55 protein-coding genes, 3 tRNA genes, 7 pseudogenes and 1 riboswitch (2 of these 66 only partly in view) are annotated in these 55,235 nt (G+C 58.1%); of the genes and pseudogenes, 41 read left to right on the top strand and 24 right to left on the bottom strand.

Translation table 11 applies throughout. From position 1 onward, the window contains the following. From DY250_RS11855 to DY250_RS11830, 6 genes are all read left to right on the top strand, one after another. Positions 1–44, top strand: partial view of an adenylate kinase gene (locus DY250_RS11855; protein ID WP_115612461.1) — the final stretch only. 493 nt of this gene lie to the left of the window's left edge; only the last 44 of its 537 coding nucleotides appear in the window; the start codon falls outside the window, past its left edge; it ends in the stop codon at positions 42–44. A 218-nt stretch (positions 45–262) separates the two neighbouring features. Then, on the top strand, positions 263–1,330 hold the full coding sequence (gene aroC, locus DY250_RS11850) for a chorismate synthase (protein WP_115612460.1): 1,068 nt from the start codon (positions 263–265) through the stop codon (positions 1,328–1,330). Between the two features lie 16 nt (positions 1,331–1,346). Continuing rightward, the gene (locus tag DY250_RS11845; RefSeq protein WP_115612459.1) at positions 1,347–1,949 is read left to right on the top strand and encodes an NMCC_0638 family (lipo)protein; all 603 of its coding nucleotides are present in this window, start codon (positions 1,347–1,349) and stop codon (positions 1,947–1,949) included. Positions 1,950–2,092: 143 nt separating this feature from the next. Next, positions 2,093–2,989, top strand: a complete 897-nt coding sequence (locus DY250_RS11840) for a hypothetical protein (RefSeq protein ID WP_115612458.1) — start codon at positions 2,093–2,095, stop codon at positions 2,987–2,989. A 51-nt stretch (positions 2,990–3,040) separates the two neighbouring features. Next, on the top strand, positions 3,041–3,892 hold the full coding sequence (locus tag DY250_RS11835) for a hypothetical protein (RefSeq protein ID WP_006986387.1): 852 nt from the start codon (positions 3,041–3,043) through the stop codon (positions 3,890–3,892). A gap of 47 nt (positions 3,893–3,939) precedes the next feature. Next, on the top strand, positions 3,940–4,251 hold the full coding sequence (locus DY250_RS11830) for a hypothetical protein (RefSeq protein ID WP_174904607.1): 312 nt from the start codon (positions 3,940–3,942) through the stop codon (positions 4,249–4,251). 769 nt (positions 4,252–5,020) lie between these two features. On the opposite strand, the gene DY250_RS11825 is transcribed toward DY250_RS11830, so the two are convergent. Together DY250_RS11825 and DY250_RS11820 are read right to left on the bottom strand one after the other, a co-directional pair. Further along, positions 5,021–5,503, bottom strand: coding sequence for a paraquat-inducible protein A (locus DY250_RS11825; protein ID WP_115612457.1), 483 nt, complete (start codon positions 5,501–5,503; stop codon positions 5,021–5,023). 137 nt (positions 5,504–5,640) lie between these two features. After that, on the bottom strand, positions 5,641–6,069 hold the full coding sequence (locus DY250_RS11820; protein ID WP_115612456.1) for a DUF1249 domain-containing protein: 429 nt from the start codon (positions 6,067–6,069) through the stop codon (positions 5,641–5,643). A gap of 108 nt (positions 6,070–6,177) precedes the next feature. Here DY250_RS11820 and DY250_RS11815 point away from each other — a divergent pair, with 108 nt between their 5' ends. The 6 genes from DY250_RS11815 to DY250_RS11790 all read left to right on the top strand — a co-directional run bounded on the left by DY250_RS11815 (position 6,178) and on the right by DY250_RS11790 (position 10,929). Then, the gene (locus DY250_RS11815; RefSeq protein WP_006986383.1) at positions 6,178–6,696 is read left to right on the top strand and encodes an adenine phosphoribosyltransferase; all 519 of its coding nucleotides are present in this window, start codon (positions 6,178–6,180) and stop codon (positions 6,694–6,696) included. Between the two features lie 87 nt (positions 6,697–6,783). Further along, a complete protein-coding gene (locus tag DY250_RS11810) occupies positions 6,784–7,440 on the top strand; it encodes a Bax inhibitor-1 family protein (RefSeq protein WP_245951123.1) in 657 nt (218 codons plus the stop codon). A gap of 58 nt (positions 7,441–7,498) precedes the next feature. Continuing rightward, on the top strand, positions 7,499–8,122 hold the full coding sequence (locus DY250_RS11805; RefSeq protein WP_006986381.1) for a paraquat-inducible protein A: 624 nt from the start codon (positions 7,499–7,501) through the stop codon (positions 8,120–8,122). Further along, positions 8,112–8,768 (top strand): paraquat-inducible protein A, encoded by a 657-nt coding sequence (locus tag DY250_RS11800; RefSeq protein WP_115612454.1) that lies wholly within the window; start codon positions 8,112–8,114, stop codon positions 8,766–8,768. The genes DY250_RS11805 and DY250_RS11800 overlap by 11 nt, the downstream gene beginning before the upstream one ends. Continuing rightward, the gene (locus DY250_RS11795; protein ID WP_115612453.1) at positions 8,735–10,366 is read left to right on the top strand and encodes a PqiB family protein; all 1,632 of its coding nucleotides are present in this window, start codon (positions 8,735–8,737) and stop codon (positions 10,364–10,366) included. The genes DY250_RS11800 and DY250_RS11795 overlap by 34 nt, the downstream gene beginning before the upstream one ends. A gap of 2 nt (positions 10,367–10,368) precedes the next feature. Further along, positions 10,369–10,929 (top strand): PqiC family protein, encoded by a 561-nt coding sequence (locus DY250_RS11790; protein WP_115612452.1) that lies wholly within the window; start codon positions 10,369–10,371, stop codon positions 10,927–10,929. 113 nt (positions 10,930–11,042) lie between these two features. Here the strand turns inward: DY250_RS11790 and DY250_RS14795 are convergent, their stop codons facing one another. From DY250_RS14795 to dapD, 6 genes are all read right to left on the bottom strand, one after another. Next, on the bottom strand, positions 11,043–11,177 hold the full coding sequence (locus DY250_RS14795) for a hypothetical protein (RefSeq protein WP_281270388.1): 135 nt from the start codon (positions 11,175–11,177) through the stop codon (positions 11,043–11,045). Between the two features lie 3 nt (positions 11,178–11,180). After that, complete coding sequence (locus DY250_RS11785) at positions 11,181–11,510, bottom strand: DMT family transporter (RefSeq protein WP_115612451.1); 330 nt, start codon at positions 11,508–11,510, stop codon at positions 11,181–11,183. Between the two features lie 4 nt (positions 11,511–11,514). Continuing rightward, positions 11,515–11,973: a hypothetical protein gene (locus DY250_RS11780; protein ID WP_115612450.1), complete on the bottom strand. Its 459-nt coding sequence runs from the start codon at positions 11,971–11,973 to the stop codon at positions 11,515–11,517. A gap of 12 nt (positions 11,974–11,985) precedes the next feature. After that, positions 11,986–12,672 carry a 7-cyano-7-deazaguanine/7-aminomethyl-7-deazaguanine transporter gene (locus DY250_RS11775; RefSeq protein WP_115612449.1) on the bottom strand — a complete coding sequence of 229 codons (687 nt, stop codon included), beginning with the start codon at positions 12,670–12,672 and terminating at the stop codon, positions 11,986–11,988. Between the two features lie 114 nt (positions 12,673–12,786). Continuing rightward, positions 12,787–13,242 (bottom strand): preQ(1) synthase, encoded by a 456-nt coding sequence (gene queF, locus DY250_RS11770; RefSeq protein WP_115612448.1) that lies wholly within the window; start codon positions 13,240–13,242, stop codon positions 12,787–12,789. A gap of 1 nt (position 13,243) precedes the next feature. Next, positions 13,244–13,289, bottom strand: a riboswitch (PreQ1 riboswitch). Between the two features lie 22 nt (positions 13,290–13,311). Beyond that, on the bottom strand, positions 13,312–14,130 hold the full coding sequence (dapD, locus tag DY250_RS11765) for a 2,3,4,5-tetrahydropyridine-2,6-dicarboxylate N-succinyltransferase (RefSeq protein WP_172542361.1): 819 nt from the start codon (positions 14,128–14,130) through the stop codon (positions 13,312–13,314). Between the two features lie 110 nt (positions 14,131–14,240). Here dapD and nhaA point away from each other — a divergent pair, with 110 nt between their 5' ends. From nhaA to nqrM, 13 genes are all read left to right on the top strand, one after another. Then, the gene (nhaA, locus tag DY250_RS11760) at positions 14,241–15,647 is read left to right on the top strand and encodes a Na+/H+ antiporter NhaA (RefSeq protein ID WP_218565589.1); all 1,407 of its coding nucleotides are present in this window, start codon (positions 14,241–14,243) and stop codon (positions 15,645–15,647) included. After that, positions 15,644–16,990: a phosphoglucosamine mutase gene (glmM, locus tag DY250_RS11755; protein WP_115612447.1), complete on the top strand. Its 1,347-nt coding sequence runs from the start codon at positions 15,644–15,646 to the stop codon at positions 16,988–16,990. The genes nhaA and glmM overlap by 4 nt, the downstream gene beginning before the upstream one ends. Positions 16,991–16,992: 2 nt before the next feature. Next, the gene (gene tpiA / locus DY250_RS11750) at positions 16,993–17,718 is read left to right on the top strand and encodes a triose-phosphate isomerase (RefSeq protein WP_115612446.1); all 726 of its coding nucleotides are present in this window, start codon (positions 16,993–16,995) and stop codon (positions 17,716–17,718) included. After that, on the top strand, positions 17,715–18,095 hold the full coding sequence (gene secG / locus DY250_RS11745) for a preprotein translocase subunit SecG (protein WP_115612445.1): 381 nt from the start codon (positions 17,715–17,717) through the stop codon (positions 18,093–18,095). Before tpiA ends, secG begins: the two co-directional genes overlap by 4 nt. Before the next feature lie 30 nt (positions 18,096–18,125). Next, positions 18,126–18,210 (top strand) — tRNA-Leu (locus DY250_RS11740). 40 nt (positions 18,211–18,250) lie between these two features. After that, a complete protein-coding gene (locus DY250_RS11735; protein WP_115612444.1) occupies positions 18,251–19,594 on the top strand; it encodes a Na(+)-translocating NADH-quinone reductase subunit A in 1,344 nt (447 codons plus the stop codon). A gap of 2 nt (positions 19,595–19,596) precedes the next feature. Then, complete coding sequence (locus tag DY250_RS11730) at positions 19,597–20,742, top strand: NADH:ubiquinone reductase (Na(+)-transporting) subunit B (RefSeq protein ID WP_115612443.1); 1,146 nt, start codon at positions 19,597–19,599, stop codon at positions 20,740–20,742. Further along, positions 20,735–21,571, top strand: a complete 837-nt coding sequence (locus tag DY250_RS11725) for a Na(+)-translocating NADH-quinone reductase subunit C (RefSeq protein ID WP_115612442.1) — start codon at positions 20,735–20,737, stop codon at positions 21,569–21,571. Before DY250_RS11730 ends, DY250_RS11725 begins: the two co-directional genes overlap by 8 nt. Before the next feature lie 3 nt (positions 21,572–21,574). After that, positions 21,575–22,258: an NADH:ubiquinone reductase (Na(+)-transporting) subunit D gene (locus tag DY250_RS11720; protein WP_115612441.1), complete on the top strand. Its 684-nt coding sequence runs from the start codon at positions 21,575–21,577 to the stop codon at positions 22,256–22,258. A gap of 11 nt (positions 22,259–22,269) precedes the next feature. Continuing rightward, positions 22,270–22,881: an NADH:ubiquinone reductase (Na(+)-transporting) subunit E gene (gene nqrE, locus DY250_RS11715; RefSeq protein ID WP_115612440.1), complete on the top strand. Its 612-nt coding sequence runs from the start codon at positions 22,270–22,272 to the stop codon at positions 22,879–22,881. Between the two features lie 11 nt (positions 22,882–22,892). After that, complete coding sequence (nqrF, locus tag DY250_RS11710) at positions 22,893–24,110, top strand: NADH:ubiquinone reductase (Na(+)-transporting) subunit F (RefSeq protein ID WP_115612439.1); 1,218 nt, start codon at positions 22,893–22,895, stop codon at positions 24,108–24,110. A gap of 10 nt (positions 24,111–24,120) precedes the next feature. Continuing rightward, a complete protein-coding gene (locus tag DY250_RS11705; RefSeq protein WP_115612438.1) occupies positions 24,121–25,161 on the top strand; it encodes an FAD:protein FMN transferase in 1,041 nt (346 codons plus the stop codon). Beyond that, positions 25,158–25,367 carry a (Na+)-NQR maturation NqrM gene (gene nqrM, locus DY250_RS11700; protein WP_115612437.1) on the top strand — a complete coding sequence of 70 codons (210 nt, stop codon included), beginning with the start codon at positions 25,158–25,160 and terminating at the stop codon, positions 25,365–25,367. The genes DY250_RS11705 and nqrM overlap by 4 nt, the downstream gene beginning before the upstream one ends. Positions 25,368–25,442: 75 nt before the next feature. Here the strand turns inward: nqrM and DY250_RS11695 are convergent. Then, positions 25,443–25,754: pseudogene (locus tag DY250_RS11695) on the bottom strand (transposase); the annotation flags it as partial. Between the two features lie 315 nt (positions 25,755–26,069). Here DY250_RS11695 and DY250_RS11690 point away from each other — a divergent pair. After that, positions 26,070–26,348: pseudogene (locus DY250_RS11690) on the top strand (transposase); the annotation flags it as partial. A 1-nt stretch (position 26,349) separates the two neighbouring features. On the opposite strand, the pseudogene DY250_RS11685 reads toward DY250_RS11690, so the two are convergent. After that, a pseudogene (locus tag DY250_RS11685) lies at positions 26,350–26,826 on the bottom strand (IS630 family transposase); the annotation flags it as partial. 8 nt (positions 26,827–26,834) lie between these two features. Continuing rightward, a complete protein-coding gene (locus DY250_RS11680) occupies positions 26,835–27,185 on the bottom strand; it encodes an IS630 transposase-related protein (protein ID WP_172542185.1) in 351 nt (116 codons plus the stop codon). A 36-nt stretch (positions 27,186–27,221) separates the two neighbouring features. Between DY250_RS11680 and DY250_RS11675 the strand changes: the two are divergent. The 3 genes and pseudogenes from DY250_RS11675 to DY250_RS11665 form a co-directional block, all read left to right on the top strand. Then, positions 27,222–27,706: pseudogene (locus DY250_RS11675) on the top strand (IS5 family transposase); the annotation flags it as partial. Positions 27,707–27,825: 119 nt separating this feature from the next. Continuing rightward, a tRNA-Thr gene (locus DY250_RS11670) sits at positions 27,826–27,901 on the top strand. A 19-nt stretch (positions 27,902–27,920) separates the two neighbouring features. Continuing rightward, positions 27,921–28,007 (top strand) — tRNA-Leu (locus DY250_RS11665). Between the two features lie 17 nt (positions 28,008–28,024). Here DY250_RS11665 and DY250_RS14650 read toward each other — a convergent pair. The 3 genes and pseudogenes from DY250_RS14650 to DY250_RS11650 all read right to left on the bottom strand — a co-directional run. Beyond that, positions 28,025–28,505, bottom strand: a pseudogene (locus DY250_RS14650) (IS5 family transposase); the annotation flags it as partial. A 28-nt stretch (positions 28,506–28,533) separates the two neighbouring features. Beyond that, positions 28,534–29,329, bottom strand: a protein-coding gene (locus DY250_RS11655; RefSeq protein WP_115611511.1) for an IS5 family transposase whose coding sequence is annotated in 2 segments (ribosomal slippage) — positions 28,534–28,962 and positions 28,964–29,329 — 795 coding nt in all. Because the reading frame shifts where the segments join, the coding sequence is not laid out codon by codon here. 41 nt (positions 29,330–29,370) lie between these two features. After that, positions 29,371–29,484 (bottom strand): annotated as a pseudogene (locus tag DY250_RS11650) (IS5/IS1182 family transposase); the annotation flags it as partial. Positions 29,485–29,590: 106 nt separating this feature from the next. Here DY250_RS11650 and DY250_RS14090 point away from each other — a divergent pair. Together DY250_RS14090 and DY250_RS11645 are read left to right on the top strand one after the other, a co-directional pair. Then, positions 29,591–29,764: a hypothetical protein gene (locus DY250_RS14090; RefSeq protein ID WP_172542357.1), complete on the top strand. Its 174-nt coding sequence runs from the start codon at positions 29,591–29,593 to the stop codon at positions 29,762–29,764. 68 nt (positions 29,765–29,832) lie between these two features. Beyond that, a complete protein-coding gene (locus tag DY250_RS11645) occupies positions 29,833–30,330 on the top strand; it encodes a glycine zipper 2TM domain-containing protein (protein ID WP_115612434.1) in 498 nt (165 codons plus the stop codon). Positions 30,331–30,657: 327 nt separating this feature from the next. Here DY250_RS11645 and DY250_RS11640 read toward each other — a convergent pair whose 3' ends face one another. From DY250_RS11640 to DY250_RS11590, 10 genes and pseudogenes are all read right to left on the bottom strand, one after another. Further along, on the bottom strand, positions 30,658–31,929 hold the full coding sequence (locus tag DY250_RS11640; RefSeq protein ID WP_245951122.1) for an ATP-binding protein: 1,272 nt from the start codon (positions 31,927–31,929) through the stop codon (positions 30,658–30,660). Between the two features lie 1,185 nt (positions 31,930–33,114). After that, a complete protein-coding gene (gene csx2, locus DY250_RS11630) occupies positions 33,115–34,332 on the bottom strand; it encodes a TIGR02221 family CRISPR-associated protein (protein WP_115612432.1) in 1,218 nt (405 codons plus the stop codon). A 125-nt stretch (positions 34,333–34,457) separates the two neighbouring features. Further along, positions 34,458–35,246: a CRISPR-associated protein Csx16 gene (csx16, locus tag DY250_RS14645; protein WP_245951121.1), complete on the bottom strand. Its 789-nt coding sequence runs from the start codon at positions 35,244–35,246 to the stop codon at positions 34,458–34,460. Continuing rightward, entirely contained in the window at positions 35,243–36,181 is a 939-nt protein-coding gene (gene cas6, locus DY250_RS11620; RefSeq protein WP_115612431.1) for a CRISPR system precrRNA processing endoribonuclease RAMP protein Cas6, read from the bottom strand. The genes csx16 and cas6 overlap by 4 nt, the downstream gene beginning before the upstream one ends. A 314-nt stretch (positions 36,182–36,495) precedes the next feature. Further along, the gene (locus tag DY250_RS11615) at positions 36,496–38,127 is read right to left on the bottom strand and encodes an RAMP superfamily CRISPR-associated protein (protein WP_115612430.1); all 1,632 of its coding nucleotides are present in this window, start codon (positions 38,125–38,127) and stop codon (positions 36,496–36,498) included. Further along, positions 38,124–39,077 carry a type III-A CRISPR-associated RAMP protein Csm4 gene (gene csm4 / locus DY250_RS11610; RefSeq protein WP_115612429.1) on the bottom strand — a complete coding sequence of 318 codons (954 nt, stop codon included), beginning with the start codon at positions 39,075–39,077 and terminating at the stop codon, positions 38,124–38,126. Before csm4 ends, DY250_RS11615 begins: the two co-directional genes overlap by 4 nt. A 1-nt stretch (position 39,078) precedes the next feature. Continuing rightward, entirely contained in the window at positions 39,079–39,786 is a 708-nt protein-coding gene (csm3, locus tag DY250_RS11605) for a type III-A CRISPR-associated RAMP protein Csm3 (protein ID WP_115612428.1), read from the bottom strand. Between the two features lie 11 nt (positions 39,787–39,797). After that, positions 39,798–40,226, bottom strand: a complete 429-nt coding sequence (gene csm2, locus DY250_RS11600; protein ID WP_115612427.1) for a type III-A CRISPR-associated protein Csm2 — start codon at positions 40,224–40,226, stop codon at positions 39,798–39,800. A gap of 3 nt (positions 40,227–40,229) precedes the next feature. Beyond that, the gene (cas10, locus tag DY250_RS11595) at positions 40,230–42,773 is read right to left on the bottom strand and encodes a type III-A CRISPR-associated protein Cas10/Csm1 (RefSeq protein WP_115612426.1); all 2,544 of its coding nucleotides are present in this window, start codon (positions 42,771–42,773) and stop codon (positions 40,230–40,232) included. A gap of 358 nt (positions 42,774–43,131) precedes the next feature. Further along, positions 43,132–44,259, bottom strand: a pseudogene (locus tag DY250_RS11590) (DEAD/DEAH box helicase); the annotation flags it as partial. Between the two features lie 400 nt (positions 44,260–44,659). Here DY250_RS11590 and DY250_RS11585 point away from each other — a divergent pair. From DY250_RS11585 to DY250_RS11540, 10 genes are all read left to right on the top strand, one after another. Next, entirely contained in the window at positions 44,660–45,643 is a 984-nt protein-coding gene (locus DY250_RS11585) for an ABC transporter substrate-binding protein (protein ID WP_115612424.1), read from the top strand. After that, positions 45,643–46,407: an ABC transporter ATP-binding protein gene (locus DY250_RS11580; protein WP_115612423.1), complete on the top strand. Its 765-nt coding sequence runs from the start codon at positions 45,643–45,645 to the stop codon at positions 46,405–46,407. Before DY250_RS11585 ends, DY250_RS11580 begins: the two co-directional genes overlap by 1 nt. Further along, a complete protein-coding gene (locus tag DY250_RS11575; RefSeq protein ID WP_115612422.1) occupies positions 46,404–47,201 on the top strand; it encodes an ABC transporter permease in 798 nt (265 codons plus the stop codon). The genes DY250_RS11580 and DY250_RS11575 overlap by 4 nt, the downstream gene beginning before the upstream one ends. A gap of 85 nt (positions 47,202–47,286) precedes the next feature. Then, positions 47,287–48,366 (top strand): tetratricopeptide repeat protein, encoded by a 1,080-nt coding sequence (locus DY250_RS11570; RefSeq protein ID WP_115612421.1) that lies wholly within the window; start codon positions 47,287–47,289, stop codon positions 48,364–48,366. 21 nt (positions 48,367–48,387) lie between these two features. After that, entirely contained in the window at positions 48,388–49,479 is a 1,092-nt protein-coding gene (gene recA / locus DY250_RS11565; protein ID WP_115612420.1) for a recombinase RecA, read from the top strand. Next, positions 49,466–49,936 (top strand): regulatory protein RecX, encoded by a 471-nt coding sequence (locus DY250_RS11560; protein ID WP_245951120.1) that lies wholly within the window; start codon positions 49,466–49,468, stop codon positions 49,934–49,936. The genes recA and DY250_RS11560 overlap by 14 nt, the downstream gene beginning before the upstream one ends. Next, positions 49,923–52,817 (top strand): alanine--tRNA ligase, encoded by a 2,895-nt coding sequence (alaS, locus tag DY250_RS11555; protein WP_115612418.1) that lies wholly within the window; start codon positions 49,923–49,925, stop codon positions 52,815–52,817. The genes DY250_RS11560 and alaS overlap by 14 nt, the downstream gene beginning before the upstream one ends. Positions 52,818–52,827: 10 nt before the next feature. Beyond that, on the top strand, positions 52,828–54,045 hold the full coding sequence (locus DY250_RS11550) for an aspartate kinase (RefSeq protein ID WP_115612417.1): 1,218 nt from the start codon (positions 52,828–52,830) through the stop codon (positions 54,043–54,045). A gap of 113 nt (positions 54,046–54,158) precedes the next feature. Beyond that, positions 54,159–54,527, top strand: coding sequence for a holo-ACP synthase (gene acpS, locus DY250_RS11545; RefSeq protein ID WP_115612416.1), 369 nt, complete (start codon positions 54,159–54,161; stop codon positions 54,525–54,527). Positions 54,528–54,748: 221 nt separating this feature from the next. Continuing rightward, positions 54,749–55,235 carry the 5' portion of a porin gene (locus DY250_RS11540; RefSeq protein ID WP_115612415.1) on the top strand. The gene runs 440 nt beyond the window's last position, so only the first 487 of its 927 coding nucleotides appear in the window; it begins with the start codon at positions 54,749–54,751; the stop codon falls past the right edge of the window.

The following is a 55,235-nucleotide window of genomic DNA, read 5'->3' as shown; positions in this document are numbered from 1 at the left end:
AACTGGCCGCCATCAGCGCCCGCATTGAAGCCGCTTTGCACTGAGCGCCATCTGCGTAAAGCCGCATGACCGGTATAGCAGGGCGCGTTGCATAAAACATCCTCTTCGACCCCGAAGGCAGTCCCTTCGCCGCTTGCAGCGACGACGAAACCGTTATACACGAGGCCGAACCAGACTGATAAATTCCCCGCTACGCGCGGGGAGATTACTCACCAAGCGGGACTATCGCACGGGTTCCCTTTAACCACCCACTACCACACCCATGAGCGGCAACAGCATCGGACAACACCTCACCCTCACCACCTACGGCGAAAGCCACGGCCCGGCCATCGGCGGCATTCTCGATGGCGCCCCGGCAGGCATCCCGCTTGACCTTGATGCCATCCAGCGCGAACTTGACCGGCGCAAACCCGGCACCTCGCGCCACGTCACCCCGCGTCAGGAAGACGACCGCGTCCAACTTCTCTCCGGCCTCTTTGAAGGCATAACCACCGGCACCCCCATCGGCATCCACATCGCCAATACCAACCAGCGCAGTCAGGACTACGGCGCCATCAAAAACCAATACCGCCCCGGCCACGCCGACTACACCTACCAGGCCAAATACGGCATCCGCGACTATCGTGGCGGCGGGCGGGCTTCGGCGCGGGAAACCGCTGTACGCGTCGCCGGCGGCGCCATCGCCAAACAAATCCTCGCCCACTTTGCTGGCACCACCATCCGCAGCTACCTCTCGCAAATCGGCGAACACCGCCTTGAATTCCGCGACTGGCACCACGTCCAGGACAACCCCTTTAATTGCCCGAACGACCACCAGACCGCGCAGCTTGACCGTTACCTCGCTGACATCCGCCGCGCGGGCGACAGCATCGGTGCGGAAATCACCGTCGTCGCCGAAGGCGTCCCCACCGGCCTCGGTGAACCCGTCTTCGACCGCCTGGACGCCGACATCGCCAAAGCGCTGATGAGCATCAATGCCGTCAAGGCCGTATCCATCGGCGACGGCTTCGACGTCATCACCCGCAAAGGCAGCGAAAACCGCGACGAACGCACCGCTGCGGCCGGGTTCCTGACCAACCACGCGGGCGGCATCCTGGGCGGCATATCCAGCGGCCAGCCGATCATCGCCCGCGCCGCTTTCAAAGCAACCAGCAGCATCCTCGTCCCCGGCCGCAGCACCGACCAAAACGGACAGGACGTGGAAATCATCACCAAAGGCCGGCATGATCCCTGCGTCGCCCTGCGCGCCTGCCCCATCGTCGAAGCGATGCTGGCACTCGTCCTCGCCGATCACTACCTGCGCCAGCGCGGCCAAAACAACCGTTTCTAACTCATCAAGGACGCCCATGAAAAAAATCCCCCTCCTCCTCCTCGCCGCCGCCCTCCTCATGCAAGCGACCACGGCGCAAGTCCTCAAGCCAGAAGCCAAAGCGGCAGCCCAGGCGGATGACTTTAATACCGCCTACCTCAACTTCTGCATCAAACACTTGCCGAACCTCAACGACCTGCGCAAAAAACTCGAAGACGCGCCGCAGCTGCCGGTGCAGCGGGCGGAATACTTCCTGCGCGGCCAGGATGGTAGCGTCTGGGCGGTGCCAACCCCGCACAACGACACCCTCATTCTTGCCATCCCGGCTGAGAAAAACATCTGCACCCTCTACGCCCGCCATGCGGACATCGCCCGTGTCGAAGAAGCCTTTGCCACCATTGGTAATACCACCCCGGACGGCGCGACCGGCGAAAAAATCAGGGACGAGCACACGACCGGTAAGGCCGGACACAGCAGCCACACCATCGCCTACCAATGGCAGCTGCCCGATACCGGACGCAAAATGCTGATCAGCCTGACCACTGCCCCGGACAGCGACATGCAAATCACGGCCAGCGCCGCTATCCTCAGAGACGAGAGCAAGCCGCAAAGCAGCCCGGCAGCGCCATATACGCCATAACGCATGATCACAGGCGGGCACATCCCGCCTTTTTCATGCACCGCCCAAGCGGCGTCATTACCGGCCCCGCCAAGCAGGATAAACACGTTCCCCGCCGCAGCACGATATGATGCGCGTATTGTTCATTCGCAAAGGGAGCCTTCATGTCCTACCGCCCGCCTTACCCTTACGCCCGCATTCTTGGTGGCTTCATCCTCGGTAATATCATCCTCACCGCACTGCTTTATCTCCTTCTCCGTCCCGGCTTCCTCGCCGGCAGCATGATGCCGTTTGACCCACATACTCTCGCCGCGCTCTGCGGCGCTGCCGTTATTGCCGCTGTCCTCACCGTCCTGCCACTGTTTCTTGGCCGCGCCGAGCGCGAACAGCAGGGTGTTGGCCGTACCATGATGCTAATCGGACTTTTCAGCCTGCCGCAGACGTTTTTCCCCTACCAACAGGCGCTATACGCCCATTTTGCCCCGCCCTTTCTGGGGGAAATTCTCATCGTACTCGCGATCAAGATGATGGCCTTCGCACAGCTCGCGTATTCGCTTCTGCCACGCCCGGAGCCGACCTTTGAAGACCGCCGTGACTGGCGCGCACATCGCTATCCCTACTGGCGCATCGTCTTTCTCTATCCCGCTATCGGAGCTGTCCTCTGCCACCTGCTGCTGCTGGTCGCGGGCGACGCCAGCCGTTTCAGCGAATACCTTTTCCTTGACCGCTGCGCGCAACTGGCCGTACCGTATCTCGCCAGTGCGCTGTGGTTCGCCGCCTGGCGGTTGCGACGCACCATGTACGGCATTTCCCAGGCGACTGCCGTCGCCACCCTCGTCGCCTATAGCCATTTCATGCTGTACCGCCGCTACGAAGAGACCGCCGCGCCGCTGCCGCTTACCCTGCGCTTTGCCGCTATTGCCCTCGTGCTCGCCTTCCTGCTGCTGCCGCAAGACCCGGAAGACCAGCCCGGTCCCGCCGACTACGGCAAAATGCTGATCGCGGGCATCCTTGCTATTGCCCTCTGCGCCCTCGCTTGCGCCAACCTCTTCCCGAAATAACCACAAAAAACCCCATATAATGCGCACCTTTCCCAACCGGAGCCCATAACCATGATCCAACTCCCCGTCATTCTCGGCCTTGCCCTTGCCGTCACCCTCGCCTCTGCACCGGAAAAAACCGCCCCCGCAGACGACACTCCAACCATCAGCACCAACACCTACACTCTGCCGCCGCGCCTCACTGCCACCCTGCCGGACGGCATCCTGCGCGCCGAACAGGCGGGCATCATCAACCTCGACTACACCCCGGGCGACGAAAAAACCTACTACTTCGATGCGGACGGCACCCCGGTGAACAAAGCAACCGCCGGCGGCTACTACCGCGTCGTCCTCGGCAAAACCGCTGATGGCCGCGACGTCATCCAGGACTACTATCAGGACAGCGGCAAACCGCAAACCGCCCCCATCATCCTGAAAAAAGACGCCGAACTGCACGACTTCGACAGCGACACCAGCGACAGCCGCATTGTCTGGTACCGCGAAGACGGCAGCGTCCTCGCCACTCAGGACTACAAAGGCGGCGCCGACCTTGGCCGCCATAACTACTACCAGAACGGCATCCTCGCCGTGCAGAGCGCCTTGCCGTTTGACATCGCCAAAGAAGAGGGCGACCCCTATGCCGCCGTCGGCGACATCAGCCGCGCCAACCGCTACTACTACCCGGACGGCCACATCATGGCCTTTGAAGACATCGAAGACGCCGACAACTTCGAACTCCTCTACTATCGGCAAGACGGCAGCCCGCTCATGCACTACCGCACCAGCGACGAAGACGATGGCGACAGCAGCACCTGGAACGCAAACGGCGACTACGTCGCAGAAAAAGACGTGCAGGCAGAAATCGACGCTATCACCGCGCGCAGAGAAGAATTGCAAAGCGCGGTGCATCGCGAAATGCCCTGAGGAGAACACCATGCCCTTCCACCAAGCCACCCTCAGCGATGGCGACCGTGCTGCCCTTTCCCCCGCCTGCCATCCCCGAAACTGGTGGCTGGACGCCAACCGCGTGGGCGACACCTGCCGCCGATACTGCCCCGCTGGACTTCCTTTGGCACTACTACCTGCGCGTGCACGGCGAGTATTACCGTTTCCTGCCCGAAGCCGAACCGCTGACCCCGGCACGCATCACCCTCTACAAACTCAAAGAAACCCTTCCCGCCAGCGGCCACGGCGAGACGCGTGAAAACATCATCGCCACCCTGAAACAGGCCCTCGTTGCCAAAACCGCCAGCGGCGAACACGAAGTGTTTTTTAACTTCTGACCGGCTTTGGCGTGCGGGAAAAAGCCTCTTCCTGACCGGAAGGGGCTTTTTTACGCCAGTGCACCAATCCCGGAAATATCTGAGAGTGTTGACGCGTCTCGCCGTACCAGTTGTACAGCCTTCGTCGCGCTGCCTTTTCAGCTTAATTTCTGGGATTGATATTACGCCGCCTGGCGTCCCCCGCACCGTAGGGCGGGCTTTAGCCCGCCGAACCCGGCCATCACGCCGCTTGATGGGACCAGCGTTTACGCCGCCTGGCGTCCCCCGCACCGTAGGGCGGGCTTTAGCCCGCCGAACCCGGCCATCACGCCGCTTGATGGGACCAGCGTTTACGCCGCCTGGCGTCCCCCGCAGCGTAGGGCGGGCTTTAGCCCGCCGAACCCGGCCATCATGCCGCTTGATGGGACCAGCATTTACGCCGCCTGGCGTCCCCCGCACCGTAGGGCGGGCTTTAGCCCGCCGAACCCGGTCATCACGCCGCTTGACGGGACCAGCGTTTACGCCGCCTGACTGTCCCCTGCCGTAGATGCTATCCGGGATAAGTAATGGGTGTCGGAACAGGCTACTATCTACTTCACTGAGTTGATCTCTGAAGGGTGGGCACAACTCTGTTCCGACTCGCCCCCGTTGAGGCTATCACCCTGCGGGGGCATTTCTCTGATACAAGGGTGGGCTTCAGCCCACCGGGCAGGCACAGCCTGCTTTTGCATTCTTGGCAAGGCGCGGAAGGAATGCCGCCAAGCGGCGTCAATACGGGTTTGAGGAACGGTCAGTCGGCGTGCATCCGCTGTTTGATGTCGTGCTCAATCCAGATGCCGGCGATGAGTGAGAGCAGGGTGGTCGCGCTGTACCAGTAGATGCCGCTGTGGATTTGTACTTCAACGACCCAGCCGAGTTTCAGGATCATCAGCATCTGCGCAACGACGAAGACATCCAGCATGGAGAATTTGCCGATTTTGCCCAGCCAGTGCTGCCAGTGGGCGAGCGCTGCCGGAATGGGCGGGTAGTAGTAGAGATACGCTGCCATCACTGCGTATTTGCCGAGCGGGAAGATGACGCTGAAGCCGAGCAGCAGCAAGCCGAGGCCGAAGGTCTTGTCGGCCAGCAGCGCGCCGATACCAGAGAGAACGGTAAAGGTGTTTTTGACGAGGACGAGTTTTTTCACGGTCATCATCGGCAGGGTGATGCCGGGAATGAGGGTGAGGAGGCCGAGGGCAACAAGGACGGCAAGGATGAGGCGGCGGGTGTTCATGGGATGTTGTGTGGGTGGTAGTGTCAGGCGGCGTTGTTACTGGGCTTTGTCGCTGCGCGGATTTATCCAATCCTCTCCCCAGCCCTTCCCCCAATGAGGGAGGGGCTTTTTTTGCGGGTGAGAGGCTTTTCGATCAGTCATGCGATGTTGAGCGGAGCGGTGAGGGCGGTGTCGTGCAGGCGGTATTGGTGGCGGCGGCAGTAGTCCAGCCATTCGGCCAGGGCGCGGTTGTGCACAAATTTGGCGGCGCGCAGTTCACGTAGCGGCAGGTTAGGTTCAAGCCGCGCTTCGGCGAGACGGGCGTCGTGATAGACGCGGATGCAGTAGTCGGGGGCAAAGCGGCGCCGTATTTTATGCGGGTAGTAGTGGCCGAGCTGCCAGTCGCTGGTGTAGGGGCTGTGGCTGAGGCAGCGCAGGTAGGCGGCGGGGCGGCCGGAGGCGTGCAGGGCGTACCAGTCGTTATCCGGTGGCGGTTCGGGCAGGATGAGGCGGAAAAGGCAGTAGTTGTGTTCGTAGAGGGTTTGCAGGGTGAGGTCGTCCCGGCGCAGGAGGCGTGAGGTGGGCATGGTAGTGTGTTGTGTAAAAAGCGCGGCATTGTCAGGATTATCGTGACTGCACGCAAGCCCGCAGGCTTTGCTAGAATGCGGCTTCCACTTTCTTCTGTAAGGATTTTTATGTCTTGGCACACGTTGATTAAGGATATCCCCGATTATCCGAAAGCCGGCATTATTTTTAAGGACATCACCCCGCTGCTTGCCGACGGTCCCGGTTTTTCGGCGGCGATTGAGGAGATGGCGCAGTTTTGCGAGGAGGCCGGGCACCGCCCCGATGTGCTTGCCTGTCCGGAAGCGCGCGGTTTTATTTTTGCCGCCGCCCTCGCGCAACGTCTGGGGATTGGTTTTATCCCGCTACGCAAGCCGGGCAAGTTGCCGCGCGAGGTCAGCCGTATTACGTTTGATCTGGAATATGGGCAGGATACCCTTGAAGTTCACAAGGATGACGTCAAATCAGGGGTACGGGTGATGATGGTTGATGATGTGCTGGCGACAGGCGGCACGATGGTTGCCTGTATTGAGCTGCTGCGCAGTCTCGGTGCCGAGGTCATCGGCGCGGCGTTTTTGATGGAAATTGAAGCACTGCGCGGCCGCGACAAACTGCGGGATATCGCCGTCTGTTCGCTGGTCAAATGTTAAGCCCTCTACCCTTTACTTTCCCCTGTTCTTCCCCCACAATCTTTTTTATTTTCAACCCTCAACTTATCAGGAGTCCTCATGAACCACATGAATCCCCGTACTATTGAAACTATCTCGCAAGATGGCATCCTCGCGCGCAACAAGGTGCTGCGCCAAACCTACATCCTGCTCGGCATGAATGTGCTGTTCAGCGCGCTGTGTGCGTATTTTGGGATGCGGATGGGCATCCACGTACCGACCTTGCTCTACTTCGCAGGCGTATTCGGTCTGGTTTTTGGCGTGCAAGCCAATCGTAACAACGGTCTCGGCATCATCTTGCTCTTCGCCCTGACCGGTTTCCTCGGTTTCAGCATTTCCAACCTGCTGACACTCTTCATGAGCGCAGGCATGGGCAGCGTTGTGGTGAAAGCGCTGGTCGGCACAGGCATCATCTTCTTCGCCCTTTCCGCCTATGTGCTCTTTACCGGCGTTAACTTTACCTTCCTCGGTGGCTTCCTCTTCACCGGATTGTTGATTGGAACGCTGGCCATGCTGGGGGCGGCCATCTTTGGCATGAGTGCGCTCAGTGTCGCTTCTTCAGCCGCCCTTCTTGTCGTCTTCTCCGGCTACGTCCTCTATGACACCAGCCGTATTATTGAAGGCGAAGAAACCAACTACATTTCGGCGACACTGAATCTCTTCCTGGATATTTTCAACATTTTCATTCACTTGTTGAACCTCCTCAGCGCCTTCAACCGCAACTAATCCCTCTCCCTCAACCGTCCGGCATCTTCACAGGTGCCGGATTTTTTGACCCTGCAATATGTTGCATCGCGAATTGCTCGTCTGCCCCTACTGCGACGCCCTCTATCAGCGCAAAGCCCTGCGCCCCGGCGAAAATGCCTACTGCACCGACTGCGGCAGCAAAATTGACGACGGCCTCGCCGATTTCCGCAAAGCCTTCATCTACGCGCTGACGGCGCTCATCCTCTTCATCGTCGCCAACAGTTTCCCCTTTATTACCCTCAGCATGGGCGGGGACGCGACTACCATTTCCGTTTTTTCCAGCATCAAGGCGCTGTTTGATAACGACCTGCACATCCTCGGTGTCGTCGTCTTCATGCTCATCATCATCATGCCGCTGTGGTACCTGCTTGCCGTGCTGTGGGTCATCATCAGCTTCCGCTACCGCTTCCTGAACGATATCTCGCATAACTTCCTGCACTGGATGACGCATATGGCGCCGTGGAATATGCTTGAAGTCTATCTCATTGGCGTCATTGTCACCCTTGTCAAAATCCTGCAACTCGCGAGCGTCACCTTCGAGCCGGGCTTTTGGGCGTTTTGCGCGCTGATGTTCTGCTCCGTTTTCGTCACCCTCAGCTTTGACCTGAGCGATGCCGTCTTCCTCGCTTACGAACCGGAAGAAAACCGCCATGACTACTGACATGAGTACGACTACGGACAACACCGCGAGCGCGCACAATCTCCTCCTCTGCCTTGACTGTGCTACCGTGACCACCGCCCCCGCTACACGCTGTCCGCACTGCCACGGCCACCTGCACCGCCGTAAACCTGCGAGTTACAGCCGTACCTGGGCCTACCTCGCCACCGCCATCATCCTCTTCTTCCCCGCCAACCTGTTGCCGATCACCAATACCACCTACCTCACCCAACCGCCGCAGGCTGACACCATCATGAGCAGCATCGCCCTGCTCTGGCACCACGGCTCTTATGGCATCGCGCTGGTCATCTTCCTTGCCAGCGTCTTCACCCCTTTTTTCAAGATTGCTGTGCTGCTCTACCTCCTTTCACGACAAACCCCGCGCCGTCCGCCGCGCCTGCAAACCCGCCTCTACCGCTTCATCCACTTCGTCGGCCGCTGGTCGATGATTGACGTCTTCGTCGTCGCCCTGCTCGGTGCCCTCGTACATGGCCGCTTCGCGCAAATCAACCCTGCGCCGGGCATCTTCGCCTTCGCTGCCGTCGTTATCTTCACCATGCTGGCGACCGAAACCTATGATATCCGTCTCCTTTGGGACAACTACCGGAAACAATCATGCAAGAACCCGAAATCGCCCGCAACCGGCTGAGCTACCTCTGGTTGCTGCCCGTCATCGCCCTCGGCATCGGCCTGTGGCTCGCCTACTCACACCTCAGCCAAATCGGCCCCATCATCCGTATCGCCTTCACCAGTGCGGAAGGACTTGATGCGGGCAAAACCAAAATCCGCTACAAAGACCTCGAAGTCGGCACCATCACCCACATTGACCTCTCGCACGACCTCAAACAAATCATCGTGACCGCGCAAATGCAGCGCACTGCCGAACCGCTGCTCAAAAAAGACAGCCAGTTCTGGATCGTCAAGCCGCAAATCACGGCCAGTGGCGTAACCGGCCTCGGCACCCTCGTCTCCGGCAACTACATCGCCGTTAGCCCGGGCAAAGAAGGAGAGCGCGCCAACCACTTTGTCGCCCTTGAAGAAGCGCCGCAAATCCAGAATGACGAAGAAGGCCTGCGCATCCACCTCAACACCGACAGCACTGAAGGCATCAGCGTCGGCACCGCCATCTACTACCGGGGCATCCGTGTTGGACAAATCGAACAAATCCATTTCAGCGAGCGCTACGACCACATCACCCTCACCGCCTTTATCCACGCGCCTTACGACAAACTCATCACCACCAACACCCGCTTCTGGAACGTGAGCGGCATCACCTTCAACGTGGGCGCAAACGGTGCCAGCCTCGAAATGCAATCCCTGGAAACCCTGGTGCGCGGTGGCATCACCTTCAGCACCCCGACCACCCTCAATACCAACAATATCCCCGCAGAAAACGGTGCGGCTTACACCCTCTACCCGAACGAGCGCGCTACCACCGAGCGTACCGGCTTCCGCAAAGAATACTACGTCGTCTACTTCGACGACACGCGCGGCCTGAACCCTGGCGCAGCCATCTACTTCAGCGGCATCGTCATCGGCGCCGTCGTCGAAGTCCACCTGCTTTACGACGAAAAAACCAACAAGGCCGCCGTGCCCGTGCTCATCGAAATCGAGCCGGAACGCATCGAACGTGTCAACAAGCCGGAAGGCAGCGAAAACCGCAACATCATCGCCGAACTCGTCAAAGGCGGCCTGCAAGCGACACTGGACAACGGCAACCTCATCACCGGCGAAAAAATCATCACCCTGAACCAGTATCCGGACGAAAAAGGCGGCTTCCGCAAAGACGCCTACAGCAACTACCTTGTCCTGCCCTCACGCCCCGGCGGCATCAGCAAACTCACCGACGACCTTGGTACCATCGTCGCCACCGTCAAAAAACTGCCGCTGGAAGAAATCGGCGAAAACACCAAAGATGCCACCGCCGCGCTGAAAAAAGCCCTCGACACCCAGGCAGTGAAAGGCCTCGGCACGAGCCTCGACAAAACCCTGAAACAGCTTGACCGTACCCTGGCCAGCGTACAAAAAGCGGGCGACAGCACCGACCGCGCCCTCAAACAGCTCGACCAGCAACTGAAAACTCTCGGCAAACAGCTCGAAAAAACCCTGTACGGCATCGGCCCGGAAAGCAACCTTTACTACACCTTGCAAGAAACCCTGAAAACCGTCCAGCAAAGCATGAAAAGCATTAATGGCGTCATGCGCAAAATCGACGACAAACCGAACGTCCTTATCCTGGGAGAATAAACATGCGCCACACCCTGCTCATTACCCTCGCCCTGCTGCTCACCGCTTGCGGCGGCGTGCCGGATACCTACCACAGCCTGCGCCCTGACATCACCGCCGCGCCACAACACCAGGGAACCCCGACCGCCATCCGCTTCACCGGACTGCCGCCCTACTACGAAAACGAATACCTCACCTATTATGACGGCGCGGGACGTATCACCCTCGACAAAAGCCACCACTGGATCTACCCCTTCCAGGACAACCTGCGTGACGTCCTGCGCCAGCAACTCGCGAACGCTACCGGCAACAGCCGCACCTACACCTACCCGCTTGGCGAAAACAACCGCCCTGACATCCTCATCGACCTGCAAATCCGCGAACTCATCGCCGACGTGCAGGCCAAACAATACCGCCTCAGCGCGCAGTGGCAGAATACCCGCCGCGACGGCGACAAACCGGACAACCACGAATACCGCCGCCTGATACCGCTCACTGCGACCGACCCGGACAGCCTCGTCGCCGCGACCGCCACCGCCGTGCAACAACTCGCCCAGGCTATCGCCGCCAGCTTGCCGCACTGAGTCGCCAGGCGGGGTTTTATTTCCGCCGGCTCCAGTAAGAATGCTGCTTGACGGGCCCGGTGTTTACGCCGCTTGGCGGTCCCAGTATTTGCGCCGCTTGGCGGGTCTAGTGTTTACATCGCTTGGCGGTTCCAGTATTTGCACCGCTTGGCGGCCCCAGTATTTACGCCGCTCAATCTGGTGAATTCGAAGTAGCCCTCTTTGACTCGCCACAGGGTGAGGCAGATGATTTTCAGGGGGTGCCACATGGCTTAGTGTTCGGCCATACGGGAAAAGACGTTGAGGATAATGAGGCCGGCCAGGATAAAGGTGATGCCGATGATGCCGGCAGTGTCAGTTTTTTCGCCAAAGACGGCGACCCCGACGGCAGCGGTCAGTACAAGGCCGACGCCGCCCCAGATGGCGTAGGCTGCGCCGAGCGGCAGGGTTTTCAGGGTCAGCGCGAGGGCGTAGAAGGAAAGGGCGTAGCCGAGAGTCATGCCCAGGAGCGGCAGCGGACGGGTAAAGCCGTCACTGAGTTTCAGCATGGTGGTGGCGAAGACTTCGCAGAGGATGGCGAGGGTGAGGGTGAGCCAGTGCATGGGGTTACGGATTGGCGGAGGAAACGGGACGAGGTAGCCAGGCAGTGTGCGGATTGGCGATGGCGCAGCCGGTGGCCAGGATTTTGTAGCCGCGCCAGAAGCGGGCAATCCACAGGAGGTAGAGGGTGAGGATATAGGCGATGAGGGCGAGGGTGCTGGGGCGCGGCGGGGCGAAGACTTGTCCGGCGGGGCAGGCGATGGGGTCGAAGTAACGCAGGACGTGGTAGCCCGCGATGCCGAGCGCGATAGCCGCCAGCATCCACAGGCTGCTCGCCGCCTGATAGCGGTAGTGGCTGGCGAGGACAGGGCTGGCGGTAACCTTGCCCGCGCGCCAGGCGAGCAGGCTGCCCACGGGGATGGTCAGCCAGCCGATGAGCGCGCCGATGAGGAAGAGGCTGTAGTTGTCGTGCGCACGGCGCTGGTTCGGGTCGCGGTAGTAGTCTTCTTCGCTGTAGGGGGTCATGGGCGGCTCCGCTTATTCGCCCTGTGCGCAGGCGATGGGTGCGCGCTGATGCAGGGTGGTGAGGCGGGCAGTGAGGTAGCGCAGCAGGATGCCGTAGGCGGGCAGGAAGAAGAGGCCGCAGATGGCGATTTTCCAGCCGTAGTCCACCAGGGCGATTTCCTGCCAGTGTGCCGCCATGTAGGGTTCGGTACTGCGGTGGAAGGCGATGCCGAAGAAGGCGATGGTGTCAATGGCGTTGCCGGCGATGGCGGAGGCGGTCGGCGCGACCCACCACAGGCGCATTTGCCGCAGGCGGTTGAAGACGGTGATGTCCAGCAGCTGGCCGATGAGGTAGGCGGAGAGGCTGGCGATGACGATGCGGCCGACGAAGCTGTTGTAAGCGGCAAGCGCCGCGAGGCCGGTGTAGGCGCCATCGTGGAAGAGGACGGAAACGAGGTAGGAAAGCGCAAGCGCCGGCATGGTCGCGCAGAAGATGATGCGCCGTGCGAGGGACGCACCGAAGATGCGCACGGTGAGGTCGGTGGTGAGGAAAATGAAGGGGTAGGTGAAGGCGCCCCAGGTGGTTTTCACGCCGAAGATTTCAAAGGGCAGTTGCACGAGGTAGTTACTGGCGACGATGACGACGTTATGCCAGAAGGCAAGCCAGATAAGGGCGTGATGGCGCTGGGCGGCAGTGAAGGTATAGGTGGTGTTGTGCATGATAGGTTCCGGTGGGATGGTAAGAATGGGGCAGATTTTTTGGGGCGCAAGGTCCCGCTGACGCGGGATACCCTCACCCCATCCCTCTCCCGCAAGCGGGCGAGGGGCTCTGGGTTATGCCGTCAGCGGGCGGTTTAAAAGGCGGGCAGCGGCGTGTTCGGCGTAGCGGGTGCCGGGCTGGCCGTAGTTGGCGTAGGGGTGGATGGCGATGCCGCCGCGCGGGGTGTAGGCGCCATAGACTTCGATGTATTTCGGCTGCATCAGGCGGATGAGGTCTTTCATGATGATGTTGACGCAGTCTTCGTGGAAATCGCCGTGGTTGCGGAAGCTGAAGAGGTAGAGTTTCAGCGATTTGCTTTCGACCAGCAGGGCATCGGGGATGTAGGCGATGTGGATGGCGGCGAAGTCGGGCTGGCCGGTAATGGGGCAGAGGCTGGTGAATTCCGGACAGTGCAGGGTGACGAGGTAGTCGTTGCCGGGGTGTTTGTTGGGGAAGGCTTCGAGGATGTCCGGCGCGTAGTTGGACGGGATGGCGGCGTTCTTGTCGCCAAGCAGGGTAAGGTTTGTCATGGGTTTCCTAGTTTTTTCATGTGGGATGGGTTGCGAACCACAGGGGCGCTTTCGCGCCCCGCTTGGGATTTATGGACGCAGGAGGTCGTTGATACCGGTCTTGCTGCGCGTTTTTTCATCGACCTGTTTGATGATGACGGCGCAGGCGAGGCTGTGGCTGCCGTCAGCGGCGGGCAGGCTGCCGGGGACAACCACGGAACCGGCCGGGACGCGACCATAGCTGATTTCGCCAGTCATGCGGTTGTAGATTTTGGTGGACTGGCCGATGAAGACGCCCATCGAGATGACCGAGCCTTTTTCGACAACGACGCCTTCGACGATTTCGGAACGTGCGCCGATGAAGCAGTTGTCTTCAATGATGGTCGGCGCGGCTTGCAGCGGTTCGAGGACGCCACCGATACCGACGCCGCCGGAGAGGTGCACGTTTTTGCCGATTTGCGCGCAGGAGCCGACGGTGACCCAGGTATCGACCATCGTGCTTTCATCCACGTAGGCACCGATGTTGACGTAAGACGGCATGAGGACGACGCCTTTGCCGAGGTAGCTGCCGCGCCGGGCGACGGCGGGCGGAACGACGCGCACGCCTTCGGCTCGGAAACGGGCAGCGTCGTGGTGCGCAAAGCGGCTTTCCACTTTGTCGAAGTAGCGGGTGTAGCCGTGCTCAACGGGGATGTTGTCGTAAACGCGGAAGGAGAGCAGCACGGCTTTTTTCAGCCATTCGTTCACTTGCCAGCCCCCCGCCGGCAGCGGCTCGGCGACGCGCAGTTCGCCACGTTGCAGGGCGTCCAGCACTTCGTTGATGGCGGCAAGCAGGGCAGGTTCGGCGTTTGCCGGGGTGATGTCGGCGCGGCGTTCGAAGGCAGCCTCAATGGTGTGTTGCAGGGTCATACGGTTCCTTGTTTATGCGGTGGGAAAAACGGGCATTATAGTCACATCCCCCGTCCTTGCGGGCGTTCGGGTATGCCGTTCTGCATATACGGCAGGCGGCGCTTTCGTTTATGATGCTGCACCGTTTTGTTGAGGTGCCTATGTACAATTTATTTCAGCGTTCTGCTCATTCCAGTGAGGATGCCAATTCCTGGGAGCGTCTCTTCGGCAAGTTGATGACGCCGATTGAGGCGTTCACTCGCAACACATCCGCCAGCGGGATTTTGCTGATTGTCTGCACGCTTGCCGCGTTGTTAATCGCCAATTCGCCTTGGGGCGGAGCCTATCAGCATTTGCTGCATACACCGCTGGCCGTGAGTTTCGCCGGGCATACGCTGGAAATGCCGCTGCACCATTGGGTAAATGACGGTCTGATGACGTTGTTCTTCTTTCTGGTCGGCCTGGAAATTAAACACGAGATAATGGTCGGTGAGCTGTCTTCGCCGAGTCAGGCAGCACTGCCGATTATCGCCGCCTTCGGGGGGATGGTCGCTCCTGCGCTGGTGTATAGCGCTATCAATTGGGGCGGACCGGGAATGCAGGGCTGGGGCATTCCGATGGCCACCGACATTGCCTTTGCTATCGCGGTGCTGATTTTGCTCGGCAAGCGGGCGCCGCCCGGGCTGGTGACGATTCTGGTCGCGCTTGCCATCGCCGATGACTTGGGCGCGGTAGTGGTGATAGCACTCTTTTATACGGCCGAGATTCATGTTGCACCGCTCCTTGCCGCTTTCGCCTGTTTTGTCCTGCAACTGGCAATGAACCGTTTCGGTATTCGCAAATTGTGGCCGTTTTTGCTGGTGGCGATAGTGATGTGGGTGCTGATGCTGTATTCCGGTGTGCATGCGACGATTGCCGGGGTGTTGGGCGCGCTCGCGACGCCAGTACGCCGTCTGTACAACCCGGAAGAGTTCAGCCGTGAAGCACGCAAGTTACTGGATAAATTTGATATTTACCGCCTGCGCGAGCATGATTTTCTCGAATCGGAAAAGCTGGTCGGCGTGCTGCATACGCTGCACAACGGCATCAATCAGGCGCAGGCTCCGTTGCAACGTTTCGAGCACGCGCTGCATGATCCGGTGTATTTCGTGATTATTCCGCTGTTTGCCTTTTTTAATGCCGGGGTGACGATTAATGCCGCCTCTCTCGCCAATCTGGTTTCGCATCCGGTTTCGTTGGGTGTTGCAGCGGGGCTGGTGATTGGCAAGTTTATCGGTGTATTTTCTGCTGTATGGCTGAGTGTGCGTCTCGGCATCGGTCGCCTGCCGCAGGGAGTGAATTTCCGTCATATTTGCGGCATGGGGCTCCTGGCAGGCATTGGCTTCACCATGTCCATTTTCATTTCCGAACTGGCGTTCAAGGGCGAGGATTTGCTGCTGAATAATGCTAAAATTGCTATTCTTGTAGCATCTATTATCGCGAGCCTGGCGGGTTACGCCTGGCTTCGCCTGTGCAGTAACGGAGACAATCATTCATGAGCGGGACAAGGCGGAAATATTTCGGCACGGATGGCGTGCGCGGTAAGGTCGGGGTGCCCCCGATGACGCCGGATTTCGTCATGCACCTCGGCTGGGCCATCGGCAAGATGCTGAGCGATAACGGTTTCGCTGGCGACAAGGTCATTATCGGCAAGGACACCCGTATTTCCTGCTATATGCTGGAAAACGCTATTGCCGCCGGTCTTTCAGCGGCAGGTATGGATGCGCACCTGCTCGGCGTGATGCCGACTCCGGGCATCGCTTATTTCACCCGCACTTTTCACGCCGCCGCCGGTATCGTTGTCAGCGCCTCGCATAACGTGTACAGCGACAACGGCATCAAGGTCTTCGCGCGTGGCGGTATCAAATTGCCCGATGAAGCTGAACAGGAAATCGAGCGTTATCTGGAAAAGCCGATGAAGGTGGTGGAGTCGGCGCAGCTCGGCAAGCTGTACCGTATTCCCGAAGCGCGCGGGCGCTATATCGAATTCTGCAAAAACGCAGTCGCACTTGGGCTGCCGTTTGAAAAACTGAAAATTGTAGTGGACTGCGCCAACGGTGCCACCTATCCCATCGCCCCGGAAGTATTCCGCGAGCTGGGCGCACAAGTCATTGTCATGAATGCCGAGCCGAACGGTTGCAACATTAATGCGGGCGCAGGTTCTACCGCGCCGGAATCCTTGCAGCGACGGGTACGCGATGAACAGGCCGATGCTGGTATCGCTTTTGACGGTGATGGTGACCGCGTGGTGATGGTCGATCTTAACGGTCGGCTGCGCGATGGCGACGCCATTCTCTACATCATTGCCAAGTACCGCGCCTTCAAAGGCGAGCAACTCAACAATATCGTTGGCACGAAAATGACCAACCTTGGGCTGGAACGGGCGCTGAATCGCATGGGGATCGTCTTGCACCGTACCGATGTTGGCGATCGCTACGTGCTGGAATGTATGCAGGAAATTCGGGCGCGCGTCGGTGGGGAAAATTCCGGACATATTATTTGTCTTGATCGCAATTCGACTGGCGACGGTATTATTGCCGCCCTGCAAGTCCTGGCAGCGATGCTGGAAATGGAAGAGCCGCTGCACGAGTTAGTGAGAGACCTGCACATGGCAACACAGGTGATGAAAAACGTCGAAGTTGCCGATAAAAATATTGTGAACAGCCCTGCCGTGCAGCAAGCCCTGCAACAGGCGACAGAAAAACTGGGAGATGCCGGGCGCATTCTGCTTCGTCCGTCCGGTACAGAACCAAAAATCCGCGTCATGGCGGAAGGTAGCGACGAAGCACGGCTGCACGCCATCGTTGAAGAACTGGCGGCAATCATATCTCGGGAGGATTAATCATGCGAAAACCTATCGCAGCAGCGAACTGGAAAATGAACGGCGATTTTGCCCTGGTTGAGGCCTTCGCCAAACATGCCTGGCCGCAAGGCAACGTTGAAAAAATCTTTGGGCTGCCCGCTATCTATCTCGCCAAAGCCCACGAAATGGGATTGGCGGAATTGGCCGGTGAAGACGTCAGCGCTCACGCATCCGGTGCACATACTGGCGAAATCTCGGCGACTATGCTGAAAGAAGCAGGTGCGAGTTACGCCATTATCGGCCACTCAGAACGTCGCACCGATCACGGCGAAACAGAAACACTACTGATTGAAAAATGGAAACAGCTTAAAGCTCAAGGACTGAAAGTCATTTATTGCATTGGCGAGTCCCTGCAAGAATACGAAGCAGGGCAATGCGACAGTGCTCTCTTGCGCCAACTCAATCCGGTACTGGACGCAGGGCTGGTGGATGCCGATACCGTTATCGCGTACGAACCTGTTTGGGCTATTGGTACCGGTAAAGCAGCGACTGCCGATTACGCACAACAAGTCCACGCTAAAATCCGGGCCTTGTTGAGCGAACGTGCGGCAGCCGTTGCCGACAAAGTTCGTATCCTCTATGGCGGTTCCGTCAAACCTGACAACGCTGCTGAACTGTTTGCCGGTGCAGACATAGACGGTTTCCTCGTCGGCGGGGCATCCTTGCAAGCGGATGTCTTCGATAAAATCGTAGGAGCCATGGTATGACCTTGCAGCTGGTACAGATCATTTTCCTGCTGGCATGTTTGGCTCTTTGTGCGCTCATCCTGCTGCAACAATCCAAAAGCGGCGGCGGTATGGGTGCACTGGGTGGCGGTGGCGCATCCAGTACCGTATTTGGTGCACGCGGCGCCGGTACCTTCCTTTATAAAACCACGCGATTTCTTGCCGTCGTGTTCTTCGTTGGTGCATTGCTTTTGGGTTACCTGCAAAACCGTGAAGTACACCGTGATAACAGCATACTGAACCAGAAAACTGTGGCTCAGGAAGCAGAAAAAAGTGAAGCAGCGCTTGACATTCCAGCTGCTGGTGTGGATAATCCGCCGCCTGCTTCGAATACCGACGTTCCGACACCTGCCAAGTAATCACTTGGCGAAAAAGGAACGATAAAAACCGCCGACGTGGTGAAATTGGTAGACACGCTATCTTGAGGGGGTAGTGGCGAAAGCCTTGCGAGTTCGAGTCTCGCCGTCGGCACCAATAAAAATAAAGACGTAGTCTGAGGTAAGGTATTGTTAGCATGATATCTATTAAGAAAGGTTTAGACCTTCCCACCCCTGGTGTCATCAGTAGCACCAATATTCACGACATCGTCCCCACACATAACGTAGCTATTATTGGTGAAGACTACCAAGGTCTAAAGCCAACAATGCTGGTCGCCGAAGGCGATAAAGTTGTTTTGGGACAGCCCCTTTTTGAAGACAAGAAAAACCCGGGGGTGCTAATTTGTGCGCCTGTTTCCGGTATGGTCGAAAAAATTGCGCGTGGTGAAAAACGTCGTTTGTTGTCCGTCGTTATCCGCCCCGGAGAAGGCGAAGCCGTGGTCTTTGAAGCCTTTGGTGACGATGCGGCCAAAAAACTTTCCCGTGAAGAAATCGTCAAGCACCTGGCCGCTTGCGGCTTATGGGCATCCTTCCGTACCCGACCATTCAGCAAAATTCCAGCAATTGACAGTGTGCCACATTCCATTTTTGTCAACGCGATGGATAGCAATCCGTTGGCGGTTGATCCCGCGCTTGCCATGCAGAGGCGTGATGCCGATTTGCTGACAGGTCTCGCTATCATGCAGGCACTTTCCGGCGGACAAGTGCACTTTTGCCGCCGTCGCGAAACTTCAGTGCCAACGCACTATCTCAACCGTTTGGAAATTCATGATTTTGCCGGCCCGCATCCTGCCGGGTTGGTTGGTACCCATATTCATTTTATTGATCCGGTTGGTGCTGGCAAAACCGTGTGGCATCTTGGCGTACAAGATCTGCTTGCCATTGGTAAATTCTTCCGTAGTGGCATTCTTGATATGCAACGATTAGTCGCGGTCGCCGGTCCTGGAGTGAAGAAACCGTATATTGCTCGTGCCATACGTGGTACGGCAATGATGGACTTACTTGCAGATAACCTGCACGACGGCGAACAGCGTGTCATATCCGGATCGGCTCTATCTGGGCGCCAAGTCCATGACGATACTGCCTACCTCGGCGCTTACGATCAGCAAGTTACCGTTTTGCCAGAAGGGCGCGAATCCTATTTTCTCGGCTTCTTGAGACCTGGCTTTGGCTGGTTCTCACGCACTAATGCCTACATCGGTAAATTCCTGAAAAGTCCAATGCAGTTCAACACCTCCCTGCGTGGTTCTCCCCGTCCTATTGTACCTATCGGTGTGTACGAAGAAGTCATGCCGCTTGATATCTTGCCGACCCTGCTTGTGAAAGCACTGATTGTGAAAGATACCGATACCGCAATCAATTTGGGCGCACTAGAACTGGACGAAGAAGATTTAGCTCTCATGTCTTTTGTCTGCCCCGGCAAACACGATTTTGGCGCGATTCTGCGTGAGAATCTCACTCTGATAGAGCAGGAAGGCTGATTATGGCGAAACAACATTTCTTTGAAAAAATTGCACCGTTGTTTGAAAAAGGCGGGAAGTTTGAAAAACTCTTTCCGCTCTACGAAGCGACAGCGACCTTTGTATATTCTCCCCGCTTTGTCACGGCTCGTCCGTCGCATGTACGCGATGTGATAGATCTGAAGCGGGTGATGATCCTCGTTTGGTTCGCCGTATTTCCGGCGATGCTTGCTGGCTGGTATTTTGTTGGTGCACAGGCGGCACACGCGCAAGGTATTGCTGACCCTGGTCTGTTGGCGAACCTATGGTTCGGAGCGAAGCTGCACCTGCCGATCTACATCGTTACCTTTGCCGTCGGGATTGCGTGGGAAGTCCTCTTCTGTATCGTGCGCAAGCATGAAGTCAGTGAAGGCTTTTTCGTCACATCCATCCTCTTTTCCCTCACTCTGCCGCCGACTATCCCGCTTTGGCAAGTCGCTATCGGTATATCTTTTGGCGTAGTGCTGGGTAAAGAAGTCTTTGGTGGCACCGGGCGCAACTTTGTTAACCCCGCGCTCGCAGCCCGTGCCTTCCTTTATTTCGCCTATCCGGCACAAATATCCGGCGACCGTGTTTGGGTTGCCGTAGACGGTTATTCCGGTGCTACCGCTCTTAGCCGAGCAGCAGAAGGTGGCATGGATGCAGTACGCAGCCAGTTGAGCTGGTGGGATGCTTTCATTGGCAATATGCCGGGCTCAATCGGGGAAGTCTCGACTCTCGCTATCCTTATTGGTGGCGCGATCGTCCTCTTTGCTGGCGTTGCCTCATGGCGTATCGTCGTTGGTGTCTTCGCTGGTGCGACTGTCACATCACTGATGTTCAACATCATCGGTAGCGAAACCAACCATATGTTTGCCATGCCATTTTGGTGGCACTTCGTCCTCGGTGGCTTTGCCTTTGGTACCTTTTTCATGGCAACGGATCCAGTTACGGCATCGGTTACCAATACCGGACGTTATATCTTTGGCGCGCTGATTGGTGTAATGACTATCCTTATCCGCGTGGTTAATCCTGCCTTCCCGGAAGGGATCATGCTAGCCATCCTGTTCTCCAATATGTTTGCTCACGTCATTGATTATTGCGTGATGCGGGTGAATACCAAGCGTCGTCAGGAGAGAACCCATGTCTGAGAAAAAACAATCTGCTTTGGGCATCCTCAAATTTGCCACCATTGTTTGCTTGTTTTGTTCGCTGTTCGTCTCTACCGCTGCTGTGTCGCTACGCGGCTTCCAAAAACAGAACGCGGAAAACGAGAAAAAGATCAATATATTGCGTGCTGCTGGCTTGGCTGGTGCGGAAGAACGTCTTTCAACGGAACAAATCAACGAGAAATTTGCACAAATCATTCCGTTGGTCATTGACCTGAGAACAGGTGAACCAGCACGGGACAAAAACCCGCTGACCTACAACATGTATAACGCGGCGCAAAGCGATAACGAGGGACATGCCCTTATTGATGATCCGGCAGGCATTAAGCGTATTGCCAAAGAAGGGCTAGCTTATGTCGTTGCTGATGGGGATCAAATTTCCCGCCTGGTTCTGCCGATCCAAGGCTATGGACTGTGGTCCACCATGTACGGTTTTACCGCCTTGTCATTTAAAGACCAACAGCCGACGCTGACGGGCATTACTTTCTACCAGCATGCAGAAACCCCGGGGCTGGGCGCGCGTATCACCGAGCCTGAATGGCAGGAAAAGTGGGCGGATATTGTCCCTTACGACGACAACGGCAACCCACATATTGATTTGGTAAAAGTCCGTAGCCACGAAGCAAAGAACCAGGTTGATGCCATTGCTGGTGCCACCCTGACCAGTAATGGTGTCGAACACATGATGAACTTCTGGCTGGGCGAACAAGGCTACAAACCGCTGGTTGACCATATCAGGAATGGCGAAATTACCCTCGCCAATCTGCGTGACGCTTCACAAGCCGCAATCAGGCAAAAAACGGAACAATAAATCATGAGCGACAAATCTTACAATTACAAAGAAATCCTGCTATCACCGATCTTTGTCAATAACCCGATCGGTTTGCAAGTCCTTGGCATCTGTTCAGCGCTGGCGGTTACTGGCAGCATGAAAACTGCCTTCCTGATGAGCATTGGCCTGACCTTTGTGACGGCATTTTCCAACCTGTTCATCAGCATGATCCGCAACAACATCCCAAGCAGCATCCGCATCATCGTGCAGATGGCGGTTGCGGCTTCGGCAGTTATCGTAGTTGACCAGCTACTGAAAGCCTTTGCCTTCGAACTGTCCAAACAGCTTTCAGTATATGTCAGCCTCATCCTGACCAACTGTATCGTCATGGGGCGACTGGAAGCCTACGCTATGTCCAATCCGCCTATGCCGAGTTTCCTAGACGGTCTCGGTAACGGTCTGGGATACAGCGCCATGCTGCTCACGGTTGGCACTATCCGTGAAATCTTCGGCAAAGGTACTTGGTTTGATATCACTATCCTGCCTTCTGGCACGGATGGTTGGTATGCCCCGAACGGACTGATGGTATTACCGCCTAGCGCCTTCTTTATTATTGGCCTGCTCATTTGGGCGCTACGCACTTGGAAGCCCGAACAAAACGAAGCGCGTGATTACAGCGAAGCCAAAGCCGCCAAACCGATACTTATCGGCGGCATAGGGCACTGAGGAGAGCGGTTATGGAACACTATTTGAACCTGTTTATAAAATCCATCTTCATTGAGAACATGGCGCTGTCCTTCTTCTTGGGCATGTGTACCTTTCTCGCCGTTTCCAAAAAAATCACCACTGCTGCCGGATTGGGCGTCGCCGTTATCGTCGTGCAAACCCTAACCGTCCCGTTGAACAATCTGCTCTATACCTATCTGCTGAAAGAAAACGCTATCTTCTGGCAAATGTTGGGTATAGAAGTGGATATCAGCTTCCTCGGATTAATTGCCTACATTGGCGTTATCGCCTCAGCGGTGCAAATTCTGGAAATGTTCCTTGACAAGTATGCTCCTGCACTGTATTCGGCGCTGGGTATCTTTTTGCCGCTCATCACTGTGAACTGCGCCATTCTTGCCGGCTCACTCTTCATGGTTGAGCGCAGCTACAACTTCGGTGAATCTGTCGTTTACGGCGTTGGCAGTGGCAGCGGCTGGGCGCTAGCGATTATCGCAATGGCGGGTATCCGCGAAAAAATGCGCTACGCCGACGTACCCAAAGGGCTGGAAGGACTGGGTATCACCTTTATCATAGCTGGCCTGATGGCACTAGGCTTTATGTCCTTCTCTGGCGTACAACTATAAGGGGGACAAACATGGAAATATTCTACGGCGTACTCATCTTCACCGGCCTCATCATCATCCTGTCCGCCATCATCCTACTGGCGCGCAAATACCTCGTGCCGCAAGGTAACGTCAAAATACTCGTTAACGGTGAACGCGAACTGGACGTACCAATGGGCGGTAAACTGCTCAACGTTCTGGCGGATAACAAAATCTACGTCTCATCCGCTTGTGGCGGCGGTGGCAGCTGCGGTCAATGCGTCGTCAAAGTGCACGAAGGCGGTGGCGAAATCCTGCCTGTCGAGCTTAACCACATCAGCAAGCGCGAAGCACGTGAGGGCGAACGCCTGTCCTGCCAGGTTGCGGTAAAGAGCAACATGAAAGTCGAAGTGGACGAATCCGTCTTTGGCGTCAAAAAATGGGAATGCACCGTCATCTCCAACGACAACAAAGCGACCTTCATCAAAGAACTCAAACTCAAGATCCCGGAAGGTGAAGTTGTGCCTTTCCGTGCAGGTGGTTACATCCAGATCGAGTGTCCAGCCTACGACATCAAATACAGCGATTTTGACATCGCCCCGGAATACCGTGATGACTGGGAAAAATACGGCCTGTTCAAACTCGAAGCGCATAACGCTCATCCGACCATGCGCGCCTACTCAATGGCCAACTACCCGGACGAGAAAGGTATCATCATGCTCAACGTCCGTATCGCCACCCCACCGCCGAAAATCCCCGAAGCCAAGCCAGGCATCATGTCCAGCTACATCTTCAACCTCAAACCCGGCGATAAAGTCACTATTTCCGGTCCCTTCGGCGAATTTTTCGCCAAAGACACCGATGCGGAAATGGTCTTCATTGGCGGTGGTGCGGGTATGGCGCCGATGCGTTCGCACATCTTCGACCAGCTCAAGCGCCTGCATAGCAAACGGAAAATCACCTTCTGGTACGGCGCGCGCTCCAAGCGGGAAATCTTCTACCAGGAAGACTTCGATGCCCTCGCCAAAGAGTTCCCGAACTTCACTTGGCATGTTGCGCTTTCCGATGCCTTGCCGGAAGACAACTGGACAGGCTATACCGGCTTCATTCACAACGTCGTATATGAAAACCACCTGAAAAACCACCCTGCGCCGGAAGACTGCGAGTACTACATGTGCGGCCCGCCGATGATGACCAAATCCGTCATTGACATGCTGCATAACCTCGGCGTGGAAGACGAAAACATCCTCCTCGATAACTTCGGAGGCTGAAGTGCATCGCATGAGCACAACAAAACAAGCGCTGTTGCTACTGGCAACAGCGTTTTTCCTTATGGCCTGTGGCGAAAGCCGCGCACAAAACGTGAGTCGCCTTTCAGGCGAGACTATGGGCACCTTTTGGAACGTGAGCATCGCGGCCGAGCTTGACGATGCCACCAAAAATACCCTCAAACAGCGTATTGATAGCGAGCTCGAAGCGGTGAATGACAGCATGTCTACCTACCGCGACACTTCCGAACTGATGCGCATCAACCACAGCCGCGATACCAGCCCGCAAGCTGTGAGCGACGGCCTGCGTCGCGTCCTCGCCAAAGCGCTGGAAATCAGCAAAGAGAGCGAAGGCGTGTATGACATTACCGTCGGGCCACTGGTCAACCTATGGGGATTTGGCCCCGAAAAGCGGCAAGATAAGCCTAGCGACGCGGAAATTGCTGCTGCCCTACAACACGTCGGCTACCACAAACTGCAACTCAGCGCAGAGGGACTCAGCAAAAGCGACCCGGAAACCTTCATAGATCTCTCATCCATTGCCAAAGGCTACGGTGTGGACGTCGTTGCCGAAACCATCAATGCAGCGGGATACCCCAATTACCTCGTTGAAATCGGCGGTGAAATTCGCAGCAAGGGTGACAAATACGGCGCACCGTGGCGCGTCGGTATAGAGCGGCCGGAAGTCGGGTTAGTCAGTGGCGCGGCCGTGACCAATATCATCGCGATGAACGACCACCTGCCTGCCATGGCGACCTCCGGCAACTACCGCAACTACACCGAAAAAGGCGGTGAAATGGCCTACCACATCATTGATCCGAAAGACGGCAAATCGCATAGCTCGCGACTCCTGTCCGCGACCGTCCTCGCGGGCGATTGTATGACGGCAGACGCCTACGCCACCACCCTGATGCTGCTCGGCGACAAAAAAGCGCTAGCCTTTGCTGATGCACACAACCTCGCAGCTGAACTCATCCTTGCCGGTAACGGAACACCCTATATTCTTCAGAGAAGCAAAGCCTTCACCCAAGCCATACAGGAGGAACAACCATGAGCACCTTTATCGTCGCCTTCATCATCCTCATGCTCGTCGGTGCGGGCATGGCCATCGGCGTCATTTTTGGCCGCCAGCCCATCAAAGGCAGTTGCGGCGGACTGGGCGCCGTCGGCGTTAAGCGCGCCTGCGGCTGTAAAGACGTCTGCGAAAACAAAGCACCGCCGGAGACGGACACGGCAAAAGTTGAGCATTACCGACCCTGAATCTGGCCAACATCACCCCACTCACGGACGCCGCAAGGCGTCCATTTTTTTGCATCAGGCTTGCTTAGAACATGTTCATAGTCTTCGTAGCAGGACTCCCAAGAAAGCCAAAACCACCATTTGCAGACTGGTACTCAGCTTACGCTCGCAGTTTTTCCAAAGCTGTCTGTTCTTTTCCAGCCAGGAAAAACTGCGCCCTACCATCCACCGCTTCGGCAATACCTTAAACTGGTGCAATTCGTTGCGTTTGGCAATTCCTACCTCCGCACCAGTCAATTCCTGCACCGACAACGCAAATGCTCCGCCTGTGTAGCCACCGTTGGCAAGGAATTTTTGTACCGCACCAAGATTATTCCGCTCACGTTCCAATGCCATCAGGCAGCCTTTTCCCATGGCTGCAGAGATTATAAACACGTTCTTAGAACGTGTTCATAATCTCCACCTCTGCTATAAACTATAGTTAAATAGCAAAAAAACAGTAACCATCAAAATCATGACCTATCCAGCTCATATCCGAAAAAAAATCCGGTGGTGACCTGAAATGTTTGCTGCTTAGAATTCGAGCAGATTTGACAGATTCTCCCAACAGTGAAAACAAAGGAAATTCTCCTTCATATTTATCTGCCTGCACTATTGACAGATTTGCCGAGCATACTTTTTAGGGTCTGTTGACAAGTAATATCCAAGCCATATCATATGATTATGAAAGAAAGATTAATACTGACCGATGCCCAATGGGCAAGAATTGATCCCCTGTGTACAGGCAAGGCTAACGATCGCGGACCAACCGCCGATAACCGCATGTTTATAGAAGCCGTGTTGTGGATAACCCGCACCGGCAGCCCGTGGCGGGATTTACCCAAGGAATTTGGCAAATGGAACAGCGTATTTCAGCGTTATCGCCGCTGGGGCAAAGCAGGGCGCTTTACCAGAATCTTTGAGGAAATCAGCGGTGAGGCGGATATGGAATATAGTCGAATTGCTAATAAAGAGTAACGAGAGTAAAGAACCAAAACAGCAGGGCATTCACATCAGCCAACCGCCATTGTTTCCTCAACCGTTTGATCCATGCCCATGTCTTCTCTATCGGGTTGAAATCCGGGCTATAGGGCGGAAGCCACAGCACCGTATGTCCCTCAGCCTGCAATGCATCCAGCGTGTCCTGCCGCTTGTGGAAGGAGGCGTTGTCCATCACGATCACACTGCAGGCGGGCAGCTCCGGTAGCAGTATTTCTGTCGCCCATGTATGAAAAACATCGCTGTCTATGCTGCAATCAAAGGCAGTGAAAGCAAATGGCACAGTGCCACACAGGGCGCCTATAACGTTGGTTTGTGCCTTGCTCCATCCGGATACCCCTGCGCATTTTTGCCCGCGTGGTGCATAACCGTAAGGACGGGAGATGTCTTTTCTGAAGCCGCTTTCATCGATATAAACAAAGGGATGCAGGCGTTCTTCGTAGACACTTTTTACTTCGAGGAATTCACGGCGTTTTTCTTCGTCTGCCTTGCGGTGGCGGAAGTCTTTTTTTTAACGGTGAAGCGATAGCGTTTGAGCGCCTTGCAGATGCCGTTTTGCGAGCAGCCCAGACGTGCAGCCCTTTCCCATTGATAGTCATCAGGGTGCTCGGCCACGTCTTGCCGGATGACTTCTTCTGTAAGAAGGCGAGGCGTAGAACGGCGGCTGCCTTTGGGTTGTGGCTGTTTCTTCCAGGTAGCAAGGGTGTTGGGGCTGATGCGGTGTCTGGCTGCCACTTCGCGATAGGTGCTATCTTCGAGTTCTGCAAGGATTTTTTTACGGATATGGGCTGGATAGGTCATAATTTTGATGGTTACTGTTTTTTTGCTATTTAACTATATGCCATGATTGATGGCAGCATTGTCAAAGTCCACCTCCACGGTCAGGGGGCAAAAGGGGGACCCTGAATCAGGCCATAGGTAAATCCAAAGGCGGTATGACGACCAAAATACTGGCTTTGGTGGATGCCTTGGGAAATCTGGTGGGATTCCGCCTACTACCCGGGCAACGTCATGACATTTGCGGGGTTGAACCTTTGATTAGGGACAGGGAATGTGGGGCATTGCTGGCGGATAAGGCGTTTGATGCGGATTGGCTGGTTAAGGATTTGACAGAGCGCGGCAGTAAAGTGGTTATCCCGCCGCGCAGTAACCGTAAGGCAGCGCGCGAGTATGACAAGGAGATGTATAAGTGGCGGCATCTGGTTGAAAATTTCTTCTGTAAATTGAAAAAGTTCGAGGAAGTTGCCATGCGGGCGGAAAAGACGGATACATCCTTTTCCGCCAATATTTATCTGGCTGCTACCGTTATCGCCTTGCGATAATGTCAACAGCCCCTAGAACACCACCCGAGTTTTTACGTATAATGGCGCTGGAACAAAAAACTTGCTTTGTAGTGAAAGAATATTATAAAGTGCACATCACATTACTGCACACTATAGCAGCCGGAGTAGCTCAGTTGGTAGAGCGCCTCACTTGTAATGAGGATGTCGCGGGTTCAACTCCTGTCTCCGGCTCCAGAAATTAAAGTTACTGAATGCCCAGATGGCGGAATTGGTAGACGCGCTAGGTTCAGGTCCTAGTGGGAGCAATCCCTTGGAGGTTCGAGTCCTCTTCTGGGCACCATTATTCTTAGAACGTGTTCATAGTTTTCGTAGCAGGACTCCCAAGAAAGCCAAAACTACCATTTGCAGACTGGTACTCAACTTACGCTCACAGTTTTTTCAAAGCCGCCTGTTCTTTTCCAACTAGGAAAAACTGCGCTCTACTACCCATCGCTGCGGCAATACCGTAAAACGGTGCAATTCGTTTCGTTTGGCAATCTCTACCTCCGCACCCATCAACCCCTGTACCGACGAAGCAAATGCCTTACCTGTGTAACCACCGTCAGCAAGGACTTTTTGTACCGCGCCAAAGATTATCCCGCTCACGTTCCAAGGTTAGCAGGCAGCCTTTCCTATCCGTAACATCCGCCGTCGTTACCGCAAGGGTATGCGGCAAACCCTGCGTGTCAACCGCTATATGCCGCTTGATACCGCTCACTTTCTTGTTGGCATCGTAGCTTTTTTCCATGGCGGTATCCGTGTTCTTCACACTCTGCGCATCAATAATCAGGAAAGTGGTTGCTTCATTAGACCTCTTGCGAAAATATTCATCCCATCGCATTAACCAGTCCTGCAATCAGATTTGCCCTTAACCCGAACCGTTTCCGCCTGTTGCGGTAAGGCAGCGACAATATTTTGAATATCTTCAGTTTCCTGTTGATGTGCTCGACGACGGTTCTGAGTTTGCCTAACAGCCTGTTCGCCTCTTTATCCTGTTTGTTCAGCGGATGATGTTTGGATTTCTTTTTTGGGGTCTGCAATCCGGTTTTAGCTAATCCTTGGTAACCCTTATCCGCAATGACTATTTTGTAGGGATAAAGCTCTGTAAGGTGCCTCTTGGCTAAACGCATGTCATGCTGAGCACCCATCCCCGTCCGGATGCTGATGATTTTTTCAGTTTCTCTGCCGTATATGACCTGGATTTTAACCGTGTGCCGCTTTTTCTTGCCGCTGTAATACTGCCGCTGTTTTTTTGGGACGTTCAATTGGGCTTTCGGTCACGTCAATGATGACCGTTTGATCGCCCGGATTCTTGTGTTTTGGCAGGGAAAAGCGTTTGCAACGGATGAGGGCGTCCTCGGTTTTACGGATGGTACGGCAGACATTACTTTCGGAAAGGCCGTAGATGGCGGCCAATTCGAGTTGGGTATGGTAATGACGCAGATAGCTTAGGGTAAGCAGCAGTTGGTCTGCCAAGCTGAGCGTATGCGGCCTGCCTGACTTGATCTTCCGGCTTTCTGCTTCTGTGGTAACTTGCAGCATCTCGTGAAAAAGGACGGGCGTTACACCTGTGAGCCGTTTGAATTCGCTATTGCTTCTTTGGATGAGGTTTTCGTATTTCATTTGGGAATTGTAAATCTTCAGGATACTTTCGCAAGAGGTCTATCGTACAAATCCACTTTGCGCGGTGCTGTGCGTTTACGGGCACTTTCCAAAAGAGGCAGAAGGGGGGCAAATTGTGTGCGACTGATATCGCTTGGGTAGGCTTTTCTGTTCATACCGATAGTTTACAGCAGAGACTATGAACACGTTCTAAGGGCTACAGCGATTTTTAACACCTTTTTTGTCCATTACACCTGAACTCTCGCGTCTCGCGCTGAAGTCGTGCGTGATTACCTTGCCCGTGGCGGTATCGCGGCGAACCGCATTTGCAGCGCCGGCCTGGGTAGCGCACACCCGCCCGGTAACTATCGCGACAGCATGGGCAAAGAGGCGCTGATTGCCTGCTTGCAACCCGATCGTCGCGTGGAAATTACGGTCGGTGCGGCGGGTGAATAAGCGGTATGCTGCCAGCGCAGCAAAAGGCGTAGGATAACGATGACTTCCCCAACCATAGAGAATTGACTATGAATAACAAATACACCTTCCTTGCCGCCATCCTCGCTCTTGCACTTAGCGGCTGCGGTATCAGCCACGGAGACCGCCTGAACTACGGCAATGTTAATGCCATCCAGCGCAACGTCACTACCGAAGCACAAATCCGCGCCATGTTCGGCGAACCGGTTTCCGTACAAATCAACCAGAAACTGGGCGTCAAAAAACTGGTCTATGCCTACCGCAACGATGACAGCATCAAGAAAGGGGCGGCGGGCATTGGCGGTGCCATCCTCGGTGGCGTGCTCGGACACCAGATCGGTGGCGGCAGCGGTCAGGCGATTGCTACCGGCGTTGGTGCTGCTGCCGGCGGGCTGCTTGGTGACAACGCTGTGACCGCGCGCCAGGAATCGCAAATGCTGGAAGTGGAAATCTCGCTCGCCACAGGTCGCGTCAGCGACTACAACTACACCGAACAAAAAGGGCGCACGCAGAGCTGGGGCATCAGCGGTGGCGTTGCTCCCTTGTAGAATCTCCGCCGCGCATTGCGGTCGCCAAATCCTCCCCCAGCGGGAGGGTTTTTTTATGGCTGCGTCCTGCGGACATGACAAAACCCGGTATTGACACCGCTGGGTAGTGCAAATATCGGCCCGTCAAGCGGCGTAAACACTGGACCCGTCAAGCGGCGTAAACACTGGACCCGTCAAGCGGCGTAAACACTGGACCCGTCAAGCGGCGTAAACACTGGGCTCGTCATCAAGCAGCATAAATACTGGACCCGTCAAGCGACGTAAATGCTGCTCTCGCGGCAAGCGGGATGGATACGGGCTTCTTGGCGCGTGAGGTTGCGGCGAGGTTTAGCGCGCTGTGAACCGGATTTCCACGCGCAGGCCGTTCTTGCTGTGGTGGGCGTCGTGCAGGCTGAGCTGAGCGCCGTGTTTGTCGCAGAGGCTTTTCACGATGGCGAGGCCCAGTCCCGTGCCGTCGCTGCTGTTTTCCAGGCGGCGGTAGAAGGGGTCAAGGACGCGTTCGCGTTCGGCGACAGGGATGCCGTCGCCGTTGTCTTCGACGCTGAGGGTGGTGGTGCGCCCGTTTACCGCGATACCGAGGTCTATGCGCTGTCCGCCGTGGCGGATGGCGTTATCGGCGAGGTTTTTGATGAGGGTGTAGAGCTCGGTCGCCGGTAGTGGCAGTTCGGCGTCCGTGCTGTCGCTGATGCCGAGGTCGCAATCTGCCGCTTCCGCCAGTGGCAGCAGGGTTTCCACCACTTGCCGGTACACCGCTTGCACATGGCAACTGGCCGGGGAGTCGTCCCGATGCTGGCTGCGTGCGAGGGTGAGCAGTTGTTCGAGCAGGGCGCTGCTGCGGCGGATGCCGTTGCGCAGCGGTTCGAGTTCGCGCCGGGCGGCGTCGTTATCCATCTGCGCGGCGAGGCGTTCCGCTTGCAGGGTCAGCGCGGTCATCGGCGTGCGCAGTTCGTGCGCGGCGTCGGCGATGAAGCGTTGTTCGCGTTTGAGGGCGGCGTCGATTCGCGTCAGCAGGTGGTTGATGGCATGGATGAAGCCGCTGATTTCGCTGGGGATATGCGCGTCGGCCAGCGGCGAGAGGTCGCGTTCGTCACGCGCGGCGAGCTGGTGCGAAAGGCGGCGCACCGGGCGCAAGGCGCGGTGCACGGTGATGAGGCTGACCACGATAAGCAGCGGCACGAGCAGGAGCAGCGGCGTGATGACGTGCCGCGCACCAGCATAGGCGGCCTGATCACGGTAGGTGCTGTCCTGGATGAAGGCGAGGCGGTAGCCGTCCGGATAGGTGTGGATATAGGCGCGGTAGCGCTCGCCGCGCCGGCCGATGTCGTGGAAGCCGTCGGCGGGATTCTGGCGGAAGAAATGGCCGTAGCGGCCAAAGGGCGAGACGGGCTGGATATCGATGTGGTTGCTGTCGTCGCCGTCGTAGAGCGGCAGCGGGTTGTAAGGATCGATCAGGGCGGCGGTCTGGCTGAGGAGGCTGTCCTGCTCGTCGTGCGTTTCATCCAGGATGGTGTAGAAGGCGGCCACCCCGGCACCGATGGCGACAAGGATGATGGCGACGGTGAGGGCGAGGGCGAGACGCAGGCGGAGGGAAGGGGGCATGGCTATATCCGGTGGACGACGGGAAGGCGACGATACCGATATGGCAGGCGGAATGCCATGCCCCGGCGGACCCGGTAACGACGTCGCTTGACGGGGCAGTATTTGCGCCGCTTGACGGGCATCCATCCTTGAAGCTCGCACAAAAAAAGCCCCTCCACCTGTGGCCGCGCCCCACAAAACGCGAGCGTTTTTGTGGGTACCCGGCGGAGGGGTTGGGGTGGGGGCAGCAGAAAAATAATCACGCAGCGACAAAATCCAGTAACCACACCGCTTGGCGAGCCCAGCATTTACGCCGCTTGGCGGGGACAGTATTTGCGCCGCTTGGCTAGCCCAGCATTTACGCCGCTTGGCGGGGACAGTATTTGCGCCGCTTGGCTAACCCAGCATTTACGCCGCTTGGCGGGGACAGTATTTGCGCCGCTTGGCTAGCCCAGCATTTACGCCGCTTGGCGGGGACAGTATTTGCGCCGCTTGGCTAGCCCAGCATTTACGCCGCTTGGCGGGGACAGTATTTGCGCCGCTTGGCTAGCCCAGCATTTACGCCGCTTGGCGGGGACAGTATTTGCGCCGCTTGGCTAGCCCAGCATTTACGCCGCTTGGCGGGGACAGTATTTGCGCCGCTTGGCTAGCCCAGCATTTACGCCGCTTGACGAACCCAGTAATGACGCCGCTTGGCGGGGACAGTATTTGCGCCGTTTAACGAACCCAGTAATGACGCCGCTTGGCGGCATTTGGCATGGCACAACAGCACAACGGCAGGAAAACGACGCTGGGCATAACGTCTAATCCCTTTGGTTCAGGGACGTTTTTTATTCTGATATAGGGCAGGTGTTTGTGCAGGTGTTTGTGTGGCTTGCGCAAGTCTTAATCCCTTTGGTTCAGGGACGTTTTTTATTCGGATACAATTGTGAAAATATACACTGTGAGAATTGGTCTTAATCCCTTTGGTTCAGGGACGTTTTTTATTCTGACGCGAAAACAGGAGAGAACATGACGAACGTGTCTTAATCCCTTTGTTTCAGGGTCTGCCGATTGTTAGAGATCAGTTTTCCGTCATTCTAGGGCGGTTCTTCTGCAAATGCCATGTCATGTTTTCTGTGTTTTTGCCGTATTTGCGCGCTTCGCGCCTGCAATCCCGCCGGGGCGGTTTTCCGGCGGCGGGCGGGTATCGCAAGGGGCGGCGGCTCAGAGGGTCAGGGTTTTGAGTTTGTCGAGGCAGTCGGCCAGTTCGCGGCGGAGTTTGTCTTCGTTATTCAGGGTGGCGGTGATGTATTCATTGCCTCTTTCGCCATGCGTGAGCGCGTTGCGGATTTGTCGCAGTTTTTCGTATTTGTCGTAGAGGGTGTGGCTGTGCCGGCTGCCGCTTTTGGCGTCGCGCCAGTCGGCTTTGCGGCTTTGGATGTAGCGCAGCACGGCGTTTTTGCGTGTTTCGTAGTCGTCGTTGTGCTGGAGGTGGTTGTCATCCAGGATGCGTTCAAAGATGGCTTCGTAGCCGTAGAGGGCGGCGCGCAGGTAGTCGCCATTGTGCAGCGCCTGTGTGGCGAGGTGGAAGCGGTGTTCCCAGTCGCGCTGTTTGGGGTCGAGTTTGAGGCGTTCGTGCAGGGTTGGCTGGATGAGGCCGAGCAGCGGGGTCGGGGGTTCTTTTTTCAGGGCGGCGAGGAATTGCCGGATTTTCTCGCGGTACTGGCGCAGGTTGTGAGTTTGTTCGGCGAAGGAGGCCTGGGCGAGCAGGCGGGTGGTGGCGTCGCTGATGCCGATGGTGTTGAGGATGGGAACAAGGGCGGCGCTGTTGCCGCTGTAATCGTAGGCGGCGAGGGCGTTTTGCCAGGCGCTGATGTGTTGCAGGCCGTCCATGCGCAGAACGGGCGTGGCATCGTCGCGGGTGAGGTCGAGTGCGCCGTAGTGGATGCCTTCGATGCTGGTGCAGCGCAAAGTGGGCAGGAGGTTGGCGATTTGCTGGATGAGCATCGGCAGGTGGCGCAGGCCGTGGGTCACATCAAGAATGGCGCGGTCGCCTTTTGCGTAGTAGTGGAGGATGTGGTTGATGGTGGCGATTTGTTCGGCCTCGCTGCGGCCATAGGGGATGAGGTCGCAGGTGACGGGTTTGCCGAGCTTGTCGCTTGCCGCCTGCGCGAGCGGGGCGAGAAGGGCAGGGGTGACGCTATCCTGTTCGGCGGCTTCGAGCAGGGCAAGGTCGGCATCAATGCCGAGCTGCTGGGCGAGGTTGTCCCACATGCTGCCGCTGGTGCCGAGGATGATGAGGTGATCACTTTGCAGGTGTTGGTCGAGGGCAAGGCCAAAGTAGGAGGTGCGATAGGTTTGGTCATCCAGTAGGTAGTTGGCTTCGCGGTAGTCACCGCCTTTTTGCGCTTTGCCGAGGAGGGTGATGAGTTTGCGGGTCATGGGTGCTCCGGTTGGTTGGGTTATACCAATTCCAGAAATCAAGCTGACAAGGCGGCGAGCCGAAGACAGTACAGATAGTACGGCGAGGCGAGCCAACACAGTCAGATTATTTTCTGGGATTGGTATTAGAGGGCTTCGATGTGGTAACGGCGCAGGCTGCAGCTCATCGCCGCCATGTCGGCGGCGCTGTATTCGCTGCCACGCTGCGCCGCTTCTTGCGGCAGTTGCAGGAAGTAGTAGCGCGCGCCTCTGGCGCAGACGGCGGCGGCAATGTGGATGGGCAGGGTGCCGAGGACGGTGTCGCCATTTTGGATGACGGTAGGGTCGTCGAGGTGGGTGAGGTAGTGGTCAATGTGCCATTCGCTCTGGCTTTTGATCCAGTCGATGGCGCCCTGGTGGCGCGAGATGAACCAGGTGCTGCCGCTGTTGGTCGCTGGGGGTAAGGGGGTGAATTTGCCGAGTTCGTCGCGGGTGTCGATGTAAATGGTCAGCTGGTTGCTATCGCCGCTGCGTGCGGCGACGATGGCATCGAGGAATGCCGGCTCGCTCAGGTAGGGGATGTTGTAGTAGCCGCAACAGCGGTCGCTGAGGATGCCTTTGATTTCCTGGCGGCTGCACAGGTAGCGCGGGATGGCGATGTGGTATGCGGGGGTGGTGGTGTCGTTGCGCAAGCGCAGGGTGAGGTCGATGTTTTCGGCGTCGAGCCGCTTTTGGTTGCGCTGGTTGAAGTAGTTCTTGCTTGTGAAGAAGAGGGTGAAAGGCAGCAGGCAGAAGTTGATGAAGTTCAGGACGATTTCGAGGAAGCCGAGGTTGTTGCGATAGGTATTCGGGTATCGCTGCGCCAGGAAGAGCAGGAGGATGAAGAGCAGGGATAGGGTGAGGATGATGATGAGTTCATGCTTCGGTTTTTTCATGGGTGCTCCGTGAGGGTGTAGCGGCCGAGGCCGAAGGTGGTGTTTTTGCCGAGGTGCAGCCACTGGCCGATGTGCAGGGCGCGGGCGTGTTCGGGGGCAAGATCACCGAGGTGCCAGTCGCCGATGGCACCGCCGAGGTGCATGCTTTGTTGCTGGCGGTTGGAGTAGCGCTGCCAGTCGTACCAGTGCAGGGCGGGGCGTGAGCGGACGGTAGCGGCGTGGGCTTTGAGCGCGGCGTAATCGGCCTGCGGGGTGATGCCGAGGTGGATTTGGCAGATGAGGCTGAGGCGGCGCAGGGCCTGACTGAGCAGGGTCTGGGCGCTGAGGTGGTCTACGCCGAGGGCGAGGCCGTTTTTTTGCAGGCGCAGCGGGGTGAGGATGTGCAGGGTGAGGTCGTGCGGGTGGTTTTCCGGCAGGGTGAGGTGGTTGTCGTGCGGGGTGATGCGGCCATCAGCGTAGATGTTTTCCCAGCCGTCTGCCCGCTCGATGGCGATGTCGGTGAGTTCGCCCTGGCCGTGCGCGATGCCGTCGCGGTTTTTGAAGGCTTGTTGCCAGGCGTAGCTGATCAGCGGCAGGTGGTGGCGGGCGTCGCCGATGAGGACGAGGCCGAAGCGGTAGGTGCTGCCGGCGGGGTATTCGCAGCGTTCGCCGTATGCTTCTGGTTCGATGATGTAGGGCGGCGGGATGGTGGCGGGGTTGGCCAGGCCGATGTCGGGGCGCGGCGCGGGTTCGAAGATGTGGGTGTAGGGGCTGTTTTGCAGGAGCAGGGCGGAGGGTGCATGGCCGCGTGGCACGCAGGCACGGCGCAGGGCGTGTCCGAAGGCACCGCGCAGGGCGGAGCCGGGGTAGGCGGGGGCGCGCATGGCACGGGTGAGGGTGAAGGTGTAGCGGTAGCGGGCGATGGCGAGGGAGGCGGGAAGGTTGAGGATGGTCATGGGGTGTTGGTATGGGTGGGGTCGTCTGGCCCGTCAAGCGGCGCGGTTACCGGGTTCGCCAAGCGACGTGGTTGCTGGGTTCGTCCTGCGGACGAATGCCCTCACCCCTACCCCTCTCCCGCAAGCGGGCGAGGGGTTTTTCTTTGTTTTTTCGGCTGTTTTTTCAACGGTTGAGATGGGTAGATATTTATGGTCAAGCGGGATAAGCGCGGGGTTTTCATCCCGCCTTCCTCCCTTGGGGGATCCCGTTTCCCCGCAAGCGGGCGAGGGGTTTTTGTTGTGCAAATGGGCGTTTTGGCGGGGGGCTTTGTTTTTCATGCTTCACCGCGCAGTTGGCGCAGCAGCGGGTTAAGTACTTCTTTTTGCCGCTTGTCGCTGATGAGGCTGCGTTTTTTCAGCGGCAGAGCGGCGATGTCGTCGGCCAGTTTGCGGCGGGCGGCGGCGTCAGCGGCGGGGTTTTCCAGCACGTCTTGTATGCCGGCGAGGATTTTGTCGATGAACTGTATGGCGGCGCTATCGCCTGCGCCGTTGTTTTTGATGGTCGGCAGTTCTTCTTGCCAGGCGTGCAGTTTTTGTTCCCACGGCGGCAGGGCGGCAAGGCGGGCAGCCTCGGCCTGTTCGGCGGCGGCTTGTGCGGCGACTGCGGCAGCGCGGGCTGCGTTTGCGGCCTGGGCGGCAGCACTGCGTTCGTGTTGTTCTGCCTGGACGGCGGCGAGTTGTTGTTGCAGGTCGGCAGCGGCTTTGAGGTGTGCGCTGTTGTTGTCGCACCAGTTTTTAAGGGCGGGGTTGGTGTCGCCCGCGTCAATTTCGATAAGCACCCAGCCGAAGGGCAGCAGGTCGCGTGTGCTTTTGTCGTCGTCAGCGGCGAGCCATACGGTTTTGGTTTGTGCTTCGAAGGTCGGTTTTTGGCCTTTGCCCGCCATGATTTTGATTTGGGCGTAGCCGTTGATGGTTTTACTTTCGGCACCGCCGTTTTTGCCGAGGCGCAGCAGGATGTGGCTGCCGGCGTCCAGCGCGGGTTTGAGTTGGTCGATGAGTTGTTGGGTGCTTTTCAGCCAGGCGGGGTCCACGAGGCCGCGTTCGCTGAGCAGGGTGGCTTCCCGCGCGAAGCGGCGCAGGTGGTAGGTGTTCGCGTCGCGGGCGAGGGCGGCGAGGTCGAGGCTGTGCGCAGCGGGCAGTTTTTTGGCGGCGTCTTTGAGGTGCGGTTTGTGGGAGAGGTCGAGGTGTTGCAGGGTGATGTCGCCGTGGAAGGCGCGGTATTGGCCGTGCTGGATGGTTTCGCGGCGGCCGGTCGGGCCGTTACCGCGTTCCCGGCCTTTGACGATGCGTTTTTTGTGGTTGGTGGCGTATTGGATGTGGGTGGCAATGGGGACGGTGGCGCCCAGGTCGGCGGGTTTGAGCAGGCGCAGCAGGTCGGTGGCAAAGCTGCCAAGCAGTTCGTTTTCGTAATGTGTCGCCTGTTTGGCGGTGGGTTTGTTGCCGCGATAGTCGGCGCTGAGTTGTTCCAGCAGGGCGGTGCGCAGGCTGCCTTTGAGGGCGCTGCCGGGGATGTAGGGTTGGTGGTTGTGCGGGTTGGTTGCGGTGCGTTCGATTTGGAAGCGGTTATGGACGTTTTTGCCTTTGCTCTCGCGCTGGACGATTTCGCCGTAGTTTTTTTGGTATTCGGCGGCGATGCCTTTGCTGACGCTGCTCGCGTGTGTCGCGGCGGCGATGTAGGGCTTGGGGTTGTTGCGGAAGTAGCGCTGGATGTGTTGCAGGTCGCCGCTTTGGGCGGCCGCGTGCAGTTCCCGCTCTTCGTCGGGATTGAGGATGGCGCGGGCGGGATCGAAGGTGTAGAGGACGTCGCCATCAATGAGATAGTTGGTGGGTTCGTAGTCTTCGCCTGTGCCGAGGTGCAGCGGGGAGAGGGGGGTGAGGTGCAGAGTGTGGCGGGTAAGCGGCTTCATGGGGCTCTCCTTGGCGTGAGGCGGGTGGGGTCGAACTCGATGGCGATGATGGGGGCGTAACCTTGATGCACGGTGGCGGGCAGGCTGGCCGAGATGCCGCCGATGCCCTGGCCGAGGTAGGGTTGCCCAGGCCGGGCGCTGATGACGGCGGCGGTCTGCGCCATGAGGATGGGGCTTTTGTAGGGGTTGCCAGCGGTCGCCTGAATGTTGCCGTGGCGGCCAAAGCGGGTCACGGTTTGGTAGTAGCTGTGCGCGCTGTCGTAGCCGAGACCTTGCGGGCAGCAGGGGGCGAGGGTCAGGCAGGCGTTGCCGCTGCGTGCGAACAGGCCGGCGGGTTCGGGTTCCAGGGCGTCTGTTTGGTATTTGCCGAGGCCGATGCTGGCGTCGCGTCCGTAGCCACTCGCGCCGATGTTGTTGAGCACGGTTTCCAGTTGGGCGTGGTTGAGGCGGTTTTCATCAAGCAGGAGGTAGGCCTGCCAGCGGCTGTCTGTGGCGTACCAGGTTTGTTCGCTGTTGTAGGGGGCAAAGCCGCCGCCCTCGCCGGTGGTGCCGGTCGCGCGGTTGATGCTGTTGTGCGGCTGGCTGTGGGCGCGGAGGAGATCGGGGGCGATGTCGGCGCTGGTTTTGGCGTGCTGTTGCCATTCGTGCAGCGGGCGGTCAAGGGCGTCTTGTGGCAGCCACTGGCGTTTTTTGAGTTTTTTGCGGTCTTGTTCGTCGCCAGCCTGCCAGTAGCGCGAGGGCAGGGTGGGCAGGGGCAGGTAGCCGGCAGGAAAGGCGTCGCTGATGATGAGGAACGGTCTGCCTGCGGTGTAGTCGCACAGGCAGGCGGCGAGGGTGTCGTGTCCGTATTGTTCGGCGATGCCCCAGCAGATATGGCCGAACCAGGTGTCGCCGACGAGCGGGGTGCCGAAGGCAGTCTGCGGGCGGATGGCGAGGCGGTAGGCTTGCATGTCAGGTACCGAAGGGTTGGATGGCGGCATAGTCGGCGACGGGCTGGCCGTCGATTTGCAGGTTTTCGAAGCGGATTTTGCCGTAGCCGCGCGAGCCTGAGCCGCCGAGGCTGTCCCATTCGAGCAGTTTGAGGCCTTGCAACAGGGTGTGGCGCAGGCTGTCGTCGTCGCCGTCGTAGGTTTTCAGGCTGAGGCGGAAGGTGAAGCGGGCGCCGGCGGGGACGCGTTCGGTCTGGCGCGGGTGTTCGGCGGTGCCGCTGATGCGGTTGATGCGGTTCTCGCTTTTGGCTTCGGTGTAGGGGCGGTCGTTGTCACGCTGTGCCTGGGCGTAGGCGGTGTCAAGCGGGCAGTCCCAGAAGGCGAGGCGGGTGTGGCCGATGGTTTTCTGGAATTCGGGATCGGCGGTGTCACCGCTGATGCCGAAGAGTTGCAGGATGTGTTTGACGGCTTCTTGTTGTGCGCCGCTCGCGTCTTCGTATTCTTTTTTGCCGAGCGGGTTTTCCCGGACGCGGCCGCTTTTCCATTCGAGCAGGCTGCGGATTTTGCCTTTGAGGCTGCTGCCGGGGATGTAGGGTTCGCCGCTGACGGGGTGTTTGATGACGGCGTTATCGATGCCGCCGATGTGGATTTCGCTGTCGCCCGCGCCGATGTGCAGGCCGGTTTCGAGGACAAGGTCGGCGGTGATGTGGTGGATGTGTTTGAGTTGCATGGTGGGGCTCCTTATTTGCTTTCCTGGGCTTTGCGGAAGCCGAGCATGGCTTCGTAGAAGAGTTTGGCGTGATGCAGGGTTTCGGCGCTGTCGATTTGATCGAGCAGGCGGTTGAAGATGGCGATGAAGTTGTCATCAACATGGCTGCGGCCTTTGGCGTAGGCGGCTTTGGCTTTCAGCATGTGGATGTAGGGCGCGGATTTTTGGTATTCGGCGTTTCTGTCGGCGGCACGATGGATTTTGTCGTCCCACATGGCCAGTTCGTCGTAGTACTTGCGCAGTTGGGTGGATTTGTTGGCGTCGCGGTTTTTGATGATTTCTTTGCCTTTGCGCGGGTCAAAGGTCGCTTTGGGGGTGATGTAGTCCGCCGCCTGTTCGGCGATGTCCGAGTAGATTTTGGGGTTGAGCGGTTGTTTGAGGCTGATGGTGTTGAGGTCCATGGGTTATTGCTCCCGTTGTTGGTAGAAATGGTTGTAGAGGGGGATGCGAATGGTGCCGTGCAGTGCCTGGATGTAGCCGGCAAGGTCGCCGCTGAGTTGCTGGTAGGCGTTGTCTTTGGCGGTGATGTGTTTTTGCTCGTTAACGTAGCGCCGTGTGCGGTAGTAGAGGCGGCTACGCCAGATGCTGGCGTTGATGTCGCCCGCCGCTTCGGCAACGGCAAGTTCGGTGTAGTGCAGCAGGTCGTAGAGGTAGGCGGTGCTCAAGCGGTATTGCCGCTCTAGTTCGCTGATGCGGGCGGCGGTTTTTTCGAGCTGCGACCAGTCGCCCCAGGAGACGGTTTCGCCGTAGAGGTTGAGGGCGTTTTTCGCTGTTTTATCCCGCAGTTGGTGCGCCTTGGCTTTTTCCAGTGCTTCTTCGGCGTAGGCGGAGAGTTTCGGCAGCGGCAGGCCGGGTTTGCTGATGGCGATGCCGGCGCTGAAGGTGATGTCGGGGTTTGCCGCGACGTATTCGCGGAAATGGGCGCGCATGTCGGCGGCGAGGTGCTGGATTTGCTGCCACGGGCCGATGAGGAAGAAATCGTCGCCACCGGCGAAGACGGTGTAGCTGTTCGGGTATTTGGCGGCGCAGTAAGCGGGCAGCCACAGGCTGAAGAACTGGTTCATCTGCCGCGAGAGGGCGGCCATTTTGGCGAAGGTCGGCGTGCTCAGGCCGCGTTCGAAGATTTTGCCGAGGTTGTCCACGTCGCCTTTGAGGGTGGCGAGGGCGATTTTGCCGCAGTAGTGGCCATTTTCGTCGGGATGGCGTTCTTCGCAGGCGAGGTGGTTGAAGGTTTTGACTTGTCCCGTTGGTCTGTCGTTTCGTTCTTCTTCGGGTAATGGCTGGTATTTCTCTTTGTCGTCATTCTCGCTGAAGCGCGGGACGTAGGCGTTGATGGCGCGGCGGGCGTAGCCGTGCCAGATGCTGTCGTCCGTGAGGCGGGGCAGGCTGTAATCCCAGCAGCGCAGGAGTTGGCCGCGTCGGGCGATGTCGCCGAATTTGCCGCTGATGTCTTCGTCAGCAGTGAAGGCGATGTGGTAGCCGAAGATGGGCAGTTCGAGTGTGGTGGTGTTTCCATCATCGTGTACTGCTGCCGCCGGGGTGAGGATGAGCAGGCGTTCTTTACGCGCCAGCTCTGCGCCGATGGTGATTTGATCGGCGCTCAGTGCGGCGGGTTTTGGAGCGTCTTTGCTGCCGCGCGCGGGCAGGTGGCGATCGTAAGGGCAAGTGCCAGCGGGATAGGCGGCGGGCAGGGCAGTCGGCGCGCTGCCCATGAGGGCGAAGCGTTGCAGTTTGGCGCTTTCGAGTTCGGCGAAGGTGTCGTCGATGAGCTGGCGGAAGCGGTCTTTGGCGGTGAAGTCGCGGCAGCTGGCAGCGTGGGTGGCGATGCCGAGGGCGACGCGGCCATAGCAGTGTTCGAGCAGCCACTGGTTAATGTCGGCTTTGACGCGCGCGAGGGCGTCGTGCATGGCCGGGGTGTTCGGGGCGACGATCATGAATTTGCCGGCGGCGTTCAGGATTTGCGCGGTTGGCGGCAGTTCGCAGGTATCCAGCACGCGCAGCGCCGCCAGTTCGGCAAAGAGCGAGACCTGGAAGGAGCGGCCGCGCAAGAGTTTGGCGGCTTTTTTGTTGGTTTCTCGGCCAGCGGCGAAGATGAAGGACTGGATGCCGAAGAAGTCGCCCTGGATGAGCAGGATTTTTTCTTCGTCCCAGTCGCTTTGGCTGCGCAGGCGGGCGATGGCGGCGTCATCGGTTTGGCCGTTGGCGTCGTGCCACAGCCACAGGGCAGTGGCGAGGGCAGCGGTGCTTTTGCTGTGGTCGTAAAGGGAGACTTCAGGTTTGCTGCCAAAAGCGGTCGCGGCAGGGATGGCATGGGTGCAGCTTTGCCACAGGGTGTCGAAGTGGTCGAGCCAGAGCGGCCAGTTGCTGCGGTGCACTGCGGGGATGTGTTGCAGGCCGTGCTGGAATTGTTGCCACAGCGCGCGGTATTCGGCTTGTGCGGCGGCGTTGTCGGCAGGTTCGCCGTTTTCGCGTTTTTCGGGGTAGATGCTGTGCGGATTGAGCGGGCGCAGCGGGTAACGGTAGTGCAGTTGGTCGCGGGTTTTGTCTTTGGGGTTGTCGCCGAGGTTGATTTGCTCGAACAGGGTCAGTAGGCGGTAGTGGTGCGACGCGCCATCTTGGGCGAAGATGTCACCCGCAAAGCCGGCGGCGACGCGGTCAGCGGTGGCGATGATCCCTTGCAGGAAGGTGTCCGGGTGGTGCTGTGTCGCCGTGCGCAAGGCAAAAGGGGCAAGTTCGTCGCGCACAAGGTCGGGCAGGTGCTGCTTGAGGGTGTCCCAAGCGAGAGTGGTGTGGTCGTTAGGCGGGGCTTCGGGATGGTTAATGCGGTGGCCGTCGTGTGGGTGGGTGTGGGGGGCATCGTCCGTGGCTTCCATGCGGGCGCGCTCGGCGAGCTCACCGAGGTTGTGCAGAAAGGCGGCAAAGGCGACGCGGCAGGCGACGTTTTTCATGGCTTTTCCTTGGCTGTCGGGGTCGGTGCCAGTGTAGCAGTGTGAATTTGTTGTGGCTATGGCGGCGTTTCTGTGGATTGTTGTGCTTTTTCAGCAAGGGGCTCGGTGCGCGGGCATAAAAAAGCGGCATCCGGAGATGCCGCTGTCGCTTGGTGTGAGCTTAGGTCGAGGCGTGCTGTTTGCGGAAGTTTTTGCCGCCGTCTTTGCGTGCGGCGAAGGGCTTTCCGCCTTTATGGGCAAAGGGTTTGCCGCCTTTTTTGCCGCCCCAGCTTTTTTTGTCGTCAAATTTTTTGCCGTAGCCTTTGCTCGGGTTGCCACGGAATTTTTTTGACGGTTTGGTTTTAGGTTTGCTGGTGATTTTCGGCTCCATGCCTTCGATGCGGTGTTCGTCGATTTTGCGTTCGAGGTAGCGGGTGATGGCCGAAAGCTGGCTGCGGTCGGCAAGACTGCACAGGTTGATGGCTACCCCGCTGCGTCCGGCGCGGCCACTGCGGCCGATGCGGTGCACGTAGTCTTCAACCTGGCGCGGCAGGTCGTAGTTGATGACGTGGCTGATGGCGGGGATGTCGATGCCGCGCGCGGCGACGTCGGTCGCGACCAGGATGTCGCATTTGCCTTTGCGCAGGTCTTCAACGATGCGGTTGCGCTTGACCTGCGGCAGGTCGCCATGCAGGAAGCGGGCGCGGTGGCCGTTGTCACGCAGGCTGTCGGCGATTTCTTCGCTGCTGCGTTTGGTGGCGGCGAAGATGATGGTTTGCCCCATGTCCGGATCGGCAACGAGGTGTTCAAGGATGCGGTTTTTGTGGCCCTGGTCGTCGCAGAAGTACACTTTTTCTTCGATGTGCGCGCTTTCGACTTTGATGCTGATGCGCTCCGGTTCGCGGGTGTAGCGCGCGGCGATTTTGCCGACGGCGCCGTCCCAGGTGGCGGAGCTCATGATGGTTTGGCGGTTTTCCGGCAGGGCATCGATGATGGCACCCAGGTCATCGGCGAAGCCCATGTCGAGCATGCGGTCGGCTTCGTCAAGGACGAGCATGTCGAGTGCCGAGGTGTCAATGCGCTCGTCGCGCAGGTGGTCAAGCAGGCGGCCGGGGGTGGCGACGATGATTTGCACGCCTTTTTTCAGGGCGCGGATTTGTCCGCCATAGGGCGCGCCGCCGACCAGCGGCACGGAGAAGAGCCATTTCAGCTCACGCCCGTATTTGCGCACTTGATCCTGTACTTGCAGGGCGAGTTCGCGGGTCGGGGTGAGGATGAGGGCGCGCGGTCTTTTGCCGCGTTGTTCGCTGGTTATCAGGCGGGTGAGGATGGGCAGGACGAAGGCGGCGGTTTTGCCGCTGCCGGTTTGCGCCGAGAGTTGCAGGTCGCGCCTGGCGATGGCAAGCGGGATGGCTTGTGCCTGGATGGGCGTCGGGGTGGTGTAGCCGCTGGCGGCGATGGCGTTAAGCAGGGCTTCGGGGAGGTTGAGGTCGGTAAAGGTTTGCATGTTGTTTCCGATGGGTTGTGGCAAACCGTGACGACCGCAACGCCGGATGGGATACGAAGATTGATGGTTTGCCGTGAAGTGATTTCAATATCATCGGCAACAATCAGGTGAAGCCTCGTGCTCCGGATCGCGGGCGATGTCGTCAAAAGGGCGCGCATTGTACGCTTGTGCGGGGGCTTGTCAAAAGGAATCCCCCGCTCTATACAACGGGCAGGAGAAGTTTTTTGTCAAATTTTCAGTTTGGATACGCGTCAAGCGGCGTAGTTGCCGGGCCCGTCAAGCGGTGTTAATACTCGCCATCCGCCGTCCTTGCCGCTCTCTTACTGCTGTGTTACAAAGCGGTTCTGTTTTTCTGTCCGCGCCGCCGCGTGGTTTTGTTTTCTGTTTGCAGGAGAGGATTATGTTGATGTTGCGCCGGAGTTTTTTGGCAGTGGCCGCGGCGTTGTGTGCGCTGACGGCGGGTGCGGAGAATGCGAAGGTGAAGGTCGGTTTTATCGCCCTGCCGTCACATGCGCCGAATTTTCTCGCCAAGGAACGCGGCTTTTATGCCGGGGAAGGGCTGGATGCGGAGTTGGTGCCGTTCCAGGCGGCGCAGGCCATGGCGGTCGCAATTGCTTCCGGCGATATTGATTTCGGCGTGACGGCAGTGTCCGGCGGTCTGCTGAATTTGGCCGCGCGCGGCGATTCGGTGCGGATTTTCGGCGGCGCGCTGACGGAAGCGAAGGACACGCCGGGGCATGTGCTGCTCGCCAGCAAGGCGGCGTTTGATGCCGGTTTGAAGTCGCCCAAGGATTTGGACGGCAAGCGTTTTGCCATCACCACCCAAGGGTCGTCGTTTGCGTATATGGGTGCGCAGATTGCCAGGCAGGAAGGTATCGCCATCAAGCCGATGGCGCTGAATACGATGCCGGCGATTGCCGCCGCGTTGCAGGCGGGCAAGGTGGATGCCACTGTCGCCCAGCCTGCGTTTGCTGCCGACTGGGTGGCGCAGGGTGCGGCGGTGGAGATTGGCCGCGTCGCCGATTTTCTGCCGGATTATCAAGTGACGGTGCTGTTTACTTCGGCGAAGCGCGCGCAGGATAACCCGCAGTCGCTTGCTGCTTTCCGGCGCGGTTTTGCCAAGGGGGCGGCGCTTTATAACGCGGCGCTGGTTGATAAGTCGCTCTCTGAGACGGAAGTGGCGGCGGTGGTCGCCGATGTGCACCGTTATGTGTTTGTCGATAAGCCCGAAGCGGAGGCGGCCAGGCTGATTCAGGCGGGGGCGATGCGCGTCTCGCCGGATGCGGCGCTGAACCGTGCCGATGTGCTCAAACAGGTGCAGTGGTTCAAGGACGAGAAGCTGGTGCCGGATGCGCTGGATGGTAACGCGCTGCTGGTGGACTGATGCGTCTGCTGGTCGATGATGTGTCGCACCGTTATCACGGGCGGCTGGTGTTGCAGGATGTGTCGTTTGCGATTGAGGCGGGCGAGATTGTCTGCATTATCGGCCCGCCCGGCTGCGGGAAATCGACACTGCTGCGTTTTCTGGGTGGACTGGAAGCGCCGGATGCGGGCGTGGTGTGGCTGGAAGGTGAACCGCCTGCCGCGTCGCTCAACCCGCTGACGTTTGTTTTTCAGGATTTTGCCCTGCTGCCGTGGCGCACGGTGGCGGAGAATGTGGAGCTGGTGCTGGCGCATCATCCGCTCTCGAAAGCGGAGCGGCGCGAGCGGGTGCGCGATGTGCTGGCGCGCACGCAGCTCAGTGAGTTTGCCCATGCCTGGATTCGTCAGCTTTCCGGCGGGATGCGGCAGCGGGTGGCGATTGCGCGTGCGCTGGCGGTCAATCCGGCGGTGATGCTGCTCGATGAACCGCTCTCGGCGCTGGATAGTCAGACGAAGGATTTGTTGCTCGATGATTTTGTCCGCCTGTGGCTGGCCGCGCCGTTTTCGGCGGCGTATGTGACGCACAACCTGCGCGAGGCGGTGCGGCTGGGACACAAGGTGGTGGTACTGTCGCGCCGCCCCGGGCGGGTGCGCGAGGTGGTCTCGCTGGATATGCCGCTGGATGCGCGCGATGAGCGGGATCCTGTGTTGCTGGATGTGGAAGGGCGCTTGTGGGCGTTGATGCGCGATGAGGTTCGCGCCGCCGAGCGGGAGTTGGAAGCATGAATACGGTGAATCGGATTGCGGTGCCGCTGCGCACCCGCGTGTTTGGCGGCAAGGCGCCGCGCTGGCAGGGCTGGCTGGTGTTTGCCGTGTTGCTGGTGGTTTGGGAGGCGGCGGTGCGTCTCGGCTGGATCAGCCGCGCTTTTATCGCGTCGCCCTCGGAAATTGTGGTGCAGCTCAAACAGTTGCTCGTTTCCGGGCTGTTGTGGGAACACTTGTGGGCGAGTGTGCGCCGTCTCGCTATCGGCTGGGGGCTGGGCACGCTACTTGGTATCGTCATCGGGCTGTTAATCGGTTTGTGGCGGGTTGCGCGTGGCATGTTGCTGCCGCTGGTCTCGGCGCTGTTCCCCGTGCCGAAGATTGCGCTGCTGCCGCTCTTTCTGGTGTGGTTCGGCATCGACGAGGGCTCGAAGGTGGCGACAATTCTGATTGGCACATTGTTCCCGACGGTGATTGCGACGTATGCGGCGGTCAATAATGTGGATCGCGGCCTGATTCGCATGGGGCAATCGTTTGGGCTGCCGCAGGCGGCGGTCATCCGCAGTATCATTCTGCCCGGCGCGATGCCGGGGATTTTTGCCGGCTTCCGCATTTCGGTGTCGATTGCCATCACCATGCTGGTGGTCGCCGAGATGATGAGTGCGGAAAGCGGCATCGGCGCGTATATCGCGAATGCCGGCGCGCTTTATCAGATGGATCAGCTGCTGGCGGGGGTCACGCTGCTCGCCCTCTTGGGCATCGTGCTGTCGTGGCTGCTGGGGGTGATTGAGCGGCGGGTGTTGCGCTGGCGGGAATGAAGGCTGTGATTATCCCGCTTGGCGGGCGGCGCGAACCCAGTGTTTATCCCGCTTGGGCGTCTTTCATATATGACAGAGGATTGTGATGAAAAAATTATGGTTGATGTTGTTATCCGCGCCGCTGTGGGCGCAGAACGAGCCGCCGGTGGCATTGCTGCCGGTGCAGGGCGATACCTTGACGCCGGAAGCGGCGCTGGCGCGATCCAAAGGCGACAGCGGACTGCCGCAATTGTCCGCGCGGGCAAACCCGCCCGGTCAGGGGACAAGCCCGGAACCGCTTACTGCCCCAGCGGATGATTTGCCCGCCGACATTCCGGTGGTGGTGTTGAAGGACGAATCGAAGAACCCGCCGCCGCCCGCCGAAGAAGCGAAGCCTGCCGCAGAACCGGCAGAGAAACCCGCCGAAGCGAAAAAGGACAGCAAGAAAAAAGCGAAAACGAAGAAGTCTGCCGAGAAGAAAAAGCCTGCGGCAGAAGAGAAGCCGACGGAAGAAAAATCCGCCGCCAGCGAAGAAAAACCGGCAGCTGCTGCCGCAGAGAAAAAAGACGGGCAGCCCGCCGCCGTCCCTGATGCAGAAAAGCCCGCACCGGTGGACGAGAAGGCGCAGGCGGAGGCGGCAGAAAGCGACACCAAACTGCAGACACCCGTTGCGCCTGCGGTTGGCGAAGTGCAACCGCTTGCGCCCGCTACCCCGGCGCCGACCGCTGCCGAAGAAGAAGCTGATCCGCCATGGGCAGGTTACGCGCAGGCGCAGTCAATGGCGGAAAACGGCAACCCGCGCGGTGCCCTGCGCCAACTGGAAAGCCGCCTCGCCACCAACCCGCAGGACAGCCGCGCAGCCTACCTGAAAGGACTGGTGCTGATGCAACTTGGGCGCGGCGAAGAAGCAGAACGCTGGTACAAAATGATGCAGGCCAATTTCCCTGACCTGCCGCAGTCCGGCAACGCCCTGGCGGTAATTTATGCGGGGCGCGGCGATTTGCCTGCAGCGGAACTGGCGCTGCGCGACGTGTTGCTGAAGCATCCGGAGCACAATTCGGCACGGGTCAACCTCGCCCGCCTCTACGTACAAATGGCGCAGGCCGAGTACGAAAAGGCACTGAAAGCGACCCCTGACAATGCTATGATTGCGCGCAAATTAGAGGCCTTGAAGGCCATGCAGTAACTTGAAAACTATCGGATTTTTATGGCGAAACAGACAGAAGAACAGCAAAAGGCGCTCGCCGCCGTGCTGGCACAGCTTGACAAGACTTTCGGCAAAGGCACGGTGATGCGTCTCGGCGACCAAACCGCCGCGCTCGACATTCAGGCCATCTCAACCGGCTCGCTTGGCCTCGACATCGCCCTCGGCATCGGCGGCCTGCCGCGTGGCCGGATTGTCGAAATCTACGGCCCGGAATCGTCGGGTAAAACCACGCTGACCCTGCAAGTCATCGCCGAAGCGCAAAAAGCGGGCGGTACGACAGCCTTTATTGATGCCGAACACGCCCTTGACCCGATTTATGCGCGCAAACTCGGCGTCGATACCGACAACCTCTACATCACCCAGCCGGACACCGGCGAACAGGCGCTGGAAATCACCGATGCGCTGGTGCGCTCCGGCGCGTTTGACGTAGTGGTGGTGGACTCGGTCGCCGCCCTCACCCCGAAGGCGGAAATCGAAGGCGACATGGGCGATTCGCACGTCGGCCTGCAAGCCCGCCTGATGAGCCAGGCACTGCGCAAACTGACCGCGAACATCAAGCGCACCAACACCCTGGTCATCTTTATCAACCAGATCCGCATGAAAATCGGCGTGATGTTTGGCTCGCCGGAAACCACTACCGGCGGTAACGCCCTCAAATTCTATGCCTCGGTGCGCCTTGATATCCGCCGCATCGGTTCGGTGAAAAATGGCGACGAAGTCCTTGGCAACCAGACGCGGGTCAAAGTGGTGAAAAACAAAGTCGCGCCGCCGTTCAAGCAGGCCGAATTTGAAATCCTCTACGGCGAAGGTATTTCCCGCCTCGGCGAAATCATTGATCTCGGCGTTGCCATTGACGTCATCCAGAAATCCGGTGCCTGGTACAGCTACGGTGGCGAAAAAATTGGTCAGGGCAAGGAAAAAGTCCGTGCCTTCCTCAAAGAAAAACCGGAACTCACCGCCGAAATCGAGGTAAAAATCCGCGAATACTATATCGGCAATGCACAGGCCGAGCTGCCGGTGGGCAGCGGCAAGACCGATGACGATGATGAGGATACCCAGCCCTCCTTGACCGATGGCGATGAACCCTTCTGAGTTCACCCACCCTGACGACGAACAGCGCGCTATCGAAGCGCGCTGTCTCACTGCGCTCGCACAACGCGAACACAGCCGCGCCGAACTCGTCGCCAAACTGCACGGTTTTTCCCCCACCGCCGTCGAACTTGTCCTTGATACCCTCGCCGCGCGCGGCTGGCAGAGCGATGCCCGCTTTGCCGAAGCCTTTGTCCGCAACCGCCTCGCGCGCGGGCAGGGGCGGCTTAAAGTCCGCCACGAACTCGAAGCGCGCGGCATCCACGGCGACCTGCTGCGCGACGTGCTCGACGCCGCCGATTGGGCGGGCGCCGCCCGCAGCGCCTATCTGAAAAAATACAGCGTCCCCGCTACGACAGCGAAAGAAAAGGCAAACCGGCAGCGTTTCCTCGCCCAACGCGGTTTTTCCTACGACGACATCCAGCAAGCAATGAAAGCAACCCACGATGACAACACATAAACGCCCCACTTCCACCGCCGACATCCGGCGCGCCTTTCTCGATTACTTCGCCGAACACGGCCACAAAATCGTCCATTCTTCCTCGCTGGTGCCGGGCAACGACCCGACCCTGCTCTTTACCAACGCGGGCATGGTGCAGTTCAAGGACATCTTCACCGGCTCTGAAACGCGTGATTACAGGCGCGCCACCACCTCGCAGCGCTGCGTGCGCGCCGGTGGCAAGCACAACGACTTGGAAAATGTCGGCTACACCGCGCGCCACCACACCTTCTTTGAAATGCTGGGCAATTTCAGCTTCGGCGACTACTTCAAAGAACAGGCCATCCCCTTCGCCTGGAACCTGCTGACGCAAGTCTTCGGCCTGCCGCCGGAAAAACTCTGCGTTACCGTCTATCACGAAGACGACGAAGCCTATGCCATCTGGCGTGACACTGTCGGCCTGCCGGAGGACAAAATCATCCGCATCGGCGACAAGCCGGGCAAAGCCAAATACGAATCCGACAACTTCTGGGCGATGGGCGACACCGGTCCCTGCGGCCCCTGCTCGGAAATCTTCTACGACCACGGGCCGGAAGTGTGGGGTGGCCCACCCGGCTCACCCGAAGAAGACGGCGACCGCTTTATCGAAATCTGGAACATTGTCTTCATGCAGTTTGAGCGGGATGCGACGGGCAACATGAAGCCGCTGCCGCGCCCGTCCATCGATACCGGCATGGGGTTGGAACGTATCGCCGCCGTGTTGCAGCACGTCCATTCCAACTACGAAATCGACATCTTCCGCAACCTGATTGCCGCCGCCGCTGAGGCAACCGGCTGCGACGATCTCGAACAGACCTCGCTCAAAGTCATCGCCGACCACATCCGCTCCACCGTTTTCCTGATGGTGGACGGTGTGCTGCCCGGCAACGAAGGACGCGGCTACGTCCTGCGCCGCATCATGCGCCGTGCCATCCGCCACGGCTACAAACTGGGGCAGAACCAGCCGTTTTTCTACAAACTCGTCGCACCGCTGGTGGCGGAAATGGGCGAGGCCTATCCGGAAATCGTCGAAGCCGAAGCACGTATCACCGAGGCCGTCAAGCGGGAAGAAGAGCGCTTTGCGCAAACGCTGGATACCGGCATGAGCGTCTTTCACAAAGTGCTGCACGGCCTGAAATTCCTCAAACTCGAATCCCTCCTGCCGCTGGACGGACCGCAAAAAAACATCGAACTGCACACTGCCGACGGCAAACCCTTCAATGTCAGCGCCCTGCAAACGGCAAACCGCAAACAGATCCTGCTGCGCACCCCGCAGGGCGAGACAAAAACCATTGATATGGAAGACGTGCTGGGCGACGAATCCAAATTCAGCGATTCTGAAGCTGCCCCCTACATCGCCGCGCTGGAACAATACCTGAACGACAACCTCGCGAACAGCAAGCTGATCATCCCGGGCGAAGTCATCTTCAAACTCTACGACACCTACGGCTTCCCCTACGACCTCACCGCCGACATGGCACGCGAACTCGGCATCGAGCTCGACAGCGACGGCTTCGAGCGGGAAATGGCGGCGCAGCGCGAGCGCGCCAAAGCTGCCGGCAAGTTTGATGCCGCACAGAAGCTTGATATCAGCGGCAAAACCGCCTTTGAAGGCTACGAACACGACCACGGCACCGCGCAAATCATGCAAATCTTCGCTGATGGCGCAGCGGTCAACCGCCTGCTCGGCGGCGAACACGGCGTCATCGTCCTTGACCGCACCCCGTTCTACGGCGAATCCGGCGGACAAGTCGGCGACACCGGCACCATCCGCACTGCAAACGGCATCTTCGCCGTTGAAGACACGCAGAAACAGGGTGACGCCTTCCTGCACTACGGCCATGTTGTCGAAGGCAGCATCAGCAGCGGCGAAGCGGCAGAAACCCAAATTGACGTGGACCGCCGCGCCGCCATCAAGCGGCACCATTCCGCCACCCACCTGCTGCACAAAGCCCTGCGCAGCACCCTCGGCACCCACGTTCAGCAAAAAGGCTCGCTGGTGGACGAACGCCGTACCCGCTTCGACTTCTCGCACGACAAACCGCTCAGTGCTGACGAAATCGCCCACGTCGAAACCATGATGAACGCGCAAATCCTGCGTAACGCCCCGGTGACCATCGAACAAATGGGCCGTGATGATGCGCAGAAAAAAGGCGCGATGGCACTTTTCGGCGAAAAATATGGCGACGTGGTGCGCGTCGTCAGCATGGGCGAAGACGGCTTCTCCATCGAACTCTGCGGTGGCACTCACGTCGCCCGCCTGGGCGAAATCGGCATCGCCAAAGTCGTCTCGCAAGGAGCGGTATCGGCCGGGGTACGCCGCATCGAAGTCGTCTGCGGCCTCGCTGCACTGGAACATCTTGCGCATAGCGATGCCCTGCTCGCGGAAAGCGCCGCCCTGCTGAAAACCGACGGCGAACACCTGCCGGAGCGCATTGCCGCCCTGCAACAACAGCTGAAAGCACAAGAAAAAGACATCCAGACCCTGAAACGCCAACTGGCACAAGGCGGCGACGGTGGCAGCATTGACGTAAAAACCGTCAAAGGCTGGAAAACCCTCGCCCTGCAACGCGACGGCCTCGATAACGCTACCCTGCGCGACACCGCCGACCAGCTGCGTGACCGCCACGGTGCGGACGTCGTCGTCATCGGCAGCGCCGATAACGATACTGCCCGCCTGATTGTCAGCGTCAACAAAGCGGCAAAAGCCCTGCATGCCGGCAACATTATCCGTGAACTCGTCGCCCACATTGACGGCAAAGGCGGCGGCCGCCCCGACTTCGCCCAAGCCGGCGGCAAAAATCCCGCAGGATTGCCCGCTGCGCTCGCGGCACTGGCAGATGCCCTGCCCGATAACACATGAGGAAACCCACATGGCACTAATCGTCCAAAAATACGGCGGCACCTCGATGGGCTCAATTGAGCGCATCGAACACGTCGCCGAAAAATGCATTGCCGCGCAAAAAGCGGGCAACGACCTTGTCGTCGCCGTCTCTGCGATGAGCGGCGAAACCAACCGCCTGATCGCACTCGCGCACGACATCACGCCGCGTCCCAGTCCGCGCGAAATGGACGTCATCATGTCCACTGGTGAACAAGTCAGCATCGCCCTGCTCGCTATTGCTATTGAAAAGCGCGGCGTCCCGGCCGTGTCCTACACTGGCGCACAAGTAAAAATCCTCACCGATAGCGCCCACATGAAAGCGCGCATCAAGGGCATTGACAGCGACAACATCAAGCGCGACCTGCAAGCGGGAAAAATCGTCATTGTCGCCGGCTTTCAGGGCGTGGACGAACACGGCAACATCACCACCCTCGGCAGGGGCGGCTCCGATACCACCGCCGTTGCCCTCGCCGCCGCGCTGCATGCCGACGAATGCCAGATCTACACCGACGTGGACGGCGTGTATACCACCGACCCACGCATTGAACCGAAAGCGCGCAAACTTGACCGCATCACCTTTGAAGAAATGCTGGAAATGGCGAGCCTCGGCTCAAAAGTCCTGCAAATCCGCTCGGTCGAATTTGCTGGCAAATACAAAGTCCCGCTCCGCGTCCTCTCCAGTTTTGAGGACGGCGAAGGTACCCTGATCAGTCTAGAAGAGGAAAACCCCGTGGAATCAGCCATCATCACCGGTATCGCGTTCAGCCGCGACGAAGCCCAGGTCAACGTCGTTGACGTGCCGGACACCCCCGGCATTGCCTACAAAATCCTCGCTCCCATCGGCGAAGCCAACATCAACGTTGACATGATCATCCAGAACATCGGCATCGAAGGTAAAAACGACTTCACCTTCACCGTGCCGCGCGGTGACTACGACACTACCCTGGAAATTCTGCGGAAAACCTTCCCGCCGGAAAGTGGCGTGGTTGTCCACGGCTCGAACATCGCCAAAGTGTCCATCGTCGGCGTGGGGATGCGCTCGCATGCGGCAGTTGCCAGTACCATGTTTCAGGCACTTGCCAAAGAAAACATCAACATCCACATCATTAGCACCTCGGAAATCAAAATCTCCGTGGGTATTGACGAAAAATACCTCGAACTCGCGGTGCGTGCCCTGCACGAAGCCTTCGGCCTTGATAAAGTCTGATACGCCGTCGTTGAAAACAAAAAGCGGGTACGTCCCGCTTTTTTATACACACGGGATAATCCGCACGGTTGCCCGCCTAGCGGCTATATAGCACAGAATACTCAAAAACACCCATGATAGGCACTGACATCATTGACAAACGCCGCATTTCCGCCTTATGGCGTACACACGGACAGCGTTTGGCGAAAAAAATTCTGCACCCTGACGAACTCGCCCAGTTCAGTGCACAACGCGACCCGGTGCGCTATCTCGCCATGCGCTGGGCAGCCAAAGAAGCGCTGGGTAAAGCTCTCGGGACCGGTCTGCGCGCGCCGCTGGTTATGCCCGCTATTTGCCTCGATAAAACCGTACTAGGTGTACCGCAATTTGCTGATACCGAACCACTGCACAGCCTGCGTTGCGCACGAGACATAGCTACTATTCATCTCAGCCTGAGCGACGAACGTGATTACGCCGTCGCTTTCGTCTGGTGTGAGCGGTAAAAATTGCCGCATGAGATGGATTCTAAAAATATCATAAAAGACATATGGATATGTGTTTATCTCAGTCTAAAAGGCAGAATAAAAGTTGTAAAATAACTACAAAAAAGGTCTTGTTGGTTTCTTGCAACAAAATGGTTGCACGGGCACAAAAAAGCCAGTATGATTGCCCCCGGATTAGGCGATCCGCGAAATTGAATTTAGCTATTGCTAGGAGACTTAACATGAAAAAATCACTGATTGCATTGAGCGTTCTGGCCGGCATGGTCGGCGTTGCCCAAGCAGAAAATACCACGACCCTTTATGGCGCTATCGGTTATTCCGTCAAAGTCGCCGATAGTGAAACCGGCGCTGTTAACAAAACTGTTTGGGATTTGAACCGCAGCGTTGCCCGTTTCGGTATCCGTGGTACTGAAGACCTCAACGGCGGTTTGCAAGCATTCTACCGCTTCGAGTTCAACGTAACTGATGCTGGTGTTACGGCTAAAGAAGGCACCCGTTATGCTTATCTCGGTTTGAAAGGTGACTTCGGTACCCTGACCTTGGGACGTCAAAAAACTATCTTTGCTACCGCAACCGATTTCAACGATAACTTCCAAGATGTCTATTTCAAATACAATAAGGGTCCTAGCCGTCTGAGCAAAGTTATCAGCTACGTTAGCCCGGATATCTATGGCTTCAAGATTGGCGCTTCTATGATCTTGGATGGTG

Origin of the sequence: Cardiobacterium valvarum, from assembly GCF_900460955.1 — a bacterium.
GTDB lineage: Bacteria > Pseudomonadota > Gammaproteobacteria > Cardiobacteriales > Cardiobacteriaceae > Cardiobacterium > Cardiobacterium valvarum.
Note: the sequence above shows the minus strand (reverse complement) of the source record. Positions and strands in the feature narration are given on the sequence as shown.

What these genes read in the sequence shown, in the direction of transcription:
- aroC (WP_115612460.1), top strand. Translation starts at nt 263, where the DNA reads ATGAGCGGCAACAGCATCGGACAACACCTCACCCTCACCACCTACGGC.
- DY250_RS11845 (WP_115612459.1), top strand. Translation starts at nt 1,347, where the DNA reads ATGAAAAAAATCCCCCTCCTCCTCCTCGCCGCCGCCCTCCTCATGCAA.
- DY250_RS11840 (WP_115612458.1), top strand. Translation starts at nt 2,093, where the DNA reads ATGTCCTACCGCCCGCCTTACCCTTACGCCCGCATTCTTGGTGGCTTC.
- DY250_RS11835 (WP_006986387.1), top strand. Translation starts at nt 3,041, where the DNA reads ATGATCCAACTCCCCGTCATTCTCGGCCTTGCCCTTGCCGTCACCCTC.
- DY250_RS11825 (WP_115612457.1), bottom strand. Translation starts at nt 5,503, where the DNA reads ATGAACACCCGCCGCCTCATCCTTGCCGTCCTTGTTGCCCTCGGCCTC.
- DY250_RS11820 (WP_115612456.1), bottom strand. Translation starts at nt 6,069, where the DNA reads ATGCCCACCTCACGCCTCCTGCGCCGGGACGACCTCACCCTGCAAACC.
- DY250_RS11815 (WP_006986383.1), top strand. Translation starts at nt 6,178, where the DNA reads ATGTCTTGGCACACGTTGATTAAGGATATCCCCGATTATCCGAAAGCC.
- DY250_RS11810 (WP_245951123.1), top strand. Translation starts at nt 6,784, where the DNA reads ATGAATCCCCGTACTATTGAAACTATCTCGCAAGATGGCATCCTCGCG.
- DY250_RS11805 (WP_006986381.1), top strand. Translation starts at nt 7,499, where the DNA reads ATGTTGCATCGCGAATTGCTCGTCTGCCCCTACTGCGACGCCCTCTAT.
- DY250_RS11800 (WP_115612454.1), top strand. Translation starts at nt 8,112, where the DNA reads ATGACTACTGACATGAGTACGACTACGGACAACACCGCGAGCGCGCAC.
- DY250_RS11795 (WP_115612453.1), top strand. Translation starts at nt 8,735, where the DNA reads ATGCAAGAACCCGAAATCGCCCGCAACCGGCTGAGCTACCTCTGGTTG.
- DY250_RS11790 (WP_115612452.1), top strand. Translation starts at nt 10,369, where the DNA reads ATGCGCCACACCCTGCTCATTACCCTCGCCCTGCTGCTCACCGCTTGC.
- DY250_RS14795 (WP_281270388.1), bottom strand. Translation starts at nt 11,177, where the DNA reads ATGTGGCACCCCCTGAAAATCATCTGCCTCACCCTGTGGCGAGTCAAA.
- DY250_RS11785 (WP_115612451.1), bottom strand. Translation starts at nt 11,510, where the DNA reads ATGCACTGGCTCACCCTCACCCTCGCCATCCTCTGCGAAGTCTTCGCC.
- DY250_RS11780 (WP_115612450.1), bottom strand. Translation starts at nt 11,973, where the DNA reads ATGACCCCCTACAGCGAAGAAGACTACTACCGCGACCCGAACCAGCGC.
- DY250_RS11775 (WP_115612449.1), bottom strand. Translation starts at nt 12,672, where the DNA reads ATGCACAACACCACCTATACCTTCACTGCCGCCCAGCGCCATCACGCC.
- queF (WP_115612448.1), bottom strand. Translation starts at nt 13,242, where the DNA reads ATGACAAACCTTACCCTGCTTGGCGACAAGAACGCCGCCATCCCGTCC.
- dapD (WP_172542361.1), bottom strand. Translation starts at nt 14,130, where the DNA reads ATGACCCTGCAACACACCATTGAGGCTGCCTTCGAACGCCGCGCCGAC.
- nhaA (WP_218565589.1), top strand. Translation starts at nt 14,241, where the DNA reads ATGATGCTGCACCGTTTTGTTGAGGTGCCTATGTACAATTTATTTCAG.
- glmM (WP_115612447.1), top strand. Translation starts at nt 15,644, where the DNA reads ATGAGCGGGACAAGGCGGAAATATTTCGGCACGGATGGCGTGCGCGGT.
- tpiA (WP_115612446.1), top strand. Translation starts at nt 16,993, where the DNA reads ATGCGAAAACCTATCGCAGCAGCGAACTGGAAAATGAACGGCGATTTT.
- secG (WP_115612445.1), top strand. Translation starts at nt 17,715, where the DNA reads ATGACCTTGCAGCTGGTACAGATCATTTTCCTGCTGGCATGTTTGGCT.
- DY250_RS11735 (WP_115612444.1), top strand. Translation starts at nt 18,251, where the DNA reads ATGATATCTATTAAGAAAGGTTTAGACCTTCCCACCCCTGGTGTCATC.
- DY250_RS11730 (WP_115612443.1), top strand. Translation starts at nt 19,597, where the DNA reads ATGGCGAAACAACATTTCTTTGAAAAAATTGCACCGTTGTTTGAAAAA.
- DY250_RS11725 (WP_115612442.1), top strand. Translation starts at nt 20,735, where the DNA reads ATGTCTGAGAAAAAACAATCTGCTTTGGGCATCCTCAAATTTGCCACC.
- DY250_RS11720 (WP_115612441.1), top strand. Translation starts at nt 21,575, where the DNA reads ATGAGCGACAAATCTTACAATTACAAAGAAATCCTGCTATCACCGATC.
- nqrE (WP_115612440.1), top strand. Translation starts at nt 22,270, where the DNA reads ATGGAACACTATTTGAACCTGTTTATAAAATCCATCTTCATTGAGAAC.
- nqrF (WP_115612439.1), top strand. Translation starts at nt 22,893, where the DNA reads ATGGAAATATTCTACGGCGTACTCATCTTCACCGGCCTCATCATCATC.
- DY250_RS11705 (WP_115612438.1), top strand. Translation starts at nt 24,121, where the DNA reads ATGAGCACAACAAAACAAGCGCTGTTGCTACTGGCAACAGCGTTTTTC.
- nqrM (WP_115612437.1), top strand. Translation starts at nt 25,158, where the DNA reads ATGAGCACCTTTATCGTCGCCTTCATCATCCTCATGCTCGTCGGTGCG.
- DY250_RS11680 (WP_172542185.1), bottom strand. Translation starts at nt 27,185, where the DNA reads ATGACCTATCCAGCCCATATCCGTAAAAAAATCCTTGCAGAACTCGAA.
- DY250_RS11645 (WP_115612434.1), top strand. Translation starts at nt 29,833, where the DNA reads ATGAATAACAAATACACCTTCCTTGCCGCCATCCTCGCTCTTGCACTT.
- DY250_RS11640 (WP_245951122.1), bottom strand. Translation starts at nt 31,929, where the DNA reads ATGCCCCCTTCCCTCCGCCTGCGTCTCGCCCTCGCCCTCACCGTCGCC.
- csx2 (WP_115612432.1), bottom strand. Translation starts at nt 34,332, where the DNA reads ATGACCCGCAAACTCATCACCCTCCTCGGCAAAGCGCAAAAAGGCGGT.
- csx16 (WP_245951121.1), bottom strand. Translation starts at nt 35,246, where the DNA reads ATGAAAAAACCGAAGCATGAACTCATCATCATCCTCACCCTATCCCTG.
- cas6 (WP_115612431.1), bottom strand. Translation starts at nt 36,181, where the DNA reads ATGACCATCCTCAACCTTCCCGCCTCCCTCGCCATCGCCCGCTACCGC.
- DY250_RS11615 (WP_115612430.1), bottom strand. Translation starts at nt 38,127, where the DNA reads ATGAAGCCGCTTACCCGCCACACTCTGCACCTCACCCCCCTCTCCCCG.
- csm4 (WP_115612429.1), bottom strand. Translation starts at nt 39,077, where the DNA reads ATGCAAGCCTACCGCCTCGCCATCCGCCCGCAGACTGCCTTCGGCACC.
- csm3 (WP_115612428.1), bottom strand. Translation starts at nt 39,786, where the DNA reads ATGCAACTCAAACACATCCACCACATCACCGCCGACCTTGTCCTCGAA.
- csm2 (WP_115612427.1), bottom strand. Translation starts at nt 40,226, where the DNA reads ATGGACCTCAACACCATCAGCCTCAAACAACCGCTCAACCCCAAAATC.
- cas10 (WP_115612426.1), bottom strand. Translation starts at nt 42,773, where the DNA reads ATGAAAAACGTCGCCTGCCGCGTCGCCTTTGCCGCCTTTCTGCACAAC.
- DY250_RS11585 (WP_115612424.1), top strand. Translation starts at nt 44,660, where the DNA reads ATGTTGATGTTGCGCCGGAGTTTTTTGGCAGTGGCCGCGGCGTTGTGT.
- DY250_RS11580 (WP_115612423.1), top strand. Translation starts at nt 45,643, where the DNA reads ATGCGTCTGCTGGTCGATGATGTGTCGCACCGTTATCACGGGCGGCTG.
- DY250_RS11575 (WP_115612422.1), top strand. Translation starts at nt 46,404, where the DNA reads ATGAATACGGTGAATCGGATTGCGGTGCCGCTGCGCACCCGCGTGTTT.
- DY250_RS11570 (WP_115612421.1), top strand. Translation starts at nt 47,287, where the DNA reads ATGAAAAAATTATGGTTGATGTTGTTATCCGCGCCGCTGTGGGCGCAG.
- recA (WP_115612420.1), top strand. Translation starts at nt 48,388, where the DNA reads ATGGCGAAACAGACAGAAGAACAGCAAAAGGCGCTCGCCGCCGTGCTG.
- DY250_RS11560 (WP_245951120.1), top strand. Translation starts at nt 49,466, where the DNA reads ATGAACCCTTCTGAGTTCACCCACCCTGACGACGAACAGCGCGCTATC.
- alaS (WP_115612418.1), top strand. Translation starts at nt 49,923, where the DNA reads ATGACAACACATAAACGCCCCACTTCCACCGCCGACATCCGGCGCGCC.
- DY250_RS11550 (WP_115612417.1), top strand. Translation starts at nt 52,828, where the DNA reads ATGGCACTAATCGTCCAAAAATACGGCGGCACCTCGATGGGCTCAATT.
- acpS (WP_115612416.1), top strand. Translation starts at nt 54,159, where the DNA reads ATGATAGGCACTGACATCATTGACAAACGCCGCATTTCCGCCTTATGG.